This is a genomic window from Pseudomonas qingdaonensis (assembly GCF_018398475.1).
Taxonomy (GTDB): domain Bacteria; phylum Pseudomonadota; class Gammaproteobacteria; order Pseudomonadales; family Pseudomonadaceae; genus Aquipseudomonas; species Aquipseudomonas palmensis.
The window spans coordinates 4,102,758-4,160,428 of sequence record NZ_CP074676.1; the positions used below are offsets into that span (position 1 = coordinate 4,102,758).

Consider the following 57,671-nt stretch of genomic DNA (forward strand, 5'->3'; position numbering starts at 1 on the left):
AGCACCGCGCAGCCGAGCGAGGCAGCCAGGCCCAGCTCGACCGGCCCGAGGCGGGTCCCGGCGTCCAGCACGGTTTCACCTGCCCGGGTTTCCTGGCCCTGCGGGCGCACGTTGAGCCCGGCACTGAGCGGCTCGGTGAAACACACGCGTTGATCGGGCTGAACATCGACGTTTTCCTGCATCTCGACGCAGTCGGCCCCTGCCGGCAGCGGCGCACCGGTAAAGATGCGCGCACAGGTACCCGGCTCCAGAGGCGCAGGCGCCTGCCCGGCCTGAATGCGCTGGCTCACCACCAGCGGCGTGCCCTGCCAGTCGGCGTGGTGCAGTGCGTAGCCGTCCATGGCGCTGTTGGGCCAGGGCGGCAGATCAAGGCCGGCGACCAGCGCCGTGGCCAGCACACGGCCCTCGGCAGCAGCCAGTGGCACCGCTTCGCAGTCTTCGATGCGCGCCGCTTCGGCCAGCGCCAGCAAGCGCTCCAGGGCCTGCTCCACGGGCAGCAGCGGCTTTGCCGCAACAGGCTCAGCCACGGCTTTCACACGGCGCCGCCTGCTTGAGGTGCGCGACGAAATTGCACGGGCGATGGCGTACATCCAGTTGCTCGGCAAGAATCCCGTCCCAGCCGGTGCGTACCGCGTTGGTCGAGCCGGGCAGGCAGCACACCAGCGTACCGTTGGCCAGCCCGGCCAGGGCGCGGGACTGCACGGTGGAGGTGCCGATATCGGCCAGGGAGATATGCCGGAACAGTTCACCGAAGCCGTCGACCTGCTTGTCGAGCAGGCAACCGACCGCCTCGGGGGTGCTGTCGCGGCCGGTGAAGCCGGTGCCGCCCGTGATCAGTACCACCTGCACCTGCTCGTCGGCGATCCAGGTAGCGACCTGCGCGCGAATCTTGTAGAGGTCGTCCTTGAGCAGTACACGGGCGGCCAGCGCGTGGCCGGCAGCAGTCAGGCGGTCGACGAACACCTGGCCGGAGGTATCGGTTTCCAGGGTGCGGGTATCGCTGACGGTCAGCACGGCAATGTTCAGCGGCACGAACGGTACATCAGCCTTGGCTTTCATGAGGAAGGTGAATCCATGACAGGGAAAGAATGCCGCCAGTTATATCACAGCCCTCCCCGCGCCCGCCCGCCAGCGGCCGATTGCATTGTTCCCGATCAATGACGCGGTTCAGCCGCTATGCTCAAGTTGCGAGGAACTTGCTGGGACGCGATGCGTCTCAATGACATGACCCGCAACTTCCCCCTCAATGGAGAAAGAATATGATTCAACGGACCCTCCCCGCTTTCCTGCTCGCCCTGGGCCTGGGCACCCTCGCCGGGTGTGCTTCGCCTACCGTGATCACGCTGAATGACGGACGTGAGATCCAGGCGGTCGACACCCCCAAGTACGATGAAGATTCGGGCTTCTATGAAATCGAACAGCTCGACGGCAAGAGCACCCGGATCAACAAGGACCAGGTCCGCACCGTGAAAGAGCTGTAAAAGGCAGTACAGACGGCAAGCTTCAGGCCCCTCGCCGGGGCTTGCCGGTCGCGTTTTTTTTTGAGTAGAATTTTGTCATCGGAGTGTAGCGCAGCCAGGTAGCGCGTCTCGTTCGGGACGAGAAGGCCGCAGGTTCGAATCCTGTCTCTCCGACCAGATCGGCAAAAACCACAAAGCCCGCTTTTGCGGGCTTTGTGGTTTCTGGCTGTACTGCATCCGCTGTGGCTCAAACCCGCCCCCACAAGGATGTCAATCATCCGGTGGGGGCGGGCTCGATCCGCGAAGCGTCAACCCGACGTTACTGCGCGGCCACCGCCGTCTCGTCCGGCAGCACCGGCACGAACAGCAGGTTCAGGCGCGAGCTGCTCCACTCACGGGTCTTGTTGGTCAGCTCGAGGTTGTTGTTGAGCTTCTGACCATAGGTCGGCACGATCTGCTTCAGCTTGGCCTGCCATTCAGGGGTCTTGATACGGTCCTTGAAGGTCTTTTCCAGCACGGTCAGCATGATCGGTGCGGCGGTGGAGGCACCTGGCGAGGCGCCCAGCAGCGCGGCGATGGTGCCGTCCTGCGAAGCCACCACCTCGGTACCGAACTGCAGGATGCCACCGTGCTCGGGATCCTTCTTGATCACCTGGACGCGCTGGCCGGCCTGCAGCAGTTTCCAGTCTTCGTTCCTGGCGTTGGGGAAGTACTCGCGCAGGGCATGCATGCGGTCTTCGAAGCTCAGCATCAACTGGCCCATCAGGTAGGTGCTCAGGTCGATGTTGTCGATACCGGCATGGGTCATCGGCATGATGTTGTGGGTAGTCAGTGCCGAGAACATGTCCAGCAGCGAACCGTTTTTCAGGAACTTGGTGGAGAAGGTCGCGAACGGGCCGAACAGCAGCACTTCCTTGCCATCGATGACACGGGTGTCCAGGTGCGGTACAGACATCGGCGGCGCACCGACCGAGGCCTTGCCGTACAGCTTGGCCTTGTGACGTTTGACGATGTCCTGGTTGTCGGTCATCAGGAACTGGCCGCCCACCGGGAAGCCGGCATAGCCGTCAGCTTCCGGGATGCCGGACTTCTGCAGCAGCTTGAGCGCGCCACCACCGGCACCGATGAACACGAACTTGGCCTTGACGCTGGTTTCGACGCCCTTGTTGGCGAGGTCGGCAACCACCACGGTCCAGGTGTTGTCGGCGTTGCGCACGATGTCGCGCACTTCGTGCGAGGTGTGCAGCTTGACGTTGTCATGCTGGGTCAGCGAAGCGAACAGCTGGCGGGTGATCTCGCCGAAGTTCACGTCGGTACCGATCGGCATGCGCGTTGCGGCAATCTTCTGGTCGGCGGCACGGCCTTCCATCACGATCGGCACCCACTTCTGGATCTGCGCGTGGTCTTCGGAGTACTCCATGCCACGGAACAGCGAACTGTGCTGCAGGGCCGCATGACGTTTCTTGAGGAACTCGACGTTCTTGTCGCCCCACACAAAGCTCATGTGCGGCACGTTGTTGATGAACGAGGTCGGGTTGTTCAGCACCTTCTGCTCGACCTGGTAGGCCCAGAACTGCTTGGAGATCTCGAACTGCTCGTTGACGCCCACCGCCTTGCTGATGTCCATCGAACCGTCAGCCGCTTCGCTGGTGTAGTTCAGCTCGCAGAACGCAGAGTGGCCGGTACCGGCGTTGTTCCAGGCGTTGGAGCTTTCCTCGGCCACCTTGTCCATGCGCTCGTACACGTCGATGGACCAATCCGGCTCCAACTCGTTGAGGTAGGTCCCCAGGCTTGCACTCATGATGCCGCCGCCGATCAGCAGCACGTCGACGGTCTTTTCCGGTTCACTGGGCTTGGAGCAACCCATGACGCTCAGGCACAGGAGCGTCAGCAGGATTTTTTTCATAGTTCAATCCAATTGAAGTGAAGTGATTGGCAATGACCATCACGCCCGCAGTGCACGCCCGTCTCTTGTGGTTCTGCGCGCGCAGGCCATGGCTCAAGGCATGGCGTCCAGGCCTTCGAGGCTGGCTGGCGGCTGGGGTATCGAGGGTGCGGGGAACGGTCTGACGCCATGGCTGCCGTAGCAGCCCTGAATGTTTCGCAAGGCTTAAGCCTGGGTCGCCTTAAGCAGAAAGCGGGCCAACTTGCACAAGACCAACGACTAATAGCTAGGACCTGTGGTCGCACCCCATCGTTGATGGTTTTGCTGGCGACAATCCGCCACATTGCCCGACATAAAGGCCGGCAGGTGGCGGATTTCCCCCGGTCAGGCCCGCAGGCGCGCCGTCACCTCGCCCAACCGACCCGACAGGTCGTGCAAGTGCTGCCCGGCCTGCTCGGTCCGCTGCACCGCGCCCTGATTGGCGGTGGCGATGCGGGTGATCTCCACCAGGTTGCAGGACATGTCTTCGGCCACGCTGGTCTGTTCCTCGGCGGCGGTGGCGATCTGGCGGTTCATGTCGCGGATGGCCTCCACCGCCTGGGTGATGCGCTGCAACATGGCACCGGCACGCTGTACCTGTTCGGCCCCCTCCTCGCTGCGGGCCTGGCCGTTCTCGATGGCCTTGACCGCCTCCAGCGCGCCCGACTGCACGGCGCTGATGATCTGGTTGATCTCGGCGGTGGACGCCGCCGTGCGCTGGGCCAGGTTGCGCACCTCGTCGGCCACCACCGCGAACCCGCGCCCGGCCTGGCCGGCACGGGCCGCCTCGATGGCAGCATTGAGCGCCAGCAGGTTGGTCTGCTCGGCGATAGCGCGGATCACCTCCAGCACCTTGCCGATACGGGCGCTGTCCTGTTCCAGATGGCGAATCACCGCCGCCGTGCCGGCGATGTCCCGGTTGACCGCGTCGATGGTGGCAATGGTCGACTGCATCACCTGCTCGCCGGCCTGGGCACTGTGGTCGGCATCATCCGCGGCGCGCGCCGCGTCCGCTGCATGGCGGGCCACCTCCTGGGCAGTGGCGGACATTTCCTGCATGGCCGTGGCCACCTGGTCGGTCCGCTGGAACTGGTCTTCGGTGCCCCGCGCCATGCCGCCTGCCAGGCTGCGCAGCTCGCCGCTGGCGGACTCCAGCTCCCGGGCGTTGTCCTGCAGGCGCCCTACCGTGTCGGCCAGAAAATCGCGCAGGGTATTGGCAGCCACCGCCAGGCGCCCCAGCTCGTCATGGCGCCCGCAGGCCACACGGGCATCGAAGCGGCCCTGGCTCAGGTGTGCCACGTATTCGATCAGGCGTCGAATCGGCTCGATCAGGCTGCGATCAACCAGCCACAGGCTCAGCAGCGCAATCAGCAGCGCCGAGCCGAGCATCACCAGCAGCCCCAGCCACACCGTACGCTGCGCGCGGGCATCGATGGCCGCCGCCTGCACCTGGGCATCGGCACGCAACTGGCTGACCAGTTCGCTCATCTGTTCACTGGCCGCGCGGTCCACGCCCTTCACTGCCTGGTCCCCGACAGCGGGGTCGGCCCCTGCCGCGATGAACGCATCGCGACCGCGGGCATAGGCAGCACCCAGTTGCGCGTGGCTGTCCTTGAGTGCCTGCAGGCGCGTTCTGAGCCCCGCATCGTCGGCGTTGGCCCGCACCAGCTGGGCCAGCAGCGCCTGCACCTGCTGTTCACGCGCCGAAAACTGCTGCCAGTACTTGTCCCGCTCGACCGGCTGCTTGCCGCGCAGCAATACGTTCTTCCATTCCTGCACCTGCACCTTGAACTGCAGGTTGGCTTCGTCGATCAGTTGCGAAGCCAGTATCGGCCCCTCCACCAGCTGGCCATAGCCGCGCACGCTGGCCGACAGGAACTGAAAGCACACCAGGGCGATCAGCAACATCGCCAGCAGGCTGCCAGCCAGCAGGGCGAGAATTTGCAGCCGCAGGGATTTACGCACGAACATCGCAAGGGTCTCGGAACAAGAGGATAGGAAAGCTGGCGCGCCACCTGCCGCACCAGTCAAAGACGTCCTTGTCCTCGTTCACCGGGCAAAAAAAAGCTGCCATCGAGCGATGGCAGCAAACTGCATTGAGCATTACGCAACAGCTGATCCGATACTCTCAGGGGATTGCTACAGAAATGTTACAGACGTACAAAATCTGTAACATTTCCTTCATGCGCTGGTGAACTGCAAGGCGGCAAGCCGCGCATACAGCGGGTTCTCGGCAATCAGCTGGCGATGGGTGCCCACCGCGACCAGCCGGCCCTGGTCGATCACGGCGATACGGTCGGCGTGCTGCACCGTGGCCAGGCGATGGGCGATGACAAGCGTGGTGCGCCCGGCCATGAGGGCTGGCAAGGCCTGCTGGATCAGGTGCTCGCTTTGTGCGTCGAGGGCACTGGTGGCCTCGTCCAGCAGCAGGATCGGCGCGTCCACCAGCAGCGCCCGGGCAATGGCCAGGCGCTGGCGCTGACCACCGGAAAGCCCAAGCCCGGCATCGCCCAGGTGCGTCTGGTAGCCCTGCGGCAACTGCAGGATGAATTCATGGGCATGCGCGCTGCGCGCCGCTGCCTCGACCTCGGCACTGGTAGCCTCGGCACGCCCGTAGCGGATGTTGTCTTCGACCGTGCCGAAGAACAGCGCCGGGTTCTGCGCAACCAGTGCGAAATGCCGACGCAGGTCCTGCGGGTCGAGCCGGGTCAGTGGCTGGCCGTCGAGCAGTATCTGCCCCTGCTGCGGGTCGTAGAAGCGCAGCAGCAGGTCGAACAGCGTCGACTTGCCCGCCCCCGAGGGCCCGACCAGGGCCAGGGTCTCGCCAGGCACCACCGTCAGGCTCAGGCCGTCGATAGCCGCTGGGGTGGGCCGCGAGGGGTAGGCAAAATGCACCTCCTGCAGTTCGAGGCGGCCACTGACCCTGGGAGGCAGGCGCTCCAGCCCTTCGTCGGGGGCGTGGATCTCGCTGCGTGCCGCCAGCAGCTCGGCGATCCGCTCGGCTGCGCCCGCGGCCCGTTGCAGCTCGCCGATCACTTCGCTGAGGGTGCCGAAGGCGCTGCCGACGATCAGGCTGTAGAACACGAACGCCGCCAGCTCGCCGCCGGAAATACGCCCGGCGATCACGTCCATGCCACCGACCCACAGCATCACACCGACCGCCCCGAGCACCAGCACGATCACCAGGGTGATCAGCCAGGCGCGCTGCACGATTCGCTGGCGAGCGGTGGTAAAGGCAGCCTCCACGGTCAGGCCGAAACGCTGCTGGTCACGGGCCTGGTGGTTGTAGGCCTGCACGGTCTTGATCTGGCCGAGGGTTTCGGCCACGTAGCTGCCCACGTCGGCGATGCGATCCTGACTCTGGCGCGACAGGCCGCGCACCCGCCGGCCGAAGATCAGGATCGGCGCCAGCACCAGCGGCAAGGCCAGCACCACGATGCTGGTGAGCTTGGGGTTGGTGACAAACAGCAGCACGATGCCGCCCAGCACCATCAGGGCATTGCGCAGGAACAGCGAGAGCGACGAGCCGATCACCGATTGCAGCAGCGTGGTGTCGGTGGTCAGGCGCGACTGGATCTCCGAACTGCGGTTGCTTTCGAAAAAGCCCGGGTGCAGGTAAACCAGGTGATCGAACACCTGCTGGCGTATATCCGCCACGCACCGCTCGCCGATCCACGACACCAGGTAGAAACGACTGAAGGTACCCACCGCCAGTGCCAGCACCAGCAACATGAACAGGCCGATGGACTGGTTGAGCAGGTGTGGCGACTGGGTCATGAAACCCTGGTCCACCAGCAGGCGAATGCCCTGGCCCATGGACAGCGTGATGCCCGCAGTGACCACCAGCGCCAGCAGTGCAGCCATGGCCTGTTTGCGGTAAGGGCGAATGAAACGCCAGGCCAGGCGCAAGGCCTGGCGCTGGCGAGCAGAAAGAAGGCTGGGCATGAAGGTCTTCGTTTATCCGGAGTATGCAGGTCAGCCTACACCCGACCACCGGTCAGGCGCCAAGGAACTCTGCAGCGCGTGGGGCATCACTGACAAGACCAGGCAACAAGTTCACTAGAGCGTTTCGTTCTAAAGTGCCGCTGGAGATTTGTCTGACTTTCTGTTGGACTGGAGGTGTGACAGGGCTGTCATGGTGCGGTCATGTCGCGGATCTAGTCTGAGCTTGCAACCTGATGAGGAGACAGGAAATGAGCTTGCAAAACAGCAATACCCAAGCGCAACGCCCAAGCCATCCGAACCCGGCGTGCGGGTCGATCATCGATGCCCAGGGTCGGGAAATCGAGATCACCGAAGACATGATCAGAAAAGCCTGCGAGGACCTGGAGAAAAGCCGGGTAGAGCTCGCCAAGAAAGCCTGACCCCTATTCAAATCAACCCGGCCCTGGTGCCGGGTTTTTTATGCCTGGTGTAAAGCCCGCTTCGCCGGCAAGGCCGGCGCCTGCAGGGAGACCCGTTGCCGGCCGGCGAAAGCAGTACCTCACACCAACAGGCCACCCAACGCCTTGACCATCTGCTGCAACTGCGGCGCATCCCCCTCGATGCGCACCATCAGCCCCTCGATCTCACGCCGCGGCGGGTACTGTTTGCGCAACACATCGAAGGCCGCGCGCTGGGCTTGCGGGTCACGGTCAAGGCTGCGACGAAAATCCGCATCGTCGCGGCGCGGGTCGTACACCGCACGGCACAGTGTGGCCAGAGCCCAGGCCGGATCGGTTTCGGCCTGCAGGCTGAGCTGCGCCAGCCATGGGCGCGGCAGCAGGTCGGCCAGGCGCACCGTTTCGGCCTCGCCCCGCCAGGCGCAGAACGCCTGGTAGATCTGCGCCGTGCCGCGCTGCTTGCCATCCAGGCTGTAGCCGGCGATATGCGGGGTGGCAATCACGCACAGGTCGGCCAGCGCCTGATCGACCTGCGGCTCGCCCTCCCACACATCCAACACCGCCTGCACATCGTCACGCGCCTGCAGCAGGCTGCGCAATGCCGCATTGTCGACCACCGGGCCGCGGCTGGCGTTGATCAGCCAGGCGCCGGGGCGCAGTTGCGCCAAGCGCTCGGCATCCAGCAGGTGCCAGGTCGAATGCTCGCCGCCCTTGGTCAAGGGCGTGTGCAGGCTGATCACATCGCACTCGGCCAGCACCTGCTCCAGGCTCACGTAGTCACCCCCCTCCTGCGCCTGGCGCAACGGATCGCATACCCGCACCGCCCAGCCCAGCCCGCGTAGCACCTCCACCAGACGCCCGCCGACTTCACCGGCGCCAACCACCCCGTAGGTGCGCCGCGCCAGGTCTGCGCCATCCAGCTCGGCCAGGGTCAGCAGGCTGCCCAGCACATAATCCACCACGCCCCGCGCATTGCAGCCCGGCGCGCTGGACCACTGGATACCGGCCTGGGCAAAGTAGTCCAGGGCCAGGTGATCGGTGCCGATGGTGCAGGTGCCGACGAAGCGCACCTTGCTGCCTTCGAGCAGGGCCTGGTCGACGTTTGTCACCGAGCGCACCAGCAATACATCGGCGTCCTGCACGCAGGCGCGGTCGATGCTGCGGCCCGGGTAACGGCGGATCTCGCCGAAGCCTGCGAAGAAGGCATCGAGCAGCGGTATATTCTCGTCGGCAACAATCAGCATGGCGCTCTCCTGTAAGGGAGCGCAGTGTAGGCCCATACACCCGGCTCGATCCAGCCGAGATAAAGCCCGCCGGTGTATTTCCTGACCCGTGCGTCAAGGCGTAGACTAGGCGGTTTTCCGCGCCTTTATTGTGGACATCCGCCCCGTGACACAGTCGAACACCGCTACCACCCGCCTCTCCCGCCCAGCCAGGGTCGGCACTGAAGTACGCAGCCTGCTGCAGTTGGCCACGCCGATCATCATCGCCCAGCTGGCCACCACCGCCATGGGCTTCGTGGATGCCGTGATGGCTGGCCGGGTCGGCCCGCGCGACCTGGCAGCGGTTGCCCTGGGCAACTCGATCTGGGTACCGGTGTTTTTGCTGATGACCGGCATCCTGCTGGCCACCACGCCCAAGGTGGCGCAGCGCTTCGGTGCCGGTCAGCATGCCGAGATCGGCCCGCTGGTGCGCCAGGCCCTGTGGCTGGCCGGCGTGGTCGGCCTGGGCGGTTGCGGCCTGCTGCTCAGCGCCGAGCCGGTACTGCACCTGATGAAGGTCGACCCGGAACTGATCGCACCGTGCATGGGCTACCTGCAAGGCATCGCCTTCGGCCTGCCGGCGGTGGCGCTGTACTACGTGCTGCGCTGCAGCAGCGACGGCCTGGGCCGCACCCGGCCGAGCATGGTGATCGGGCTGAGCGGGCTGATGCTGAACATCCCGCTGAACTACGTGTTCATCTACGGCCACCTGGGCGTGCCAGCCATGGGCGGCGTGGGCTGCGGCTGGGCCAGCGGCATCGTGATGTGGTTCATGGCCCTGGCCATGGCGCTGTGGGTCGGCCGTGCAGCGGCCTATCGCCCGGCCCAGGTGTTCGCCCGTTTCGACTGGCCGCAATGGTCGGTGATCAAGCGCCTGCTCACGGTCGGCCTGCCGATCGGTATCGCGGTATTCGCCGAATCGAGCATCTTCGGCGTGATCGCCCTGTTGATCGGCAGCCTGGGCTCCACCGTGGTGGCCGGGCACCAGATCGCCCTGAACGTGAGTTCGCTGGTGTTCATGATCCCGTATTCGCTGGGCATGGCGGTAACCGTGCGGGTCGGCCAGGCCATCGGTGCCGGCGACCCGCGCCAGGCGCGCTTTGCCGCCGGGGTGGGCATGGGTACGGCGCTGGCCTACGCCTGCTTTTCGGCCAGCCTGATGCTGTTGCTGCGCGAGCCTATCGCCAGCATCTACACCACGGACCTGGCGGTGATCCAGATCGCCTCGATGCTGATCGTGTATTCGGCGCTGTTCCAGTTCTCGGACGCGATCCAGGTGACTGCGGCCGGCGCCTTGCGCGGCTATCAGGACACCCGCGTGACCATGATCCTGACCCTGTTCGCCTATTGGGGCATCGGCCTGCCGGTGGGCTACCTGCTGGGGCTTACCGACCACTTCGGGCCGGCCAGCGGCCCCAGCGGGCTATGGGAAGGCCTTATCGTGGGGCTGACCTGTGCGGCGCTGATGCTGTCGGTGCGCCTGGCGCGCAGCGCACGCAAGCGCATCCGCCAGCAGCGCCGGGGTTAGGCGAGCTTCTTGCGGATCCAGTACAGGTAGGTGCCGGCATCTTCCTGCTGCTGCACCAGTTCATGGTCCAGAAACACACAGAACTTGGGGATGTCGCGGCGGGTCGAGGGGTCGGTGGCAATCACCTTGAGCAGGCCGCCGGGCGCCAGGTCGCGGATGTGCTGGTGCAGCATCATGACCGGCTCGGGGCAGTTGAGGCCGGTGGCATCCAGGGTGGCGTCGGGGGTGAGGTCGGTCATCAGGTACTCCGGGGTCAGCGGTTGTTCGGTGTTGATTGAAGGCCTTGCCGGCGAGGGTCTCAACGCGGTTTCAGATCCAGACGACGCAGGTGACACGTCACCTCTTCACGGTCGTGATACAGCTGCTTGCAGCCGATCGACACCTTGACCTTGCGCGCCTTGAATCCGTCCTCGATACGCTCGAGCAGCCGCCGCACCTCGGCATAGCGCTGCTTCATCGGCAGCTTGAGGTTGACCACTGCCTCGCGGCACAGCCCTTCCCCCAGCCAGGTTTCCAGCAGCGCTGCGCTGCGCGCCGGCTTCTCGACAATGTCGCACACCATCCAGTCCACGGTCTGCCTGGGCTTGTAGGTAAACCCGTCGGCCATCAGGTGCTGCACCAGCCCGGTATCCATCAGGCTCTCGGCCATCGGCCCGTTGTCGATCGCGGTCACCAGCATGCCGCGCTTGACCAGCTGGTAGGTCCAGCCACCCGGTGCGGCGCCCAGGTCGACCCCGGTCATGTCGCCCGACAGGCGCTGCTCCCACTGCTCACGCGGGATGAAGTGGTGCCAGGCCTCCTCGAGCTTGAGGGTCGAACGGCTCGGCGCCTCGCGCGGAAACTTCAGGCGCGGGATGCCCATCGGCCACATCGCCGAGTTGTCCGCTGCGGCCAGCCCCACGAACACGCGCCGGCCACTGACGAAGGTCAGCAGCAGACGCGGCCTGGCCGGGTCGTCAACCAGCCGGCCAGCCTTGCTCAAGGCCTTGCACAACGGCGCCTCGAACTTGCGGCAGAAGGTCGACAGCTCTTTGCCGTCATTGGTGTCCATCACCTCCAGCCACACGCTGCCACACACCGGGTAGGCGGCCAGGTGCTCGAGCAGCACGCTGATACGGTCGGTTTCGGGCAACTCGACGAAGCTGCCGCGGGCCCACTGGCGCGGAAAGATCAGCTGCTTGAAACGCAGCTCGCGCATCAGGCGCTCGGCGCCCTCGGCGTCGTTGCACACGAACTCGGCACAGGCGCTCTGCGGCTTGCCCTTGGCATAACCGGCAACCCCCAAGCGTGCGGCATGCTCGGCGATCTCGGCGCACACTTCACCCTCGAAACCGGGCCGGCAATGCATAAACAGGGTATTCATCAACTACTCCAGAACGGCTGGCCTGCACGCCAACCCTGACCGGGCGCAACACCTGCACACGGCAAATCGGCGAATGATAAAGCAGTTTAGGAACTGGCGACACGCCCCGCCGGTCCAGTACATGGTCAGGTCCGCCAAACAGGGCTAACCTGACCGCTTAGCCAGGTCCGTGCCGTGCGGACCGTCACAGAGGCGGTGAACTGGCGACTGCAAGGATGATTGCCAGGCACCGACGCAGAAGGAGTTGGCAGATGCCCTCGCTCGACAGCCTGAAAACCCTCAAGACCCTGACGGTGGAGAACCGTGAATACCATTACTACAGCCTGACCGAGGCCGCCCGCAGCCTCGGCGACCTGCAGCGCCTGCCGATGTCGCTCAAGGTGCTGCTGGAAAACCTGCTGCGCTGGGAAGACGGCAAGACCGTCACCGGCCAGGACCTGCACGCCCTGGCCGAATGGCTGCAGCAGCGCCGCTCGGACCGCGAGATCCAGTACCGCCCGGCACGGGTGCTGATGCAAGACTTCACCGGCGTGCCCGCCGTGGTCGACCTGGCCGCCATGCGCGCCGCCATGGCCAAGGCCGGCGGCGATCCGCAGCGCATCAACCCGCTTTCCCCGGTCGACCTGGTGATCGACCACTCGGTGATGGTCGATCGCTACGCCACCGCGCAGGCCTTCGGCGAGAACGTCGACATCGAGATGCAACGCAACGGCGAACGCTATGCGTTCCTGCGCTGGGGCCAGAACGCCTTCGACAACTTCAGCGTAGTGCCGCCGGGCACTGGCATCTGTCACCAGGTCAACCTGGAGTACCTGGGCCGCACCGTGTGGACCCGCGAGGAAGACGGACGCACCTATGCCTTCCCCGACACCCTGGTCGGCACCGACTCGCACACCACCATGATCAACGGCCTGGGCGTGCTGGGCTGGGGCGTGGGCGGCATCGAGGCAGAGGCGGCCATGCTCGGCCAGCCGGTGTCGATGCTGATCCCCGAGGTGATCGGGTTCAAGCTGACCGGCAAGCTGCGCGAAGGCATCACCGCCACCGACCTGGTGCTGACGGTGACGCAGATGCTGCGCAAGAAGGGCGTGGTGGGCAAGTTCGTCGAGTTCTACGGCGACGGCCTAGCCCAGTTGCCCCTGGCCGACCGCGCGACCATTGCCAACATGGCGCCGGAGTACGGCGCCACGTGCGGTTTCTTCCCGGTGGACGACGTGACCCTGGACTACCTGCGCCTGTCCGGTCGCCCCGCCGCCACCGTGCAACTGGTGGAGGCCTACTGCAAGGCCCAGGGCCTGTGGCGCGAGGCGGGCCAGGAGCCGGTGTTCACCGACACCCTGGCACTGGACATGGACGAAGTCGAAGCCAGCCTGGCCGGGCCCAAGCGCCCGCAGGACCGTGTGGCGCTGTCCCAGGTGGCCCAGGCATTCAACAACTTCATCGGCTTGCAACTGAAGGTGTCGACCAAGGAGGTCGGGCGCCTGGAAAGTGAAGGGGGCGGCGGCGTCGCGGTGGGCAATGCCGACCAGGCCGGCGAAATCGAATACGAGCACGAAGGTGCCAATCACCTGCTCAAGGACGGTGCCGTGGTGATCGCCGCAATCACCTCCTGCACCAACACCTCCAACCCCAGCGTGATGATGGCTGCCGGGCTGGTGGCCAAGAAGGCCGTGGAAAAGGGCCTGCAGCGCAAGCCCTGGGTCAAGACCTCACTGGCCCCCGGCTCCAAGGTGGTGACCGACTACTACAAGGCGGCCGGGCTGACCCCTTATCTGGATGCCCTGGGCTTCGACCTGGTCGGCTACGGCTGCACCACCTGCATCGGCAACTCCGGCCCGCTGGCCGAGCCGATCGAAAAGGCCATCACCCAGGCCGACCTTACCGTCGCCTCGGTACTGTCGGGCAACCGCAACTTCGAAGGCCGGGTACACCCGCTGGTCAAGACCAACTGGCTGGCGTCGCCGCCGCTGGTGGTGGCCTACGCCCTGGCCGGCAGCGTGCGCGTCGACCTGTCCAGCGAGGCCCTGGGCCTGGGCAAGGACGGCAAGCCGGTGTATCTGCGCGACATCTGGCCCAGCCAGCAGGAAATCGCCGAAGCCGTGGCCAAGGTCGATACCGCGATGTTCCACAAGGAGTATGCCGAGGTATTTGCCGGCGACGCACAGTGGCAGGCCATCGAGGTGCCGCAGGCAGCGACCTATGTGTGGCAGGAGGACTCCACCTACATCCAGCATCCGCCCTTCTTCGACGACATCACCGGCCCGCTGCCGGTCATCGAAGACATCCACGGCGCCCGGATACTCGCGCTGCTGGGCGATTCGGTGACCACCGACCACATCTCGCCCGCCGGCAACATCAAGGCCGACAGCCCGGCCGGACGCTACCTGCGCGACAAGGGCGTGGAGCCGCGGGACTTCAACTCCTACGGCTCGCGTCGCGGCAACCATGAGGTCATGATGCGCGGCACCTTCGCCAACATCCGCATCCGCAACGAGATGCTCGGTGGCGAGGAAGGCGGCAACACGGTGCATGTGCCCAGCGCCGAGAAGCTGGCGATCTATGACGCGGCCATGCGCTACAAGGCCGAAGGGACACCACTGGTGGTGATCGCCGGGCAGGAGTACGGCACCGGTTCCAGCCGCGACTGGGCCGCCAAGGGCACCAACCTGCTGGGGGTCAAGGCGGTACTGGCCGAAAGCTTCGAGCGTATCCACCGCTCCAACCTGGTGGGCATGGGCGTGCTGCCCCTGCAGTTCGCCGAGGGCCAGACGCGCAAGACCCTGGGGCTGACCGGCCATGAGCGCATCGACATCCTCGGCCTCAGCCAGACCCAGGTGCAGCCACGCATGACGCTGACCCTGCACATCACCCGCGAAGACGCATCGACGCAGCAGATCCAGGTACTGTGCCGCATCGATACGCTCAACGAAGTGGAGTACTTCAAGGCTGGCGGCATTCTGCACTACGTGCTGCGCCAGTTGATCGCGAGCTAGCCTGAAGCAGGCCCGGCGCCGTTGCGCCGGGCCTGCACCGGCCCGCAGTGTGGCCACTGAGTTCGACCTGAACCGGAGGCACTGTGCGGCGTTGCCCGCCCGCTACCTGCCCCCGCGTGAACACCAGGTCACTAGCTGACTAACATGACAAATATATGAAAGAATGCAAACAAGTTGCTTGACTTTGCAGCCTTTCAACTACAACACGAACAGCTAAGGCACCTTGAGCCGGATCAATATTCTTTAAATATCCATTCAATAAAAACGCCTGTCTGCCGATACACCACGAAAGCCTTCCGGATAGAACAGCTTATGCGTAACAATCAGCCGATTACCCAGCGCGAACGGACTTTCCCTGCCCAACAACGTCTGATATCGACCACCGATGCCAAGGGTGTGATCACCTACTGCAACGATGCCTTCGTCGAGATCAGCGGCTTTTCGCGGGAGGAGCTCATTCGTGCGCCACACAACCTGGTCCGGCACCCGGATGTGCCGCCGGCTGTGTTTGCGCATATGTGGAGTACGCTCAAGCAGGGCCTGCCGTGGATGGGCATCGTCAAGAACCGCTGCAAGTCGGGTGATCATTACTGGGTCAACGCCTACGTCACCCCCATCTTCGAGAACAACCAGGTAGTCGGCTACGAGTCGGTGCGGGTCAAGCCCAGCGCCGAACAGATCCGTCGCGCCGAGGCGCTGTATCACCGCATCAATCAGGGCAAGCCACCCATTCCGCGCCGCGACCGCTGGCTGCCGGTACTGCAGGACTGGCTGCCGTTCATCCTGGTCAGCCAGGTCGGCTTCCTGATCGGCAGCTGGCTGGGCCACTCCTGGGGCTTCGCCGTGGCGGCCGCCCTGTCGGTACCGCTGGGGCTGCTGGGCCTGAGCTGGCAGCAGCGTGGCCTCAAGCGCCTGCTGCGCCTGGCCGAACAGACCACCTCCGACCCGCTGATCGCGCAGATGTACACCGACAGCCGCGGCGTGCAGGCTCGCCTGGAAATGGCCATGCTCAGCCAGGACGCGCGCCTCAAGACCTGCCTGACCCGCCTGCAGGACACCGCCGAGCACCTCAACGAGCAGGCGCGCCAGTCCGACACCCTGGCCCACAACAGCTCCTCGGGTCTGGAGCGCCAGCGCGTGGAGACCGAGCAGGTGGCCGCTGCCGTCAACCAGATGGCCGCCACCACCCAGGAAGTGGCCAACCACGTGCAGCGCACCGCCGATGCCACCCAGGAAGCCAACCGCCTGACCGGGCGCGGCCGCGACATCGCCGGCGAAACCCGCGATGCGATCCAGCGTCTGTCGGCTGCCGTGGGCGAAACCGGCCTGACCGTGACCCAGCTGGCCCGCGACAGCGACGAGATTGGTGGCGTGGTCGATGTGATCAAGGGCATTGCCGACCAGACCAACCTGCTGGCGCTCAACGCCGCCATCGAAGCGGCACGCGCCGGTGAAATGGGCCGCGGCTTCGCCGTGGTGGCCGACGAAGTGCGTCAGCTGGCGCAGCGCACCAGTGAATCGACCGGGCAGATCCACGGCCTGATCGCCAAGCTCCAGCAAACCGCCAGCAATGCCGTACAAACCATGGAAACCGGCCATCGCCAGGCCGAGGAAGGTGTGGCACGGGTGATGGAAGCCGACCAGGCGCTGGTGGGCATCAGCGAGGCGGTGGCCAACATCACCGACATGACCACGCAGATTGCCGCCGCTACCGAAGAGCAGACCGCAGTGGCCGATGAAATCAGCCGCAACATCAGCACCATCGCCCAGCTTGCCGACCAGACCTCCGAGCAGGCCCAGCATTCGGCGCTGCTCAGCGAGGAACTGACCCTCACCGCCACCACCCAGTATTCCCTGGTGGAGCGCTTCAACCGTTGACCCGGTGGCGCACAACCTCTGGTTGTGCGCCCACAGCGGTCTACCAGTCCAGTGTCAGCCGGCTTTCGAAATAGCGCTCCTGCCCATCGAGCGGGTCGTTGAAGCGCAGGTTGTGGGCCAGCAGCTTGAGTGGCCTTGCGTAGTCATCGGGGCCCTGCACGATCTGCGGGTAGAACGGATCATTGCAGATACTCGCCCCCAGCGCCGTCATGTGCACCCGCAACTGGTGGGTCTTGCCAGTGACCGGTGACAGGCCGTAGCGCCACCACTCGCCGTTTTTTTCCAGAACCCGGGCAATGGTTTCGCTGTTGCTGACGCCGGGCACCTCCTGCATGCGAAAGAACGGCTCGCCATTGACCAGCCGGCTCTTGTGCACCCGCGGGAACTCCAGCTGCGGCAAGGCGCGGGCAATGGCCTGGTAGTGCTTGTCGATCTGTCGGGTGGGAAACAGCTGCTGATAGGCCGAACGGCTTTGCGGGTTGGCCGAGAACAGCACCAGGCCCGCCGTGTGCCGGTCGATGCGGTGCAATGGCACCAAGTGCGGGTTGTCGAGCCGGCGAATCAAACGGCGCAGCAACGTGTGTTCGACATATTCGCCAGTGGGCGTCACCGGCAGAAAGTGCGGTTTGTCGGCCACCACCAGGTGCTCGTCGACGTGCAGGATATGCTCCTGCACCGGGATCGGCTTTTCGTTGGGTACTTCGCGAAAATAGTGGATACGCAGGCCTGGCTTGTAGGCAAGGCCCACGTCAATCGGCGCGCCCTGGGCATCCAGCACCCGCCCACGGGCGATGCGATCGAGCCATTGTTCACGGCTGATCGCCTTGAAGTGGTCGCACAGGCAGTCGAGCACGGTGGCCCAACTGCCCGGTGGCAGGCAGACAGTGCTGGCCTGGTGCTGGGCCGGATCGAAAGGGACACTCATGGACATGCTCGCCAGTTGGGGGCCGTCCATTATCCGGCATGCCTGCCGGCTCAGCCAGCCCGGGTTGCCGCAGCCTCGGTAAACTCCTTGAGCCAGCGCAGCACATCCACCGCCTCCCAGCGGCCCGGATCGTACAACGCATACATCAGGCCCTGATAACCGACCACATCCAGCGCCCGGTGGTAACCGGCGCGCTGGAACAATGCCTCTATCTCGGCAAAGCAGGTATTGAAGTGGATCTTGTTGAAAGGGGTCTTGCCCTCGGTGACCAGGCCATCGAGGCGCAATTCGAGCACGGCCTCGCGCACCTGTTCGACAGCCATGCGGTTGACGCTGTATTTCAATTGTTCGACGTTGACCATCGTCCGGCCCCTCTGGCGCAAGCGCTCACCCGATTACTGTATTTGCATACAGTGTATGAATGAACAGTACTCACTGCAACCCCGGCAGGTAGCCGGTACCCTCGCGCACCGTCAGCACCTGCTTGCGCCCTGCCCCTTCGGCGATGGCCAGGTGAACCCAGCGGTCGAACTCCAGAATGAGCTGGTCGAACGCCAGACCGCTGTCCAGGATACGTTGCGCCACCACCAGGGGTGAAAGCGCCGCCACGCTGATATCGGCTGCCAGCCCGAGGGTATGCGCACTGCCGCTCACCCCGCCGACACGGCGGTTGAGCTCGTTGCTGCGGTAGGCACTGTTGACGCGGATGGGATGCCCGAGCAGGCTGCGTACCTGCTCCAGGGTCTGGCTCAGACGGCGCAGGTTGGCCAGGGCATCGGGGCCGGGGTGGTTGGTCAGGCCTTCACGCCGGGCAGTTTCGGAAGCGGTCAGTTCTTCCAGTGTGAAATGCGGACTCAGGTGCATGGTTCGCCACTCCTTGGCGGATGAGACTTCGTCACGGGTGTATGCTGCGCTGGCGATTCTCCAACAGCACCTGCGCCGTTGCATCACAGATTGTGCATCGGCATGTGAACACCCCGCTGGCGACGCTCAGCTCAGAAACGCGACCACCTGCTCGGTATCGAACGGCCAGAGCAGCTCGGCACCGGAGTCACAGCGACGCAGCACCGGAATCAGCAGGCCGTAGCGCTCGACATCGGCCGGATCATCGGCAATATCGACCAGCTCGACCAGCAGCCCGTGCTCGACAAGCGGCATCAGAATGGCCTCGGCCACCTCGCACAGGTGACAGCCCAGGGTGCCGAGCAGTTGAGTTTCAGGAAGCATGGGAAGTACCGTGAAACGTGAAAAGCGGACCCGTATTCTAGGCCCGTACACCTGGCGGGTCGAGACACCAACGACTGACCTGGGTCAGCCTGCGTGGCCTCGAGCGCTGTAGACTGACAAATTTTTTCGCGCCCGTCGGCATTGCAATGGAGTGTATTGAGTGTTTGCCAACCTGCTGATCATCCTGGCCTCGTCACTGGTGGTCATCGCCATTTTCCGGCGCCTGCAACTGCCCCCCGTGCTGGGCTACCTGTGCGTCGGCCTGTTCGTCGGCCCCACCGCCCTGGACTGGGTCAATGAAAGCGAAGAACTGCCCGACCTCGCCGAAATGGGCGTGGTGTTCCTGCTGTTTTCCCTGGGCCTTGAATTCTCTCTGAGCAAGATGCTCGCCCTGCGCCGCGTGGTCTTCGGCCTGGGCAGCCTGCAGGTGATCTGCTCGGCGCTGCTGCTGGCCGGCCTGCTGGGGCTGCTTGGCATGCCGGCCGGGGCTGCCCTGCTGCTGGGCGGCGGCCTGGCGCTGTCGTCCACCGCCATCGTCAGCAAGGAGCTCACCAGCCTCGGCGAAATCTTCAGCAGCCACGGCCAGAACGCCATTGGCGTGCTGCTGTTCCAGGACGTGATTGCGGTACTGCTGCTGACCCTGGTGCCGGTGTTCGCCGGCCAGGGCGGCCAGGCCTGGTACTGGGCACTGCCGCTGACCCTGGGCAAGACCGTGATCCTGTTCATCGGCCTGCTGCTGGCCAACCGCTGGCTGCTGCCGCGCCTGTTCCACGAGGTGGCCCGCTCGCACTCGGCCGAGCTGTTCGTGCTGCTGGCACTGGTGATCGTGCTGCTGACCGCCTGGCTTACCCACCTGCTGGGCCTGTCTCCGGCACTGGGGGCGTTCCTCGCCGGGATGCTGCTGGGTGAAAGCAACTATCGCCACCAGATCGAAGCCGATATCCGCCCCTTCCGCGACATCCTGCTGGGGCTGTTCTTTGTCAGTATCGGCATGCTCATCGACCTGCAACTGTTTGCCAGCCACGGCCTGGAAATCCTCGGCCTGACCCTGGCCCTGCTGGCCATCAAGGGCGTGGTGGTGGCGGTGCTGGTCAAGCTGCGCGGCAGCGACAGCGAAACCGCCTGGCGCAGTGGCGTGGCCCTGGCCCAGGGCGGCGAGTTCTGCTTCGCACTGATGGCGCAGATGCAACAGACCCGCCTGCTGCCCGAAGACCTCGGGCACCTGCTGCTGGCCGCCACCTTCTGTTCGATGCTGGTCACCCCGCTGATGCTGCGCGGCGCTCCGGCGCTGGCCGCCCGCCTGCATCGCAAACCCAACCAGGAGGTGCAACTCGAAGAGATCCAGGCACAAAGCGCCTCGCTCAGCGGGCACGTGCTGATCTGTGGTTATGGCCGGGTAGGCCAGTCCATCGGGCGCTTCCTGCGGCGCGAACAGCTGGCCTTCATTGCCCTGGACGACGACCCGGTCAGGGTGCAGGAGGCCGCCGCCGGCGAGCAGCGCGTGCACTACGGCGACTCGCGGCGCGGCGAACTGCTGGCGGCCATCGGCCTGGAGCGTGCCCGGCTGCTGGTGATCGCGGTGGACAAGACCGATGTCGCCATGAGCGTGCTCAAGGCCGCCCGTCACTTCAACACCCAGGTGCCGATCCTGGTGCGCACCCGCGACGACAGCCTGCGCGACGAACTGCGCGCCGCAGGTGCCACGGCGGTGGTGCCGGAGTTGCTGGAGTCCAGCCTGATGCTCGCCTCCCATGCCCTGGTGATGCTCGGCGTACCCCAGGAGCGTGTACAGCAGCGTATCGACGAGGTGCGCCAGAGCCGCTATCGCCTGCTGCACGGCTTCTACCAGGGGGCGCAGACCAGCCCGGTCGACAGCGAAGGCCTGCCCAAGGTCATGCTGCATGCGGTCAACCTGGGCGCCGATGCCTATGCCTGCGGTCGCCCGCTGACCGAGCTGGGCCTGGACCTGCTCGGGGTGGAAATACAGGCCGTGCAGCGCGATGGCGAGGAAGTGGCCCTGGCCACCGATACCTGCCTGCATGCCGGTGACGCGGTGCTGCTGAGCGGCCCCTCCAACGCCATCGATGCCTGCCAGGCCCGACTGCTGACCGGGCGCTAGCGGCTGCCGTGCGCACTACCCTGGCCCGCCATGTGGGGGCCGGGGGCGCGAATGCAGCGCTGACGTGGAGTTTTTTCCGGGGTTTGTCGTGGATTGGGTTATGGTTTATCGACCGGCCGTCGTTTCGCGCCCTGATCTGGCGCGGCCGCCCGGCCTGCTGCACCAAGGCAAGGCAAATGCTGTACCACTGCCGATTGCACTGAACCTTACGCAGCGCTCGGCACTCGAAATGCCAGACGCCCACTTGACACGGAGAGACCCATGGCCCGCAAAACTGCAAAAGACATCCTTCAGGCAGACTTCGAAATCCTGGTACAGGATGCCGAAAAACTGCTGGAGCACTCCGCGACCCTGGCCGGCGATCAGGCCGACGAGTTGCGCAGGCAGATCGAGGAAAGCGTGTCGCGTGCCCGCGAGACCCTCAAGCAGACCCAGGACTCGGTACGTGAACGCAGCCAGGCTGCACTCAGCGCCACCGAGGACTACGTGCAGTCCAACCCCTGGCAATCCGTCGGCATCGCCGCTGGCGTGGGCTTTCTGATCGGCCTGCTGGCCAGTCGTCGCTGAGGTACGGGGTATGGAAACCGAAACCACCGGCTCGTCTTCACGGCGCCTTGGCGCCGCCATCCTTGGTCTGCTGCACGGCCATGTCGAACTGTTCGGCATCGAACTGCAGGAACAGAAGGCGCGCACCCTGAGCCTGCTGCTGTTCGCCGGGCTGGCCCTGGTGTTCGCCCTGCTGTTGCTGACGGCCTTGTCGGCGCTGCTGCTGATTCTGCTGTGGGACAGTTATCGCCTGGCCGGCATCATCGGCCTGTGCGTGTTCTACAGCCTGGCGGCGGTGTTCTGCGGGCTGCGCCTCAAGGCAGCGGTGTTCGACGAGTCCTCGCCGTTCCATGCCACCCTCGAAGAACTTGCCAAGGACCGGGAGCGCCTGTTGCCATGAGCCTGCCTGAATTGCCGCAAACCACCGACCGCCGCGAACTGCGCAAGGCCCTGGTACGCCTGCGCCTGGAAATGCGTCGCCAGGAAATCCGCCACGAATCCGGGCAACTGCTCAAGCCGCTGACACGCCTGCGCGGGGTGGGCGACTCCCTGCAAGGCGGGCTGCAGGGCGGCCTGGGCATCAAGCACGCACCCCTCTGGGGTATCGGCGCCGTGGTGCTGCTGGGCTTTCTGACCGGCAAGGGCGCACGCAACGGCAGCCTGACACGGCTGGCCGGCGTGGGCAGCAGCCTGACGCCGCTGATACGCCTGTTCATGCAGTCAAGGCGCTGAACGCAAACTGGCTGCATTCTTGCAATACGAGGCGGCGGGCCGCAGGCTTGCCGTGCTGAGCATCCGGCCAGCCGTCTCGTAAAAACAAGGAGCCGCCGTGTACGACGGGCACCCGCTCGCCTGCTATCAACCCTTCATCGATACGGCCACTGGCCGCATCGCCGGTATCGAAGCCCTTGGCCGACTGGTTCAGGCCGACGGCCAGCTGCGCTCGGTCGGCCCGCTGTTCATTGACCCGCAAATGCCCACCGCAGCCCTGCGCACCCTCGATCGCACGCTGCGTGGCCAGGCCCTGGCAACCTTCAGCCAGGCACCGGGCGACTGGTTTCTGAGCCTGAACATCTCGCCCCGCTGGATCAGCGAGCTGACTGCCGACGAACCCTTGCCCAGCCTGATGCAGGTACGACAGCACGGCATCGATCCACGCCGGGTGGTCTTCGAGATCACCGAACAGGGCGGCGACCTGCAGCGCCTGGCCGATGTGGTCACGCGCTATCGCCAGGCCGGCGCGCGCATCGCCATCGATGATTTCGGCGCCGGCTACTCGCAGCTGGACCGGGTGCTGGCGCTGCAGCCAGACATTCTCAAGCTCGACATGCGCCTGTTCCAGGCCGCCGCCCGCGGCGGGCCCAGCAGCGAAGTGGTCAAGGCCCTGGCCCAGATGGCCGAGAAGACCGGGTGCTGGATCATTGCCGAAGGCGTCGAGAACGAGGCCGAGCTTGACTTCGCCCTGGAATGTGGCGCGCGTTACCTGCAGGGCCACCTGTTCGCCCAGGCCCAGGCCGGTTTTTTCGCCAGCGATGCATTCGTCACCCGCTTCGGCCACCTGCGCGAGCGCTACGTGCAGGGCAAGCTGGACGAGCGCGCACGGCTGATGCAGCGCCGCCAGCAACTGGCCGAACTGATGCCCCGGCTGCAGGCCTGGGCGCAGGCCCAGGCCTCGGTCGAACAGTTGCCGAACCTGCACGCCTACCCTTGGGTGCTGCGGTTTTTTCTGTGTGACCGGCACGGCACCCAGCTCACCCCCAATCTGGAATGGCACGGCCAGCACTGGCACGTGAACAACGGCTACCAGGGCCACAACTGGTCATGGCGGCCCTACTTTTATCACCTGCTGGCCGAGGGCTGGGATGAGCGCCGGTTGATCCTGTCCAGCACCTACCGCGACGCCACCACCAACCAGTACTGCATGACCGCCGGCCAGTTCTTCGACGACGGGCGCCGCCTGCTGCTGATCGACCTGGATGCCGATGGCCTCTGAGGGTTGCGGCCACGTCCGGGACACGGGAAGCTAGGGGCCTGCCCCGCACTGGAGAACCGGCCTTGGACTGGCACACACTGCTTACCCGCGAACGCCTCGGCAAAACCCTGCACAGCCCCGAAGAACTCGGGCGCAGCCCCTTCCACAAGGACCACGACCGGATCATCTTCTCGGGTGCCTTTCGCCGCCTGGGGCGCAAGACCCAGGTACACCCGGTCACCAGCAACGATCACATCCACACGCGTCTGACCCACTCGCTGGAGGTCAGTTGCGTGGGCCGCTCGCTGGGCATGCGGGTGGGCGAGACACTGCGCGACAGCCTGCCGGACTGGTGCGCGCCCAGCGACCTGGGCATGGTGGTGCAGTCTGCCTGCCTGGCCCACGATATCGGCAACCCGCCGTTCGGCCACTCCGGCGAGGACGCAATCCGGCACTGGTTCCAGCAGGCCGCCGGACGCGGCTGGCTGGATGCGATGAGCGATGCCGAACGGGGCGACTTCCTCAATTTCGAAGGCAATGCCCAGGGCTTTCGCGTGTTGACCCAACTGGAGTATCACCAGTTCGATGGCGGCACGCGCCTCACCTACGCCACCCTGGGCACCTACCTCAAGTACCCCTGGAGCGCCCGCCACGCCGATGCCCTGGGCTACAAGAAGCACAAGTTCGGCTGCTACCAGAGCGAGCTGCCGCTGCTGGAGCAGATCGCACGCAAGCTGGGCATGCCGCAACTCGAGCCGCAACGCTGGGCCCGGCACCCGCTCGTGTACCTGATGGAGGCCGCCGACGATATCTGCTATGCGCTGATCGACCTGGAAGACGGCCTGGAAATGGAGCTGCTCGACTACGCCGAGGTAGAAGCGCTGCTGCTGGGGCTGGTGGGTGACGACCTGCCGCAAACCTACCGCCAGCTGGGCCCCGGGGATTCGCGCCGGCGCAAGCTGGCGATCCTGCGCGGCAAGGCGATCGAGCACCTGACCAACGCCGCCGCACGGGCATTCGTCGAGCAGCAGCAAGCCTTGCTGGCCGGCACCCTGCACGGCGACCTGGTCGAGCACATGCACGGCCCGGCCAAGCGCTGTGTGCTGCAGGCCAAGGACATGGCGCGCAAGAAGATCTTCCAGGACAAGCGCAAGACACTGCATGAAATCGGTGCCTACACCACACTGGAGATTCTGCTCAATGCATTTTGCGGCGCAGCGCTGGAACAGCACGGCGGACGCACGCCCTCGTTCAAGCACCGGCGCATCCTTGACCTGCTGGGCAACAATGCGCCCGACCCCAACAGCACATTGCACAGCGCCTTCCTGCGCATGATCGACTTCATTGCCGGCATGACCGACAGCTATGCCAGCGAAATGGCCCGCGAAATGACCGGGCGTTCAAGCCCGATCTGATGCAGTTGACCCGATCAATACGCTGCAACTTCCACGTATGTAACGTAGGCGATTGCAGCCGTATTGATTAGTGTGCAAAACGATATGGCGCGCTTGAAAATCAACTATTTGTAGCCTTGCGCCCAACTTATTGTAGGAATTTTCCCATATTAAGTTTGAGCGCAACTCTATTTACGTGCACGCCTTCCAACTGGGCTATGGTGCGGCTTCTTTATGGCCCCTACCTGGAAGGTGATTATGCACTCCGTATTTATTGTCGACGATCATCCCGTCATTCGCCTGGCTGTACGTATGTTGCTGGAGAACGAGGGTTATCGGGTCACCGGCGAATCCGACAATGGCGTGGACGCCATGCAGATGACCCGCGAAACCGTGCCCGACCTGATCATCCTCGACATCGGCATCCCCAAGCTGGATGGCCTGGAAGTGCTGTCACGCTTCAACAGCATGGCCGTGCCGATGAAGGTTCTGGTGCTGACTGCGCAATCACCCGTACTGTTTGCAACACGCTGCATGTTGTCGGGGGCCTGCGGTTATGTATGCAAGCAGGAGGACCTCAGCGAGTTGCTCAGTGCCATCAAGGCGGTACTTTCCGGTTACAACTATTTCCCCAGCCAGGCAATAAACCCACTTCGCCATCAGGACAGCGGCGACAGCGAGATGGAACTGTTCAAGACCGTCAATGATCGCGAACTGATGGTTCTGCAACTGTTTGCCCAGGGCAAGAGCAACAAGGAAATTGCGTCCGGCATGTTTCTCAGCAATAAAACCGTGAGCACCTATAAAAAACGCCTGATGCAGAAACTCAAGGCCAACTCGCTGGTGGAACTGATCGAGATGGCCAAACGCAACGCGCTGGTATGAGTGCGAGCATGGCCAAACGTCTTCTGTTGTTCTGCCTGCTGTTCGCCGGGGCCTGTCTCGCCCCTTCGCTCTGCGCCAACGAACCCGGCGAGCGCAGCTACGAGCTGCTCAGCCGCAGCGGCCTGGCGGCCATGGCTGTAACCCCCACACCGGCCCAGGCCGACTGGCTCGACAAGCATGACGTGCTGGTACTGGGCACTTCGGCACCGGACTACGCGCCGTTCGACATCACCGCCAGTGGCCGCGATTACGAGGGCCTGACCGCCGACTACGCCGGCCTGATCGGCAATACCTTGAACCGGCCCATTCGGGTCAAGCGCTTCGCCAACCGCGACAAGGCCCTGCAAGCCCTGATAGACGGGCACATCGACCTGCTGGGAAGTGCCAATGGCTACGATGCCGCCCTCCCCGAGGTGGCCCTGTCGCGCCCCTATGCCGAAGACCTGCCGGTGCTGGTCACCCGCGAAAATGAAACCCGGGCACTGGACAACGGCCTCAAGGGGCTGCGCCTGAGCGTGGTTGCCCATTACCTGCCATTGAGCGAGGTTCGCGCCACCTACCCCAACGCCACGGTGCAGACCTACAGCTCCTACCACAATGCCCTCAACGCGGTGGCCTTCGAACAGGCCGACGTGTTCCTGGGGGACGCCTTGTCGACCTATTACCAGATCAACCAGGGCTACCTGAAAAACCTCAAGATGGTGAACTTCGGCAAACACGAGCCTGTGGGCTTCAGCTTCGCCCTGCGCGCCGACAACCCGCTGCTGCTCGAGCTGGTCAATACCACCCTGGATGCGGTCACCAGCGCCATGCGCACCAGTATCTTCCAGCGCTGGAGCATCGGCGACGGCATGCTGCTGACTGATCGCAAGCTGCAACTATCCCCACGCGAACAACGCTGGCTGGCGGCACACCCGGTGGTGCGCGTGGTGGTGGACGAAAACGCCGCGCCGCTGTCGTTCTACGACAGTGCCAACAACCTGCGAGGTATCGTTGCCGACCTGCTCGAGCTGATCCGTCTGCGCACCGGCCTGCGTTTCGAGATCCATCGCAGCGCCGGCATCAGCGACATGATCGACCAGTTGCACCAGGGTCGCGCCGACGTCATCGCCACCATCACGCCCAGCACACAGCGCGAAGCCACCCTGAACATCAGCCGGCCCTACCTGGAGAACGCCTACGTGCTGGTCACGCGCAAGGGCGAGGACGAACCTGCCTCGCTGCGCCAGCTGTATGGCAAGCGCCTGGCCGTGACCCGCGGCAGTACGCTCAACGACGGGCTGCGCATTCGCCATGGCGGCATCGAGCTGGTTGAAACGGAAAGCCCCGCAGTCTCCGCCGAACTGCTGTCGCGTCACCAGGTCGACGGCATGGTCACCGCGCTGATCAATGCCAATTTCAGGCTCACCACCCAAAAGCATCTGATCATCCGCGCCAACATCGGCGACGAGCCGGCGACCTACTCCATGGCCACCGCCCAGGGCGCCGACGAACTGACCTCCATCCTCGACAAGGCCCTGCTTAGCATCCCGCCCCAGGAGCTGGGCGCAATCAATGGCCGCTGGCGCGATTTCAGCGGCGAACCCAGCTCCTACTGGCAAAGCCACCAGCGCTTCATCATTCAACTGGTGCTGGGCACTGGCCTGCTGCTGATCCTGTCGCTGGCCTGGAACGGCTGGATGCGTCGCCAGATCAAGAAGCGCGAGCAGATCGAGCGCGCACTGGGCGACCAGCTCGAGTTCATGCGGGCGCTGGTCAACGGCACGCCGCACCCGATCTACGTGCGTGACCGCCAAGGCCTGCTCAAGAGCTGCAACGACAGCTACCTGCAGGCCGTTGAGGCGCGCGCCGAAGAGGTACTGGGCAAGTCCATCCACGATGCGCCGCTCACCGATGCCGACAATGCCAGTCAGTTTCAGGCGGACTACCAGCAGGTGATGAACGAAGGCCTGCCATTGATCGTCGACCGCCCCATGATGCTGAAGAACCGCGAGCTGACCATCTACCACTGGGTACTGCCGTACCGCGACTCGCTGGGCGAGGTACAGGGCATCATCGGCGGCTGGCTGGACATCAGCGACCGCCGCCAGCTGATCCAGGAACTGCGCCAGGCCAAGGAGCAGGCCGACAATGCCAACCGTGCAAAAAGCAAGTTCCTGGCCACCATGAGCCACGAGATCCGTACCCCCATGAACGCGGTGATCGGCATGCTCGAGCTGGCACTCAAGCGCGCCGATGCCGGGCACCTCGACCGTCCCGCCATCGAGGTGGCCTACAGCTCGGCCAGGGACCTGCTGTCGCTGATCGGCGATATCCTCGACATCGCGCGTATCGAGTCCGGCCACATGAGCCTGAGCCCCCAGCGCGTCAACCTGGGTGAGCTGGTGGAGTCGGTGGGTCGGGTGTTCGAGGCCCTGGCCCGGCAGAAGGACCTCAGCCTGAGCCTGGTCATCGACGAGAGCGCCTGCCGCGACGTGCTGCTCGACCCGCTGCGCTTCAAGCAGATCCTCTCGAACCTGGTCAGCAACGCGATCAAGTTCACCGACCAGGGCCAGGTACGCGTGGACCTGGCCCTGCAACCGGGGGCCGGGCCCGATACCCTGCAACTGCTGCTCTCGGTCAGCGACAGCGGTATCGGCATCAGCGCGACCGACCAGCAGTACCTGTTCCAGCCCTTCGCCCAGGTCGCCCCCGACAGCCCGCTGGCACGCAGCGGCACCGGCCTGGGCCTGGTCATCAGCCGCAGCCTGTGCGCCATGATGGGCGGCCAGCTGACGCTGCACAGCGAACCGGGCACCGGGACCGAGGTGAAGATCAGCATGCCGCTGACGGGGCTGGCAGCCTGCGAGAAGCTCGCCGACCCCGTGCCCCAGCCGACCTTGCCGGCGCCGGCGGTGAAGGTGCTGGTGGTCGACGACCACCCGGCCAACCTGCTGCTGATGGGCCAGCAGCTGGACTTTCTCGGCGTGCAGCACACCAATGCCGACAGCGGCCTGAGTGCGCTGCAGGCATGGCGCCTGGAGCCTTTCGACGTGTTGATCGTGGACTGCAACATGCCGCAGATGGACGGCTACCAGTTGGCCCAGGCCGTACGCGAGGAAGAGCGCATACTCGGGCGCGCGCCCTGCACCATCCTGGCCTACACCGCCAACACCCAACCTGAAGTGCGTGATCGCTGCCACGCCGCGGGCATGAACGACTGCCTGCTCAAACCCATCACCCTGCATGAACTCAGCCAGCGCCTGAACGACGCTCCCCTGTCGGCAGGCCGCGCCCGTGGTGACATGCCCCTGATCGACCTGATGGGGCTGGGGCCGATCATCGGCAACGACCCAGGCGAACTGCGCCGCCTGCTCGAACAGTTGCTCAGTTGCGCCCCGATCGACCGTCAGCAGCTGCTCGACGCCGATACTCGCGGCTCGCCGGCAATACTCAGGGACGCTGCACACAAGGTGCTGGGGGTGGCGCGCATGGTGCAGTCCGAGGCACTGATGCTGGCCTGCGAACGGCTGGAAGCGGCGTGCGAGGACGCTGCGCCAGAACCTGTGCTCAGGCGACGCAAACGGCAGGTACTAAGGGCAATGAACGAGGTGGATCAGGCGTTGCGCGATACGCTGGAGGCGCTGTCGCAGCCCACGGGAACGGGGCCGATGCAGGGGTAGAACGCAAGCGGCAGCCACCAGGGCTGCCGCTTTGACGAGGTATCAGCTAGCCGGGTTGACCGGCTTTTCCGGATACCAGGCATCCAGCAACGGGCTGACTTCGATCTTGGTCAGCTCGCTGCGGCCTTTGAGCCATGCCTGCACTGCAGCACGCTGCTCTTCGGTGACCGAGCCACGATCTGCCTTGCAGACCAGACCGAAGTCGTCGCCGCCGACGTAGTCCAGGCCGTTGGCATCCATGGCTTCATCCAGGAAGGCGTCGAGGAAAGCGTCAATGGCTTCGTCGGACAGGTCTTCCTTGAACTCCAGGTTCAGTTCGAAACCCAGCTCCTGGAACTCGTCTACACACAGTTTTTTACGCAGACGGCGGGAACGGTTGGTCGCCATGAAACAATCCTCTTAAGTAATAACGCGCGGCACTTTACCAGTTCCACCGCGAAACTGCCTGAATAAAACCCGAAAAATCGCCGCACTGACAGGCATTGTTAGGCACATGGGCAGCATGCGTGGTGCATAATGCGCGCTATATTTTTCCATACCGGGGCCGTCACCCTATTGCGCTCTGGTTTTTTTCACCCCTCGCCTGCAGGGTTTCAGTGCAAATGACCACATCTCTACGTTCACTGCTGTTCGCCGGCCTGCTGCTGCCACTGGCCATGCCGGCCCACGCCGCCCCCGTCAACACCACCCTTTCGCCCAAGGTGCAACAGGCCCTCAAGACCAACAAGCTCGACGGCTCCGCGCTGTCGCTGGTGATGCTGCCGCTCAATGGTCCGGGCACACCCACGGTGTTCAACGCCGATGTGTCGGTCAACCCGGCCTCGACCATGAAACTGGTCACCACTTATGCCGCGCTGGAAATGCTCGGCCCGACCCACCAGTGGAAAACCGAGTTCTACACCGACGGCACCCTGAGCAACGGCACCCTCAACGGCAACCTGTACCTCAAGGGCGGCGGCGACCCCAAGCTGAACATGGAAAAACTCTGGCTGCTGATGCGCGACCTGCGCGCCAACGGCGTACAGACCATCAATGGCGACCTGGTGCTGGACCGCAGCCACTTCGTGCAGCCCCAGCTTCCCCAGTTCAACGACGACGGCGGCGATGAAAACAAACCGTTCCTGGTCAAGCCCGACTCCCTGCTGGTCAACCTCAAGGCCTTGCGCTTCGTGGCACGCAACGATGGCGGCAAGGTCCTGGTATCGGTAGAGCCGCCCATCGCCAGCATCCGCATCGACAACCAGGTCAAGGCGGTACCGGGCAACCAGTGCAAGGGCGAAGTGCGCTACAACCCGGTGACCCAGGCCGACGGCGTCAGCGTGGTGGTCAGCGGCCAGTTGGCTGACGGTTGCAACTCCCAGACCTACCTGGCACTGCTCGACCACCAGACCTACGCCGCCGGCGCGGTACGTGCCATCTGGAACGAACTGGGCGGGCGCATCATGGGGGCTGACCGGGTTGCCGAAGTTCCCAAGAGTGCACGCCTGCTGGCCCGCGCATTCTCCCCGGACCTGGTGGAGGTGATCCGCGACATCAACAAATACAGCAACAACACCATGGCCCAGCAACTGTTCCTGAGCCTGGGCGCGCAGTACCGCACCGATGCCGACGGCGACGATGCCCGTGCCGCACAGCGCGTGGTGCGCCAGTGGCTGGCGAAGAAAGGCATCACCGCGCCGCATCTGGTCATGGAGAACGGTTCAGGGCTGTCGCGTGCCGAGCGTGTCAGCGCCAGGGAAATGGCCACCCTGCTGCAGGCAGCCTGGAAGAGCCCCTACGCTGCCGAATTCATCAGTTCGATGCCGCTGACCGGCATGGACGGCACCATGCGCAAGCGCCTCAAGCGCACCGCCATGACCGGTGAAGCACACATCAAGACCGGCACCCTGAATACGGTGCGTGCCATCGCCGGCTTCAGCCGCGACAGCAACGGCAACACCTGGGCGGTGGTGGCAATTCTCAACGACCCAAAACCCTGGGGCGCCTCGGCAGTGCTCGACCAGGTGCTGCTGGACCTGTACCGCCAGCCAAAGCTCAACAGCAGTACCGCAGCGCTGCAACCCTGAGCCGGGCTCAGGGCTCCACCCGGGCATGTAGGCGGTGGCTGCAAGGTAGCCACCCCCCACACGCCTGATCACATCCTGCGCGCCATCAGCGCGCCTGGATGCGCCATGCGCGGTGGATCTTGCTGTTGCGCGCGAAGTCCGGGTCCAGGGTCTGGGCGGTGATCTCCTCGACCGCGTAACGCTCCTGCAGGTGTTCGTCGAGCTGGAACTTGCGGAAGTTGTTGGAGAAATACAGCACGCCACCCGGTGCCAGGCGCGCAACGGCCAGGTCAAGTAGCTCCACATGGTCACGCTGCACGTCGAACACCCCTTCCATGCGCTTGGAGTTGGAGAAGGTCGGCGGGTCGATGAAGATCAGCTCGTACTCCTCGCGGCAGGCCTGCAGCCACGCCATCACGTCGCCCTGCTCCAGGCGGTTCTTGTCCGAAAAGCCGTTGAGCGAGAAGTTGCGCCGCGCCCAATCCAGGTAGGTTTTCGACAGGTCGACACTGGTGGTGCTGCGCGCGCCACCCTTGGCCGCATGCACGCTGGCCGTGGCGGTATAGCAGAACAGGTTGAGGAAGCGTTTGCCGGCCGCCTCGCGCTGGATGCGCATGCGCATCGGGCGATGGTCGAGGAACAGCCCGGTATCGAGGTAGTCGGTCAGGTTGACCAGCAGCTTGACGCCGCCTTCGCTCACCTCGGTGAACTGACCCTGGCTGCTCTGGCGCTCGTACTGCTTGGTGCCGGATTGCCGCTCGCGCCGCTTGATCACCACGCGGCTCTGGTCGATGTTCAGCGCCTGGGGGATCGCCGCCAGGGCATCGAACAGACGCGCCTGGGCTTTTTCCGGGTCGATCGAACGCGGCGCGGCGTACTCCTGAACATGCACCCAGTCATGGTAGAGGTCGATGGCCAGCGCGTATTCCGGCATGTCGGCATCGTAGACGCGATAGCAGGTGACGCTCTCGCGCTTGGCCCACTTGCCCAGCTGCTTGAGGTTCTTCTGCAGGCGGTTGGCGAACATCTGCCCGCCTTCGCTCAGACGCGCCGGCTCGCTGGCGACTGAAACCACGGGCTCGCTCGGCTCGCTGCCCCGCTCGCGCTCTGGCTGACGACGCTCGCCGGTGACGAACTGATCGGGCTGCACCCTGATCAGCAGCAGCTTGCACGGCAGCGCGCCGTTCCAGAAGGCGTACTGCTTGTGGCTGCGAATACCCATGCGCTTGCCCAGATCGGGCGCGCCGGTGAATACCGCCGCCTCCCAGTTCAGGCAGGCCTGGCGCAGGCGTTCGCCCAGGTTCTGGTAGAGATACAGCAGGCTGGCTTCATCACCCAGACGCTCACCGTAGGGCGGGTTGCAGATTACCAGGCCCTTCTGGTTCTGGTCGGGACGCGGCTCGAAGCTGCCCACTTCGCCCTGGTAGATCTTGATCCAGTCGCTCAGGCCCGCACGCTCGACGTTGTTGCGCCCTGGCTGGATCAGCCGCGGATCGGCCTCGTAGCCGCGGATCCACAGCGGCGGACGTGCCAGCCCGGCTTCGGCGCGCGCCTTGGCCTCGTCGTGCAGCTTGCGCCACAGCGCCGGCACGTGACCCAGCCAGGCGCTGAAGCCCCAGCGCTCGCGGCGCAGGTTCGGCGCGATATCGGCGGCAATCATCGCCGCCTCCACCAGGAAGGTACCCACACCGCACATCGGGTCGGCCAGCGCGCCGCCCTGGGCAGCAATACGCGGCCAGCCGGCACGGATCAGCACGGCAGCGGCAAGGTTTTCCTTCAGTGGCGCAGCCCCCTGCTGCAGACGGTAGCCTCGCTGGTGCAGGCTGTGGCCGGACAGGTCCAGGGACAGAATCGCCTCGCCGCGTTCCAGGCGCAGGTGCACACGCAGATCGGGGTTGAGCTTGTCTACCGAAGGCCGCTCGCCCGCCGCGTTGCGCAGCTTGTCGACGATGGCATCCTTGACCTTGAGCGCGCCGAAGTGGGTGTTGTCGATGCCCGAGCCGTGCCCGCTGAACTCCACAGCCAGGCTGCCAGTGGCTTCCAGGTGATCCTGCCAGTCGACGGCGTTGACCCCGTCATACAGGTCATCGGCGTTCTTCATGTTGAAGCGCTTGAGCACCAGCAGTACGCGGTTGCCCAGACGCGACCAGAGGCACAGGCGATAGGCGGTTTCCATGTCGGCTTCGCCGCGAATGGCCGAGGTGTGCTCTCGCACATCCTCCAGGCCCAGCCCACGGGCTTCTTCGGCAAGCAGGCCTTCCAGGCCCTTGGGGCAGGTGAGATAGAGTTCGAAACGGTCCGACATGAGTAATCCAAGCCTTGAGCAATAGGTGAAAAGGCAAGCGCATCGCCCCTTCGCTGTTTGATCGAACGCCTTCCAGCAGGCGTTCGAATGGCGCTGACATGGCGCCGGGCCGCCGGACAACGGCCATTTACCCCAGGGTAAAAAGGCTTTGATCGTCCGGCAGAATGAAAAATTCTAGTAAAACTGCGACTTTTTATGACCCTTCGTCGTTTTGAGCCCCTGCGTTGGAAGTGATTCTCAACGATGGCGTTCTGACCTGAGCCATGAGCAAAGCCTGATCATAGCTGGCTTTGCCTTCATTTCGCCGCTGAAGCAATTTTTTACTTATCCCCTGACCCTTGGAAAGGTTACGTCCTTATGACAAAACGATCATTCACACTGTGACCTGCATTGGTTAGAACTCGTATCAGGTTGTCCTGCAACGGGGCAACACTTCCAGCTCGCCACGCCGGCAGCGAGCGCATAACCGGCAGAACGACTCTGCCCGGCCTCAGCCGAGGCCGACGGGACATTACAGTCAACAAGTGAGGGCAACACCCTATGAGAAGACTTAAGCGTGATCCGTTGGAAAGAGCATTTTTACGTGGCTACCAATATGGGGTCACCGGCAAATCCCGCGAGCTTTGCCCTTTTACTCTACCGTCAGTACGCCAAGCCTGGGTCAACGGCTGGCGCGAGGGACGTGGCGACAACTGGGACGGTATGACCGGCACTGCGGGTATCCATAGACTCAACGAACTTCACGCCGTTGGCTGAACGAGGATCTGAATTCTAGTCACCATGCACGCTCTATCCGAGCGGCGGGCTGCGGCCCAGGGGCCCCTTTTGAGGGGCCCTTTTTTCTGCCCGCTCAGCGTGGCCCCATGGCGGCGATGGCGTCCACCGACTCGCGAATCAGCGCAGGCCCCTTGTAGATGAACCCGGAGTAGATCTGCACAAGGCTTGCACCGGCAGCGATCTTCTCGGCGGCGTGCTTGCCTTCGGTGATACCGCCTGCTGCGATGATCGGCAGCTTGCCACCCAGTTCGGCGGCCAGCATGCGCACCGTGTGGGTACTCTTGTCGCGTACCGGGGCGCCCGACAGCCCACCGGCCTCGTCAGCATGCGCCAGGCCTTCCACGCCTTCGCGGCTGAGGGTGGTGTTGGTCGCGATCACTGCGTCCATGCCAGTGGCCAGCAAAGCCGACGCCACCTGTGCGGTTTCCTCATCGCTCATGTCCGGGGCAATCTTGATGGCCAGTGGTACGCGCTTGGCATGGGTCAGGGCCAACGCCTCACGGCGCTCGGCCAGGGCCTGGAGCAGTTGCTTGAGCGAATCGCCAAACTGCAGGCTGCGCAGGCCCGGGGTGTTGGGCGAACTGACGTTGACGGTGACGTAGCTGGCGTGACCGTAGACCTTCTCCAGGCAGATCAGGTAATCGTCCACTGCCCGCTCCACCGGGGTATCGAAGTTCTTGCCGATATTGATGCCCAGCACGCCATGGTAATTGGCCGCACGCACACGCTCGAGCAGATGGTCGACGCCCAGGTTGTTGAAGCCCATGCGGTTGATGATCGCCTCGGCTTCAGGCAGGCGGAACAGCCGCGGCTTGGGATTGCCTGGCTGCGGGCGCGGGGTCACGGTGCCGATCTCGACGAAACCGAAGCCCAGTTGAGCGAAGCCGTCGATGGCGGCACCGTTCTTGTCCAGCCCCGCTGCCAGCCCGACCGGGTTGGCGAACTGCAAGCCCATGACGGTTACCGGCAACTGCGCCGGCGCCTTGGTCAACAGCCCGTTGAGGCCCAGGCGCCCACCTGCACCGATCAGGTCCAGCGACAGGTCGTGGGAGGTTTCCGGGGACAGTTTGAACAGCAGCTGGCGGGCCAGGGTATACATGGGCAGGCTTAGCTCGAGGTGTGGGAAGGCAGCGATTATAGCGGTGCAGCCGCCACGAAGACAGGCCCGCGTACGCCTTGCACCCACCGCCCGATCAAATCGCAGGCAAAGAAAAGCCCGGCCGGAGCCGGGCTTTTCTCAAGCGTCAGACCAATTACTTGGCTTGGGCTTCTACTTGAGCTTCAACGCGACGGTTGACAGCGCGACCAGCTTCGGTGGCGTTGTCAGCTACCGGACGGGTCTCACCGTAGCCAACCGATTCAACGCGGTTCGACTCAACACCGTACTGGTTGGTCAGAACCTGCTTCACGGCGTTTGCACGACGCTCGGACAGCTTCTGGTTGTAAGCGTCAGGACCGACGGAGTCAGTGTGACCTTCAACAGTGGTGGTGGTGGATGGGTACTGCTTCATGAAGTCAGCCAGGTTCTTGATGTCGCCGTAGCTGTTTGGCTTGACGACCGACTTGTCGAAGTCGAACTTGACGTCCAGCTCTACACGAACGACTTCAGCAACAGCCGGGCAGCCATCAGCGTCAACGGTGACGTTGGCTGGGGTGTCAGGGCACTTGTCGACGTTGTCGCACACGCCATCGTTGTCGCTGTCGGAGCAGACTTCAGCTACTGGAGCTGGCGCAGGAGTCGGTGCAACCTTGCCACCGCTACCACCGAAGTTCAGACCCAGACCCAGGGATGGGCCCCACTCGGTGTTGCCGTTGTCGATGTTGTACATCGCTTCAACGCCAGCACGGGCGAACAGGTTGTCGGTGATGTACCACTTGGCGCCAGCGCCCAGGTTGGCGAAGGTGGAGTGATCGCGACCGTTACGGGTAGCTTGGCCCAGGCTCTCGTGAGCGAAACCAGCCGATACGTAAGGACGGATTGCGTCACCAACGGTACCCAGGTGGTAGGTGGCGTCCAGCTTGGCCTTGGAACCTTTGATGTCCTTGTTGAACACGTCGCCACGAGCGTTGTGAGTCTCGTTGTAGCCCAGGTCCAAGGACACGTCGTCGGTCAGGAAGTAACCGAGGCGAACACCAGGATTGGTGCCGTCGTTCTTGAAGTTACGCTCGCTGTCGTAGTACTGCTTGGTGACGTTGCCTTCAATTTCGACTGCGCCTTGGCCTTGTGCCAGAGCGCCGAAGGAAGTTGCGGCAACAAAAGAACCAATGGCCAAGCCCAAGGTGTTTTTCAATTTCATCCGTTAAATCCCCATCTGGTGATTGTTAAGTAGTCCCACCAAACCCGGGGGACAACTCGTCGACAAGTTTAGCAGACCTTGTCGATACGTTAGAGATATTTGCGACTCACTAAGTTTCGGTGAGGCCCGCAAATTTCTCGCGTAGCTTGTCGAGCGCACGCTTGTAGCGCATTTTCGTGGCGCTCAGGCCCATGTGCATGATGTCGGCGATCTCCTGGAACTCCAGCTCTGCGACAAATCGTAGCACCAGGATTTCGCGGTCGATCGGGTTCACATGAACCAGCCATTTATCCAGCCCGCCTTTCTCTTCCGGTTTGGGGGCCTTCTCTTCAGAGGCCTCCTCGAGCGGATCGAGACTTAGCGCATCCATCAAACGACGTTTGCGCCGCTCCTTGCGGTACTGGGTGATGCATTCGTTGTAGGTGATGCTGTAGAGCCAGGTCTTGAATTTCGACTTGCCTTCGAAATTCTTCAGGCCGTACAGCACCTTCAACATCACCTCCTGACAGACATCGTCAGCATCCCGATCGTTCCCCAGATAACGTGCACACACGTTAAAAAGGGTCCGCTGGTAGCGCCGCATGAGCTCTTCATAGGCGCGAGTAACATGAAAAAGCTCCTCATGCGAACGCGCCACCAACTCCTCATCAGTGAGCTCGCGGGGGTCGTAACGCATGGGCAGCGAGTGAACTTTATTCAAAACAAATCTGGCCGACAGTCAGGTCATTGTCGCCGCTCGCCCTGCCTGGGCGATTTTGCGGCGGCATACATTAGCAGGATTTGCCCGGTTAGCGGCTACTGACCCGCTGCTCCAGGAGGATCCGGTTCGACAGCGATACCAGTTCACCCTCGTCGGTGAGCACGGTCGTCTTGACCGTGCCGATCTCTTCGATCTGCCCCTCGACCTCGCCAATCTGGACCTGCTGGCCGACCTGATAGAGCTCACGTACGTAAATTCCAGCCAGGATCTGCCCGGCGATTTCACGGCTGCCCAGGCCCATGGCCAGCGCAACTGCCAGACCAACGGTAATCAACCCGATGACAATCACGTGGTTGAGCAGGTCGGTCTTGACCTCCAACTGGCTGATGGCCACCGAAATGCTGATGATGATGACCAGGCCCTGGGCGATACGCCCGACCCCTGCGGCGTATTCCAGGCCGATGCCCTCGGCGGCACCGCGCACCAGGCCGTTGACGATCTGGGCCAGCAGCACACCGGCCAGCAGCACCAGCGCACCGCCAAACACCTTGGGCAGGTACAGCGCCAGCATGTCCAGGGTCGCCGAAACACGTTCAAGCCCCAGGGATTCGGCGGCCGAAACCAGGAAGATCAGCAGCACGAACCAGTAGACGATCTTGCCGATCAGCGTCGAGATCGGCACCTGGATGCCCACCCGGCTGAGCATCTTGGTCAGGCCGGTGCCGCCCATCAGGCGATCCAGGCCAAGCTTGGCCAGCAGCTTGGACAACAGGGTATCGAGCAGCTTGGCAACCACAAAGCCCAGCAGCACCACCACCAGCGCCCCAAACAGGTTGGGGATGAAGTTGGCGACTTTGGTCCACAAGGCGGTCATCGCCGCCACCAGGCTCTGGGTCCAGAGATCAAGTTCCATAATCAATCAGCCTTATCAGCTTTACGGGCAGAAGCGTTACGACGCACCGGCGCGACATGCGCCGAGCCATTGTTCACGGCGATCATCAGCGCCTGGCTCCAACGGCCGAGCAGGCTGAACAGATCGCCCGCGCCTACCTGACGGTTGGCGGTCTTGAGGACCCGGCCCAGGCAGGCGTCGTCGTCGCGGTCTTTGCCGGACGGCGAGGCCTTGAGCAGGTCCCGCAGGGATTCTTCAAACGGATCGTGCATGGGCACCTCGCGCAATGTCTGTCAAAGACGAGACGCTCATAGGGCGGGTCACATGAACAATCTGCGCAAATGTTGTAGGAAATTTCAAAAAAGTGCCCCTATACCCAGCGAAGACGGCGAAACAGCCACCATTGGCCCAGGGCCAGCACGAGCACCAGCAAGCTGGCATAAAGGAAGCCATAGGGGTTTTCCGAACCCGGAATGCCCCCCACGTTGATGCCCAGCAAGCCGGTCAGAAAGCTCATGGGCAGGAAGATACAGGTGATGATTCCGAAGCGGTACATGGTCTTGTTCATGCGTTCGCTCAGGCGCCGGTCCTCGCTTTCAAGCACCAGCGCCACGCGCTCGCGGGTCAGTTCCAGCTCTTCGAGGTAGCGGATCAGGCTGTTGTTGAGCTCGTTCCAGTAGTCGGCATCGTCCGGCGCGAACCATGGCCATTTGTTGCGCGCCAGCTGCGCATAGATTTCCCGCTGCGGCGCCAGGAACCGACGCAGGCCGGCGGCGCGCCGCCGCATCTGCTGCAGGCTGCCGTGCTCAGGCGTATACCGTTCGTCGGATTCGAGTTTTTCTTCCTCTTCATCCACCACTTCGGACAGGTCCGACACCAGCGCCTGGACCTTTTCGGTCAGCAACTGGGCCAGGCTCAGCAACAGCTCGGAGGCCGTGGTCGGGCCACGCCCCTCGTCCAGTTGCTGAAGCAGCTCGTCGGTGGCGCGCAGCGGCCGCAGGCGCAGCGAAATCACCCGCTGCGCCTGGGCGAAGATGCGCACCGACACCATGTCTTCGGGTTCGGCGCCCGGGTTGAGGTTGACCCCGCGCAGAAACAGCAACATCTGCGCATCCGGTAAAGGCACCAGGCGCGGCCGGGTGTTTTCCTCCAGCAGCAGGTCACAGGCGAAGGGGCTCAGGCCGCTGTCATGGCGCAGCCAGGTCTGGGTTTGCGGGTGGCTGCGATCCCAGTGCAGCCACAGGCTCTGCTCCGGCTGCAACTGCAGATCGTCCAGTTCGGTTCGAGCGATCGAACGCGCACCGCCCTTGCCATCGAGTACCAGGGCATGCACCAGCCCCCACTGCGCGTTTTCTTCCTCGAACATCCCTACCCCACGCACCGTCAGCGAAAATTACTCGGGCATCTTCAACGGGCTGGGCGACACGATGACACCGTTGTTGTCAGCGTACACGTACTCCCCCGGCCGGAAGGTCACACCAGCGAAAGTGACCACCACATTCAGGTCACCAATGCCGCGCTTGTCGGTCTTCATCGGGTGGCTGGCCAGCGCCTGCACACCCAGATTGGTTTGCGCCAGCGCATCCACGTCACGCACGCAACCGTAGATCACCAGCCCTTCCCAGCCATTCTTGGCGGCCTTCTCGGCAATCATGTCACCCAGCAGCGCCCGGCGCAGCGAACCGCCGCCGTCGACCACCAGCACCTTGCCCTTGCCATCCAGGTCGGCTTGCGCCTTTACCAGCGAGTTGTCCTCGAAGCACTTGACGGTGACGATCTGACCGCCGAACGAATCGCGGCCGCCGAAGTTGCTGAACATCGGCTCCAGCACCTGCACCAGGTCCGGGTAGGCGTCACACAAGTCGGGGGTAAGGTAATGCATGGGAAACTCCTGTCGATGGCCAATTGAATGGAAAGCGGATTTCACACGTTCACTGAAAAGACGAAGCCGGCGCACCGGCGTTTAACCAAGGCTACACGCCGACGGGCTGCGGGTCACCTGTCTCGGCCGGGGCCAGCATGGCCTGCGGGTCGCTCAGCCAGCGCTCCACCAGCGGCCACACCTGGGCCTGGGCCGGTTTGCTGACCAGCATATCGACATGACCGAAATTGTCGAAGCCTTCCTCGCGCCCCAGCCGCACGAAACGCTTGTGCTCGCTGCCTATTTGCTCGAACAACTTGCGACAGGCCCACACCGGGTCCTGGTGATCTCCGGCCCCAGCCACCGCCAACACTGGCACGCGCACCTCGGCAAGCCCGGCCCACCAGTCGCTCTGCTTGTCGCCAAAGCGTCCGAACAGGCCGAACCAGCGCATGCTTTCCAGCGCCAGGCCGATGGGCTCATCTTCGGGCCCGCGCTTGAGCCGCGAACCTGACAGGTGTGCAAAGCGCTTGAGCAGCAGGCGCCCGCCCCACTCCACCAGTGGGATTTTCAATGGCCAGTAGGTACGGCTGACCTGAGTGCCGAAAAAGGCCGCACTGGCGACCTGCTCCTGGGCCAGGTAAGCCCCGCCCAGTGCTGCCGCCAGCGTGGTACCGCCCAGCGAGTGGCCAAGCCAGTGCGGGGTGCGCCCGCTCACCTCGCACACGAACGCGGCAATTGCCGGCAGATCGTAACGGGCATAGTCCGCCACACGGTTGTGGCGGTAGTCGCGGTTGCGGGGTGACAGCCCATGGCCGCGCATTTCCGGTATCCACACGTCGAAACCGGCGCGTGCCAGGGTCGCGCCCAGGCCGATACCGCGCGGCGAGAACCAGAAGCGCCGGTTGGAAAAGCTGCCATGCAACAGGATGACCGGGGCACCGCGCACCTCGCTCTGGTCGGCCATACCAAGGCGTGTCAGCGCCAGCTCGACCGTACGGTCGGGGCTGTTGCCGGCCTTGAGCCGATACACATCTTCGCTGAGGTCGCCGCGCCGCTCGGCACTGAGCAGGGCAACGGGAAAAAGAGTACTGCTGCTTTGCATAGGTTACTTGCACAAAAAAGGGCGAGCCCATCACTGGATCACGCCCTGAAAATCCGTTGAAGCGGCCGCCCGACGCCTCCTGGCTGGCGGCCGCTCCTCTTCAGCGCATCAGGCCTGGGCCTGGCCCTCGGCCAGGAAGAACCAGGTTTCGAGCACCGAGTCAGGGTTCAGCGAGACGCTTTCGATGCCCTGCTCCATCAGCCACTTGGCCAGGTCAGGGTGATCGGACGGGCCCTGGCCGCAGATACCGATGTACTTGCCGGCCTTGTTGCAGGCCTGGATGGCGTTGGCCAGCAGCTTCTTGACCGCAGGGTTACGCTCGTCGAACAGGTGCGCAATGATGCCGGAGTCGCGGTCCAGGCCCAGGGTCAGCTGGGTCAGGTCGTTGGACCCGATGGAGAACCCGTCGAAGTACTCGAGGAACTCATCGGCCAGGATCGCGTTGGAGGGCAGCTCGCACATCATGATCACACGCAGGCCGTTGACGCCACGGCCCAGGCCGTTCTCGGCCAGCAGGTCGACCACCTGGCTGGCTTCGCCCAGGGTCCGTACGAACGGCACCATGATCTCGACGTTGGTCAGGCCCATTTCGTCGCGCACGCGCTTGAGTGCACGGCACTCGAGCTCGAAGCAGTCACGGAACGATTCGCTGATGTAGCGCGAGGCGCCACGGAAGCCCAGCATCGGGTTTTCTTCTTCCGGCTCGTACAGCTTGCCGCCGATCAGGTTGGCGTACTCGTTGGACTTGAAGTCCGACAGGCGCACGATGACCTTCTTCGGCCAGAACGCTGCGGCCAGGGTGCTGATGCCCTCGACCAGCTTCTCGACGTAGAAACCGACCGGATCGCCGTAGCCGGCAATGCGCTTGTCGACGCTTTCCTTGAGCTCGGCCGGCAGGCCGGCATAGTTGAGCAGTGCCTTGGGGTGCACGCCGATCATGCGGTTGATGATGAATTCCAGGCGCGCCAGGCCGACACCGGCGTTGGGCAGCTGGGCAAAATCGAATGCGCGATCCGGGTTGCCGACGTTCATCATGATCTTGAACGGCAGGTCGGGCATGGCATCTACCGAGTTCTGGCGAATGTCGAAGCCCAGCTCGCCTTCGAAGATGAAGCCGGTATCGCCTTCGGCGCACGACACGGTCACGCCCTGGCCATCCTTGAGCAGCTGGGTGGCGTTGCCGCACCCGACCACCGCCGGAATGCCCAGTTCACGGGCAATGATCGCGGCGTGGCAGGTACGCCCGCCACGGTTGGTGACGATGGCGCTGGCGCGCTTCATCACCGGTTCCCAGTCCGGGTCGGTCATGTCGGACACCAGCACGTCGCCGGGCTGGACCTTGTCCATCTCCGACACGTCCTTGATGATCCGCACCTTGCCGGCGCCGATGCGCTGGCCGATGGCACGGCCTTCCACCAGCACGGTGCCGGTTTCCTTGAGCAGGTAGCGCTCCATGACGTTGGCCTGGGCGCGGCTCTTCACGGTTTCAGGGCGCGCCTGCACGATGTACAGCTTGCCGTCGTCACCGTCCTTGGCCCACTCGATGTCCATCGGGCACTTGTAGTGCTGCTCGATGATCATGGCCTGCTTGGCCAGCTCGCTGACCTCTTCGTCGCTCAGGCAGAAACGGGTGCGGTCGGCCTTGTCGACATCGACGGTCTTGACCGAACGACCGGCCTTGGCCTCGTCGCCGTAGATCATCTTGATGGCCTTGCTGCCCAGGTTGCGGCGCAGGATGGCCGGGCGCCCGGCTTGCAGGGTGCCCTTGTGCACGTAGAATTCGTCGGGGTTGACTGCGCCCTGCACGACGGTTTCGCCCAGGCCGTAGGCGCCGGTGATGAACACCACGTCACGGAAACCCGACTCGGTGTCCAGGGTGAACATCACGCCGGCGGTGCCGGTTTCGGAACGCACCATGCGCTGCACGCCGGCCGACAGGGCCACCAGCTTGTGGTCGAAGCCCTGGTGCACGCGGTAGGAAATGGCGCGGTCGTTGAACAGCGAGGCGAACACTTCCTTGGCCGCGCGGATCACGTTGTCCACGCCGCGGATGTTCAGGAAGGTTTCCTGCTGCCCGGCAAACGAGGCGTCCGGCAGGTCTTCGGCAGTGGCCGAGGAACGCACGGCGACAGCCATGTTCGGGTTGCCCTGGGACATTTCGGCGAAGGCGGTACGGATTTCGGTGTTCAACCGCTCGGGGAATTCGGCTTCCATGATCCACTGGCGGATCTGTGCGCCGGTGCGGGCCAGGGCATTGACGTCATCCACATCCAGCGCGTCGAGGGCGGCATGGATCTGGGCGTTCAGGCCGCTCTGCTCGAGAAAGTCACGATACGCCTGAGCCGTAGTGGCAAAGCCGCCGGGGACCGATACACCGGCGCCCGCGAGATTACTGATCATCTCTCCGAGGGATGCGTTCTTGCCCCCCACATGCTCTACATCATGGACGCCGAGCTTATCGAGGGAAACTACGTACTCTACCAAGGTGATCTCTCCACTAACTGTGTTGGAAAAGCTCATGACGCCGGTCAGTTCGCTGTGACCGTACCGGGCGTTTGTGGCCTGGACCTGGAAAATAAGTGAGAATGCCGACCAGGGATGTTCGGCAAACCGAACGTATCATATCCAAGAATCGTCACCAGCTTAAGGCCCAAGGCGCAAATGAAACGATCTGCTTTCTTTATTTCCGACGGCACCGGCATCACTGCCGAAACGCTGGGACAAAGCTTGTTGGCACAATTCGAGAGCATCGGGTTCAACAAGTTCACGCGACCGTACATCGACACCGTGGACAAAGCGCGCACCATGGTACAGCAAATCAATACCGCCGCAGAACGCGACGGCGTGCGCCCGATCATCTTCGATACCATCGTCAACCAGGATATCCGCGAGATCCTGGCCACCTCCAACGGCTTCATGATCGACATCTTCTCGACCTTCCTGGCGCCGCTGGAACAGGAACTGACCGCCCATTCGTCGTATTCGGTGGGCAAATCGCACTCGATCGGCGGCAACTCCAACTACATGGAGCGCATCGAGGCGGTGAACTTCGCCCTGGACAACGACGACGGTGCGCGCACCCACTACTACGACAAGGCCGACCTGATCCTGGTGGGCGTATCGCGCTGCGGCAAGACCCCCACCTGCCTGTACATGGCCATGCAGTTCGGCATTCGCGCAGCCAACTACCCGCTGACCGAAGACGACATGGAGCGCCTGCAGCTGCCACCGGCCTTGAAGAACCACCAGCACAAGCTGTTCGGCCTGACCATCGACCCCGACCGCCTCACTGCCATTCGCCACGAGCGCAAGCCCAACAGCCGCTACGCCAGCTTTGCCCAGTGCGAGTTCGAGGTGCGCGAAGTGGAGAACCTGTTCCGGCGCGAGAACATTCCCAACATCAACTCCACGCATTTTTCGGTGGAAGAGATATCCGCCAAGATCCTGGTGGAGAAAGGCGTGGAGCGGCGCTTCAAGTAAGCCGCCCGGCCGGCCTTGCCGGCGCAACGGCCCACCCCGCCAAAAGAAAGCCCCGGCACAGGCCGGGGCTTCTTTTTACCTGCTACACACTCACGACGGCACCGCCGCCGACTGCCCGCTCAGCGCCAGGTCAACCAGCTCGCGGTTGGCCACCGCGTACATGGCGTAATCGGTGCCGGTGGCCGCACGCAGCTCATCGAGCATCGCGCGCCAGCGCTCCACCATCACCGCATGCTGCGCCAGCCACAAGGCTACCCGCGCATCCATGTCGGCAGGCGCATCGACCATCTGCAACACGGAGATGGTGATGGCGCGCTGCTGCAGGTCGATGTCATCGCGAAACGCTTCACGTGCCAGTGCCTGCCAGTTGTTCTCCACCGGCAGATTGCTGATTTCCTGCAGGTACCAGGTCAGGTCCAGCGCGCTGCCCACGGCGAAGAACGCCTTGGCCACCTCGGCCGGGTCCTGGCCGGTCACATCGGAAGCCTCGATGATCGGCAACAGGGTGTACAGGTGCGTGGTTCCGGCCACCATGCGCGCCAGCAGCTCCGGCACGCCGGCTTCGACGAAGCCCTGGTAGCGGGTCATCCAGCGCTCGCGGGTCGGCCCCTCCAGCAGTTCGTCCAGCTTGAGCCCCAGCGCCGCGATCTTGGGCCCGAAGTGGGCCACGTCACGCCCGGCATCCTGCTCGTTGCGACGGCTGCGCAGGAACCAGCGCGTGGCCCGGCGGCCCAGGCGCATCAGCTCGTCCATCAGCGTCAGCTGCACTTCGGCGGGCACCAGGTAGTCCAGTGCCTCGATCTGGCGGAACCAGTGCGGCAGGTGGAAGATGTCGCGCACGATCACGTAGGCACCGGCCACATTCGCCGGGCTCATGCCCGTGGACTCCTTGAGCCGCTGCACGAAGGTGATGCCCATGTTGTTGACCAGGTCGTTGGCGATCTGGGTGCTGACGATCTCGCGCTTGAGGCGATGGCGACGCATGGCCTCGGCGAACTTGTTCACCAGCGACGGCGGGAAGGCCGTCTCCATGTCGCGGGTCAGGTAGTCGTCATCCGGCACCAGCGACTGCAGCAGGGCTTCCTTGAGGTCGATCTTGCTGTACGAGATCAGCACCGACAGCTCGGCCCGGGTCAGGCCCTGGTTGGCCGCAATGCGCTCGGCCAGTTGCTCTTCGGTAGGCAGGAACTCGATGGCCCGGTCCAGCTTGCCGCGACTTTCCAGGTCGGCCATCAGGCGCTTGTACTCGGAAATCCGCTCACGCGCCCGGCGCGCCGCCAGCGACAGTGCCTGGGTCTGCTTGTAGTTGTTGCCCAGCACCAGCGCAGACACTTCGTCGGTCATGCTGCCCAGCAACTGGTTGCGCTGCTTCTCGGTCATGTCACCGGCCTGCACCACCTCGTTGAGCAGGATCTTGATGTTGACCTCGTGGTCGGAGCAGTCCACGCCACCGGCGTTGTCGATGAAGTCGGTGTTGGTCGCGCCGCCGTTGAGGCCGAACTCGACCCGACCCAGCTGGGTCATGCCCAGGTTGCCGCCCTCGCCCACCACCTTGCAGCGCAGCTCGTTGCCGTCCACGCGCAACGCGTCGTTGGCCTTGTCGCCCACATCGGCGTGGCTCTCTTCGCTGGACTTGACGTAGGTGCCGATGCCGCCGTTCCACAGCAGGTCGACCGGCGCCTTGAGCAGCGCATTGAGCAGCTCGGTCGGGGTCAGCTTGTCGGCCTCGATGGCAAAGCGTTCCTTCATCTGCGGGCTGATGGCGATGCTCTTGGCACTGCGCGAGAAGATCCCGCCACCTTCGGACATGATGCTGGTGTCGTAGTCGCTCCAGGCCGACCGCGGCAGGTCGAACAGGCGCTTGCGCTCGGCAAAGCTGCTGGCAGGCTCCGGGTTCGGGTCGATGAAGATATGCAGGTGGTTGAAGGCAGCCACCAGTTGCAGCTTGTCGGACATCAGCAGGCCGTTGCCGAACACGTCGCCGGCCATGTCGCCCACACCGACCACGGTGATCGGGTCCTGCTGCACGTTGATGCCACGCTCGCGGAAATGGCGCTGCACGCCAACCCACGCGCCACGGGCGGTAATCCCCATCTTCTTGTGGTCGTAGCCGGCCGAACCGCCCGAGGCAAAGGCGTCGCCCAGCCAGAAGCCGTAGTCGATGGCGATGCCGTTGGCGATGTCCGAGAAGGTCGCGGTGCCCTTGTCGGCCGCCACCACCAGGTACGGGTCGTCATCGTCGTGACGCACCACGTTGACCGGCGGCACCAGCACGCCGTCCTTGAGGTTGTCGGTAATGTCCAGCAGGCCGGAAATGAAGATGCGGTAGCAGGCGATGCCTTCGGCCTGGATATCGTCGCGGCTGCCGCCCAGCGGCAGGCGGCGCGGCAGGAAGCCACCCTTGGCACCCACCGGCACGATCACCGAGTTCTTCACCTGCTGCGCCTTCACCAGGCCCAGCACTTCGGTACGGAAGTCCTCTTCGCGGTCCGACCAGCGCAGCCCGCCACGTGCCACGTTGCCAAAGCGCAGGTGCACGCCCTCGACCCGCGGCGAATACACGAATATCTCGAACTTGGGCACCGGTTTGGGCAGCTCGGGAATCAGCCTTGGGTTGAACTTGAAGCTGAAGTACGACTTGGCCTGGCCATTGGCGTCGGTCTGGTAGAAGTTGGTGCGCAGGGTGGCCTTGATCAGGTCCAGGTAGCGACGCAGGATGCGGTCTTCGTTGAGCACCTGCACATCGTCCAGCGCGGTCAGGATCGCCTGTTCCAGGCGTTGCTGCTTGTCGTCCAGGTCATCCCCGGCCAGCTTGCGCGCCAGGTAGAAGCGGGTCTTGAACAGCCGGGTCAGCTCGCGGGCGATGTCGGTATGGTTGTTCAGGGTGCTGGCGATGTAGCCCAGGTCGAAGCCCAGGCGAATCTGCTTGAGGTAGCGGGCATAGGCGCGCAGCAGCGCCACGTCGCGCCACGGCAGGCCGGCGGTCAGCACCAGACGGTTGAACGCATCGTTTTCGGCGTCGCCGTTGACGATGTGCACGAAGGCATCCTGCAGGGTGTCGTTGAGCTGCTGGATATCCAGGTTCAGGCCTTCGCTGTAGGTGAAGGCAAAGTCATGAATCCAGAACTCGCGGCCATTGCTGTGGCGAAGGCGGTACGGGAACTCGCCCAGTACGCGCAGGCCCAGGTTTTCCAGGATCGGCAGCACGTCCGACAGCGCCAGCGGGGTGTCGGCGTGGTACAGCTTGCAGTGCAGCTGCTGTTTACCGGCCTGGGTCAGCGGCTGGTAGAAGCTCATCACCAGCGGCTTGCTGTCGGACAGGGTCAGCAGGTGCTGCATGTCCACCACCGCCGAATGCGCGGCAAAGCGCTCGCGGTAGCCGGCCGGGAAGCCTTTGGGGAAGTCGGCCAGCACATTGGTGCCCTGGGCCTCGCCGAAGCTCTCGACGGTCAGGCTGGCATAGTCGTCCTGCCACGAACGGCAGGCCTGCACCACTTCGTTTTCCAGCTGCTGGGGGTCGATGTCGATGCGGTTTTTCGGATCGACCCGCAGAATCAGTTGCACGCGGGCCAGCACCGACTCGGAGAAGAAGGTCCAGAACTCGCAGTCGCTGGCCTTCAGGCGCTCCATCAGCACCTGCTGGATCTTCTGGCGCACCTCGGTGGAATAGATGTCGCGCGGCACATAGGCCAGGCAGTAGCAGAAGCGCCCGTAGGGGTCCTTGCGCAGGAACACGCGAATCTTGTTGCGCTCCTGGATCTGCACGATCGACATCACGGTGCTGAACAGCTCATCCACCGGGGTCTGGAACAGGTCGTCGCGCGGCAGCACCTCGAGTACCTGGGCCAGCTCCTTGCCCAGGTGGGCTTTGGCGTCGAAGCCCGAACGGCGCTCCACTTCGGCGACCTTGCCGCGAATGTACGGGATCACCCGCACACTTTCGCCATACACCGACGAGGTGTACAGGCCCATGAAGCGGCATTCCTTGATCACCTTGCCGTCGGCGTCCAGCTGGCGGATCGACACGTAGTCCGGGTAGGCCGGGCGGTGCACGCGGCTGGGGTGCGCGGCCTTGGCGAACGACAGCAGCAGCGGCTCGTTGAGGTAATTGACGGCGTAGTCTTCGATGCGCAGGTCGTCGGCGCTGAGGCCGCTGCGCAGGCGGCGGGTCAGGCCGAGGAAGGACTGCTCGTCATACTCCAGCTGGCCGCCCTGGGCGTCGGCCTTGACCACGAACTCTTCGTAGCCCAGGAAGGTGAAATGGTTGCTCACCAGCCATTGCAGGAAGCTCTTGACCTCGTCCTTCTCGGCAGCGGCCGGGGCGTAGGCCGTGTGGTCGATCAGCTCGAGCAGCTCGCGCACCTTGGCCTTCATCGGCTCGAAATCGGCCACCACCACGCGCACTTCGGCCAGCACCTGCTCCAACTCGCGGGCCAGCAGGTTGAGCTCGGCGGCATTGGCGCAGCGGTCGATCTCCAGGTACATCAGCGATTCCTGCAGGATGCCCTCACCCTGGGTGCCCTTGGGCAGAATCTCCAGCAGCTCGCCCTTGGCCCCGCGACGCACGCTGAGCACGGTGGTCTGCAGGGTATGGATGCTGTAGCCGCGGCGGTTGAGCTCGGTACGCACCGAGTCGACCAGAAACGGCAGGTCATGGTGCAGCACTTCCACGGCCGTGTGGGTGGACTGCCAGCCGTGGCGTTCGTAATCGGGGTTGTAGACCCGAACCTGGGGTTCGGTGTGGTCGAAGCGTTCGATGATGCGCCAGGCCGAGAGGGTGCAGCCGGCCAGGTCGGAGAGGCGACGCTGGGTCAATTCGTCAAGAGAGATGATGCCAAAGAACTGCTCGGCAAACAGCGCCACTTGTGGCAGTGCCTGTTCCCCGATGTGCTGCGCCAGGGCCGCCTGCAGTTGATGCTGGAAGTCGGCTTTGCTGGCTGCGGTGAAAAACGCCATCTGTGGTACTCCGCTTGGGCTTGTTATTGAGTGAAGCGTCGCGCACATGCCGTCATGCTCGGATCAACCATAGCCAACCACACGCTGGGTGTCGTCGGGTTGTCCATCGACAGGGCAGCTTAACGACTGGCCGGTCACCCCTGCTTGCGATGCTGCGACATATTCGGTCAATCAGCGGCAGGCGGCGATTTATCCATTGACCGAAGACTGGCACACTCGCGTTTCACTTCTTGACCACCGAGCCGTCCATGCAACTGACCACCCCCCTGCTCTTCGCCACCCCCTGCGATGATGAAGAAGACAACATGGCCACCCTGTGCTGCCACAGCGACAAGGGCCAGATGTTCCTCATGACCCGCTACCCGGACGAAGACACGGTGGACATCACCCTGGATGACGAACCGAGCACACTGGACGGCATCAAGGTCACCCTCAGTGCCAGGCGCCTGCTGATCGAAGTGGCACCGGGAGACGCCGACGTGTTCAACGGCGCCGATCATCTGGAAATCACCCTCAGCAGCGACGGCACCGACCTCGCCGAAGTCGAGCAGACCCTGCAGAACATCCTCAAGGGCACCGGCACCTACGTCAGCGAGCTGTAACCCCGTCAAGGAGCCCCCATGCCCCAGCCGATCTTCGACGCCCACTGCCACATCATCGACCCGCGCTTCGCGCTGGTGCCCAACAACGGCTACCTGCCCGAGGCCTTCACCACCGAAGACTACCTGGCGGCCGTCACGCCGCTGGGCATCTGCGGCGGCGCGGTGGTGTCGGGCTCGTTCCAGGCCTTCGACCAGGGCTACCTGCTGGCCGCCTTGAAACAGCTGGGCCCAGGCTACGTGGGGGTGACACAGGTGCCGGCCGGCATCAGCGATGCCGAGCTGCTCGCGCTGGATGCCGCCGGCGTGCGTGCGCTGCGCTTCAACCTCAAGCGCGGCGGCTCGGCGCCGGCCGATCAGCTCGAAGCCATGGCCCTGCGCGTGTTCGAGCTGGCCGGCTGGCACGTCGAGCTGTACGTCGATTCGCGCGAGCTGGGCGAGCTGGCCCCGCTGCTGCGCCGCTTGCCGGCGGTGAGCATCGACCACCTGGGCCTGCGCCGCGAAGGCCTGCCGGCGCTGCTGCAACTGGCCGAGGCAGGTGTGCGCATCAAGGCCTGCGGCTTTGGCCGGGTCGATTTCGACGTGGCCGCGGCCCTGCGCGACATCGATGCCGCCAACCCCCACGCCCTGATGTTCGGCAGCGACCTGCCCTCCACCCGCGCACCGCGCCCGTTCGACCCGGCCGATATCCAGCTGATCCGCCACACGCTGGGCAGCGCCAGTGTCGAGCGCGTGCTGTGGGGTAACGCACGGGAGTTCTATCGCCTGCAACCCCAGGCACATTCTTGACAACATGCGGCTGCACGGGCATTGTCTGACAACCTGACCTACTGGCTTTATCCTTCATGCTCGAGCTTCAACGCCCCGACACCCTGGTGGAACGCGTCGTCAGCGCCATCCGCACCGAGATCGACTCGGGGCGCCTGGCCGCCGAAGCACGCCTGCCCACCGAGCAGCAACTGGCCGAACAGCTGAATGTCAGCCGCTCGGTGGTGCGCGAGGCGATCTCCCAGCTCAAGGCCGATGGCGTACTGATCGCCCGGCGCGGGCTGGGCTCGTACATTTCGCAGAATCCGACCGGCACGGTGTTCCGCTTCCCCAGCAACAACGGGCGCAGTGCCGACCTGGTGCAGATGTTCGAAGTGCGCCTGTGGATCGAAACCCAGGCCGCTTCGATTGCCGCCCAGCGCCGCGACCAGGCAGACCTGGCGCGCATGGCCAAGGCCCTGCAGGAAATGATCGACAAGCGCAGCCAGTTCGACGTGGCGGCGGCTGCCGACGTGGAGTTTCACCGCGCAATTGCCGAAGCCAGCAAGAACGACTACTTCGTCGCCTTCCATGACTTTCTGCGCGGCCAGCTGGCTGCCGCGCGCAAGACCGCGTGGGAGAACTCGGCGGCGCATTCGGTGGGCGGCTCGGCCGACGCCAATCGCGAACACCAGGCGCTGTACCAGGCGATTGCCGACGGTGACCGCCAGCGCGCCGCGGCCTGCGCCGAAGCGCACCTGCGGGCCTCGGCCAAGCGCCTGAAGCTGGACCTGCCAGCCATGGAATGAACATCACGTGACGGGCGCTGCGGGTCAGCGCCCTTTTCTTCGCACTACTTAGTCTGACAACCTGATAACCAGATAAGAATACCAAGGTGACCCCTGCATGATTTACGACTACTGCATCATCGGCGGCGGCATCGTCGGCCTCGCCACCGCCATGGCGCTGCTCAAGCGCCAGCCTGGCGCCTCGCTGGTCATCCTGGAGAAGGAAACCACACTGGCCCGGCACCAGACCGGCCATAACAGCGGGGTCATCCACGCCGGCATCTACTACGCACCCGGCAGCCTCAAGGCCGACCTGTGCAAGCGCGGCGCCCAGGCCACCAAAGACTTCTGCGACACCCACGCCATCAAGTACGAGGTGTGCGGCAAGCTGCTGGTGGCGTCCAACCCGCTCGAGGTGCAACGCATGCAGGCGCTGTACGAGCGCTCGCAGCAGAACGGGCTGAAGGTCGAGCGCCTGGATGCCGCCGAACTGCGCCGTCGTGAGCCGAACATCGTCGGCCTGGGCGGGCTGTTCCTCGATGCCACCGGCATCGTCGACTACAAGCAGGTGTGCCAGGCCATGGCCAAGGTCATCCAGGCCGCCGGCGGCGAGATCTGCCTGGACACCCGCGTGGCGGCGATCGCCGAAAGCGGCGACAGCGTCACCATCAGCAGCGAAGACCGCGTATGGCGCGCCAGGCAGCTGGTCGCCTGCGCCGGCCTGCAGTCGGACCGCCTGGCGGCGCTGGCCGGGGTCAGGATCGACCACCAGATCATCCCGTTTCGCGGCGAATACTTCCGCCTGCCAGCCACCAAGAACCAGATCGTCAATCACCTGATCTACCCGATCCCCGACCCGGAGCTGCCGTTTCTGGGCGTGCACCTCACCCGCATGATCGACGGCAGCGTCACTGTCGGGCCGAATGCGGTGCTGGGCCTGGGCCGCGAGAACTACGGCAAGTTCTCGATCAACTGGCGCGACGTGGCGCAGTACGCCCGCTTCCCCGGGTTCTGGAAAACCCTGTGGAACAACCTCGGCTCGGGCACCACCGAGATGAAGAACTCGCTGTTCAAGCGCGGCTACCTGGAACAGTGCCGCAAATACTGCCCTTCGCTCGAAGTCGACGACCTGCTGCCCTACGAGGCGGGCATCCGCGCCCAGGCGGTGATGCGTGACGGCACCCTGGTGCACGACTTCCTGTTCGCCGAGACCCCGCGCATGGTCCACGTGTGCAACGCACCGTCGCCGGCAGCCACCTCGGCCATCCCGATCGGCGAAATGATCGCCGACCGCCTGCTCACACCACGCTGATCCGCATTGCTGCACGGGCGCCCGCCGCCCGCTTGAAAATAACTACAAAGACCAACAAGGAATCTCTCGATGTCGGTACATGAAGCGGTCACCACCGCAACCGAAACCCCGGAACAGAACAGGAAGCGCCTGCGCAAGGTCGCGGCGGCCACCATCTTCGGCTCGATGCTGGAGTGGTACGACTTCTACCTGTACGCCACCATGGCGGCCATCGTGTTCTCGAAGATCTTCTTCGACGCCAGCAACCCTCAGGTTGCCTCGCTGCTGGCCTTCTCCACCTTTGCCATCGGCTTTATCGCCCGCCCGTTCGGCGGCGTGCTGTTCGGCTACCTGGGCGACCGCTTCGGGCGCAAGCAGGTACTGGTGGTGACCTTCTGCATGATGGGCCTGTGCACCACCCTGATCGGCCTGATCCCCAGCTACGCCAGCATTGGCATCTGGGCGCCGATCATCCTGGTGCTGGTGCGCATCATCCAGGGCCTGGGCGCGGGCGCCGAGCTGTCCGCCGCGGCCGTGACCAGCTACGAACATGCCAGCGAAGGCAAGCGCGGCAGTCAGGGTGCCTGGCCTGCGCTGGGGCTCAACCTGGGCCTGCTGCTGTCGTCGCTGACCGTGTACCTGCTGACCATGAACGGCAACGACTTCCTGCTCTCGGGCGGCTGGCGCATCCCGTTCATCTGCAGCATCGTGCTGGTGGGCGTGGGCTTCTGGGTACGCCGCAGCATTCCGGAAACCCCGCAGTTCGCCGAACTCGAGCAGGCGCCGAAAAAAGCCAAGGTGTCGCCGCTCAAGGCGCTGTTCAAGAACGACCTCAAGGGCCTGGCCGTGGTGTTCTTCGTGGCCATCGGCTACAACGCCCTGAGCTACATCTTCAAGACCTTCTCGCTGGCCTACCTGACCCAGTTCAAGGGTGTGGAGGCCCACGTGACCTCGCTGTCGGTGACCATTGCCAGCCTGGTGGCGATCGTGGCGGTGCCATGCTTCGGCTGGTTGTGCGACAAATGGAGCAGCAAGGCCGTGCTGATCATGGGCGGTCTGTTCTCGGTACTGTTCGCGTACCCGTTCATGGCCCTGCTCAACACCGCCGAGCCGCTGATGATCTACATCGCCATCGCCATTGGTACCGGCCTGCTGGCGCCGATGATGTTCGCCCCGCAGGGTTCGTTCCTCAGCCGCCAGTTCCCCACGGCCACGCGCTCATCGGGCTTTGGCACCGGGCGCGAGATCGGCACCGCGGTGGCCGGTGGCCTGGCGCCACTGGGCGGCCTGGCACTGGTGGCCAGCTCGCCGACCCATTCGACCGACGGCGTGGTGGCGATCCTGGCGATTGCCGCAGTGTTCGTGGTGGTGTTCGCCCTGTGTGACCAGGGGCGCAAGCACTCCAGCTTCAAGAACTGACTCGCCTGGCTAATCATCGCGGGTCAAGCCCGCTCCCACAAGAACAGCGCCGACCTTGTGGGAGCGGGCTTGACCCGCGATGGCGGCACCGATGATTTGTGATCTGCGCTCAAATTTACCCACCCACCATTAGTCGCCGCACCCCCGGATGGATTAAAGTATCAGCCCCTGCCCGGGCGTTGTTGCCCTCCCCCCGGGCGCACGCCCAGGAACCGTCCCGATGGAACATCGTGAAGCGCTCATCGCGCTGCGCACCTTTCTCTCCACCCAGATTCTTGGCCAGGAAAAACTGGTCGAGCGCCTGCTCATCGTGCTGCTCGCCGATGGTCATATGCTGGTGGAGGGTGCGCCGGGCCTGGCCAAGACCAAGGCCATCAAGGAACTCGCCGAAGGCGTCGAGGCGCAGTTCCACCGCATCCAGTTCACCCCCGACCTGCTGCCCGCCGACATCACCGGCACCGAAATCTATCGCCCTGAAACCGGCAGCTTCGTGTTCCAGCAGGGTCCGATCTTCCACAACCTGGTGCTGGCCGACGAAATCAACCGCGCCCCGGCCAAGGTCCAGTCGGCCCTGCTCGAGGCCATGGCCGAGCGCCAGGTCAGCGTGGGGCGCAGCACCTACGAGCTGTCGCCCCTGTTCCTGGTGATGGCCACGCAGAACCCCATCGAGCAGGAAGGCACCTACCCGCTGCCCGAAGCCCAGCTCGACCGTTTCCTGATGCACGTGAAAATCGGCTTTCCCGATGCCGCCGTGGAGCGGCGCATTCTGCAGCAGGCGCGCGGCGAGGCGCTCAACGGCGAAACCAAGCCCGAACGCCGGGTCAGCCAGCAGGCGATCTTCGCCGCACGCAAGGAGATCCTCGGCCTGTACATGGCCGACGCAGTGGAGGAGTACCTGGTGCAACTGGTGATGGCCACCCGCACCGGTGCCAAGTACGACGCCGAACTCGGGGACTGGATCGCCTACGGCGCCAGCCCGCGCGGCTCCATTGCCCTGGACCGCTGCGCACGCGCCCACGCCTGGCTGGCCGGACGCGACTTCGTGAGCCCCGAAGACATCCAGGCGGTGCTGTTCGACGTGCTGCGCCACCGCATCATTCTTTCGTTCGAGGCCGAAGCGGCCGGTATCGACCAGGACCGGGTGATCCAGCGCATCCTCGACGTCGTCGCCGTGGCCTGAAGCCATGCCTCTTTCAGCGCAGGCCGAGCCCGGCATCCGCATCGGCCTTTCCGAGCTGATCGAGATGCGTCATCGCGTGCGCGAGGTGCAGCTGTTCTCCGCCCCCGGGCAACGCAGCCCGCTGGTGGGCCTGCATCACTCGCGCCTGCGCGGGCGCGGCGTGGACTTCGACCAGGTGCGCGTTTACCAGGCCGGCGACGATGTGCGCAACATCGACTGGCGAGTCACCGCCCGCACCCAGGAACCCCACACCAAGCTGTTCCACGAAGAGCGCGAGCGGCCTATCTTCATTTTGGTCGAACAGAGCCGACGCCTGTTCTTCGGCTCCGGGCTGATGTTCAAGTCGGTACTTGCCGCCCAGGCCGCCGCCCTGATCGGCTGGGCCGCGCTGGGCCACAACGACCGCATCGGCGGCCTGGTGTTCGGCGACAACGAGCACTATGAAATCAAGCCACGGCGCAGCAAGCAGAGCCTGCTGCAACTGCTCAACCGCCTGGCGCGGGTCAACCAGTCGCTGCACACCGAGGCCCAGCCCCAGGGCGACAACCTCAACATCGCCCTGCGCCGCGCCCGCGAAGTGCTGCGCCCGGGCAGCCTGGCCATCGTGATCTGCGACGAACGCGCGCTCACCCCCGGGGTGGAGCAACAGATGAGCCTGCTGGCGCGACACTGCGACCTGCTGCTGCTGCCGGTGTCCGACCCACTCGACCACGCCCTGCCCGCCGCCGGCTTGTTGCGCTTTGCCCAGCGCGGCGCACAGCTGGAGCTCGATACCCTGGATGCCAACCTGCGCAAGAGCTATCGCCAGCAGAGCGAGGCACGCATCGAACGCTGGGAACTGCTGGCCCAGAAACTGCGCGTGGTGCTGATGCCCTTGAGCACCCAGAGCGAAATGATCGAGCAACTGCGCGAATACCTCGACCCGCAACGCTCGGGTAAAAGCCGATGAACCCACTGGACGCACTGCAACCGCTGATCGCCCCCGCCCCCATCGGCGCGTGGCCGCCCGCGCCGGGCTGGTGGGTGCTGCTGGCATTGCTGCCCGTGCTCGCCTGGGGCCTGTGGCGGCTGCGTCACTGGCGCCCGCGCAAGGCTCCGCTGCCACGCGCCGAACAACCGCTGGAACCGATCCGCATCGCCGCCCTGGCAGAGCTGGCGGCGCTGCCCAAGCCCTACGACGGCGCACCGGCCGGTGCCTGGCTGCAGCAGATCAACGCCCTGCTCAAACGCCTGTGCCGCAACCACTACCCCGACAGCCACAGTCACACCCTCAACGGGCGCAAGTGGTTGGCGTTTCTCGACAACCGCTGCCCGGCCGCCGGCCTGACCCGCTGGATGGTACTGGTGGAAGGCGCCTACAAGCCCGAGTGCCGGCTTGACGACAAGGCCATCGCCGGGCTCAACCAGGCGGTCGACACCTGGATTCGCAAACATGTTTGAACTGGCCTGGCCGTGGGTCTTCGCGCTGTTGCCGCTGCCGTGGCTGGCCCGTCTGCTGCTGCCGGCCGCCGACAGCGGCGAACCGGTGCTCAAGGTGAGCTTTCTGGACGAACTCGAAGGCCTGGCCGGGCGTCGCGCGCGGCTCAACCTGCCGACCTGGCGCCAGCAGGCGCCGTTCGTGCTGGTGTGGCTGCTGTTGCTGTGCGCCGCCGCGCGCCCACAATGGCTGGGCGAGCCGCTGCCGGTGGCCGCCAGTGGGCGCGACCTGC

49 protein-coding genes, 1 tRNA gene and 1 pseudogene (2 of these 51 cut by a window edge) are annotated in these 57,671 nt (G+C 64.3%); 26 read left to right on the forward strand and 25 right to left on the reverse strand.

Features of this window, described 5'->3' with window-relative positions:
- Together KH389_RS18630 and moaB are read right to left on the reverse strand one after the other, a co-directional pair.
- A protein-coding gene (locus tag KH389_RS18630) for a molybdopterin molybdotransferase MoeA (protein WP_213606014.1) crosses the window boundary here: on the reverse strand, positions 1–536 show its beginning. 691 nt of this gene lie to the left of the window's left edge; only the first 536 of its 1,227 coding nucleotides appear in the window; its start codon is at positions 534–536; its stop codon lies beyond the left edge, outside the window.
- Complete coding sequence (moaB, locus tag KH389_RS18635; RefSeq protein WP_043864584.1) at positions 520–1,059, reverse strand: molybdenum cofactor biosynthesis protein B; 540 nt, start codon at positions 1,057–1,059, stop codon at positions 520–522. The genes KH389_RS18630 and moaB overlap by 17 nt, the downstream gene beginning before the upstream one ends.
- A 200-nt stretch (positions 1,060–1,259) precedes the next feature.
- Here moaB and KH389_RS18640 point away from each other — a divergent pair, with 200 nt between their 5' ends.
- Positions 1,260–1,481 (forward strand): YgdI/YgdR family lipoprotein, encoded by a 222-nt coding sequence (locus tag KH389_RS18640; protein WP_043864585.1) that lies wholly within the window; start codon positions 1,260–1,262, stop codon positions 1,479–1,481.
- Between the two features lie 79 nt (positions 1,482–1,560).
- A tRNA-Pro gene (locus KH389_RS18645) sits at positions 1,561–1,637 on the forward strand.
- Between the two features lie 142 nt (positions 1,638–1,779).
- Here the strand turns inward: KH389_RS18645 and mqo are convergent.
- The 4 genes and pseudogenes from mqo to KH389_RS18660 all read right to left on the reverse strand — a co-directional run bounded on the left by mqo (position 1,780) and on the right by KH389_RS18660 (position 7,329).
- Positions 1,780–3,366: a malate dehydrogenase (quinone) gene (gene mqo / locus KH389_RS18650; protein ID WP_054916197.1), complete on the reverse strand. Its 1,587-nt coding sequence runs from the start codon at positions 3,364–3,366 to the stop codon at positions 1,780–1,782.
- Positions 3,367–3,729: 363 nt separating this feature from the next.
- The gene (locus KH389_RS27855) at positions 3,730–4,497 is read right to left on the reverse strand and encodes a methyl-accepting chemotaxis protein (protein ID WP_371920455.1); all 768 of its coding nucleotides are present in this window, start codon (positions 4,495–4,497) and stop codon (positions 3,730–3,732) included.
- Between the two features lie 162 nt (positions 4,498–4,659).
- A pseudogene (locus KH389_RS27860) lies at positions 4,660–5,355 on the reverse strand (methyl-accepting chemotaxis protein); the annotation flags it as partial.
- Positions 5,356–5,565: 210 nt separating this feature from the next.
- On the reverse strand, positions 5,566–7,329 hold the full coding sequence (locus KH389_RS18660) for an ABC transporter transmembrane domain-containing protein (RefSeq protein ID WP_210014563.1): 1,764 nt from the start codon (positions 7,327–7,329) through the stop codon (positions 5,566–5,568).
- A 248-nt stretch (positions 7,330–7,577) separates the two neighbouring features.
- Between KH389_RS18660 and KH389_RS18665 the strand changes: the two genes are divergently transcribed.
- Complete coding sequence (locus tag KH389_RS18665; protein ID WP_167400204.1) at positions 7,578–7,748, forward strand: PA1571 family protein; 171 nt, start codon at positions 7,578–7,580, stop codon at positions 7,746–7,748.
- Between the two features lie 119 nt (positions 7,749–7,867).
- Here the strand turns inward: KH389_RS18665 and pdxB are convergent, their stop codons facing one another.
- Positions 7,868–9,010, reverse strand: a complete 1,143-nt coding sequence (gene pdxB, locus KH389_RS18670; RefSeq protein WP_213606016.1) for a 4-phosphoerythronate dehydrogenase PdxB — start codon at positions 9,008–9,010, stop codon at positions 7,868–7,870.
- Positions 9,011–9,155: 145 nt separating this feature from the next.
- On the opposite strand from pdxB, the gene KH389_RS18675 reads away from it, so the two are divergent.
- The gene (locus tag KH389_RS18675; RefSeq protein ID WP_414602818.1) at positions 9,156–10,556 is read left to right on the forward strand and encodes an MATE family efflux transporter; all 1,401 of its coding nucleotides are present in this window, start codon (positions 9,156–9,158) and stop codon (positions 10,554–10,556) included.
- Here the strand turns inward: KH389_RS18675 and tusA are convergent.
- On the reverse strand, positions 10,553–10,795 hold the full coding sequence (tusA, locus tag KH389_RS18680; RefSeq protein ID WP_043864590.1) for a sulfurtransferase TusA: 243 nt from the start codon (positions 10,793–10,795) through the stop codon (positions 10,553–10,555). The genes KH389_RS18675 and tusA overlap by 4 nt on opposite strands.
- Positions 10,796–10,854: 59 nt before the next feature.
- The gene (gene rlmM / locus KH389_RS18685) at positions 10,855–11,919 is read right to left on the reverse strand and encodes a 23S rRNA (cytidine(2498)-2'-O)-methyltransferase RlmM (RefSeq protein WP_043864591.1); all 1,065 of its coding nucleotides are present in this window, start codon (positions 11,917–11,919) and stop codon (positions 10,855–10,857) included.
- Positions 11,920–12,170: 251 nt separating this feature from the next.
- On the opposite strand from rlmM, the gene acnA reads away from it, so the two are divergent.
- Entirely contained in the window at positions 12,171–14,912 is a 2,742-nt protein-coding gene (gene acnA / locus KH389_RS18690) for an aconitate hydratase AcnA (RefSeq protein WP_043864592.1), read from the forward strand.
- Between the two features lie 312 nt (positions 14,913–15,224).
- Entirely contained in the window at positions 15,225–16,790 is a 1,566-nt protein-coding gene (locus tag KH389_RS18695; protein WP_043864593.1) for a methyl-accepting chemotaxis protein, read from the forward strand.
- A 40-nt stretch (positions 16,791–16,830) separates the two neighbouring features.
- Here the strand turns inward: KH389_RS18695 and KH389_RS18700 are convergent, their stop codons facing one another.
- The 4 genes from KH389_RS18700 to KH389_RS18715 all read right to left on the reverse strand — a co-directional run bounded on the left by KH389_RS18700 (position 16,831) and on the right by KH389_RS18715 (position 18,942).
- Complete coding sequence (locus KH389_RS18700) at positions 16,831–17,715, reverse strand: pseudouridine synthase (protein ID WP_043864664.1); 885 nt, start codon at positions 17,713–17,715, stop codon at positions 16,831–16,833.
- 50 nt (positions 17,716–17,765) lie between these two features.
- Positions 17,766–18,077, reverse strand: coding sequence for a transcriptional regulator (locus KH389_RS18705; protein ID WP_213606017.1), 312 nt, complete (start codon positions 18,075–18,077; stop codon positions 17,766–17,768).
- 70 nt (positions 18,078–18,147) lie between these two features.
- On the reverse strand, positions 18,148–18,579 hold the full coding sequence (locus tag KH389_RS18710; protein WP_054916203.1) for a D-Ala-D-Ala carboxypeptidase family metallohydrolase: 432 nt from the start codon (positions 18,577–18,579) through the stop codon (positions 18,148–18,150).
- 126 nt (positions 18,580–18,705) lie between these two features.
- On the reverse strand, positions 18,706–18,942 hold the full coding sequence (locus KH389_RS18715) for a glutaredoxin family protein (RefSeq protein WP_043864595.1): 237 nt from the start codon (positions 18,940–18,942) through the stop codon (positions 18,706–18,708).
- A 160-nt stretch (positions 18,943–19,102) separates the two neighbouring features.
- Between KH389_RS18715 and KH389_RS18720 the strand changes: the two genes are divergently transcribed.
- The 8 genes from KH389_RS18720 to KH389_RS18755 all read left to right on the forward strand — a co-directional run bounded on the left by KH389_RS18720 (position 19,103) and on the right by KH389_RS18755 (position 29,520).
- The gene (locus KH389_RS18720; RefSeq protein ID WP_123752333.1) at positions 19,103–21,061 is read left to right on the forward strand and encodes a monovalent cation:proton antiporter family protein; all 1,959 of its coding nucleotides are present in this window, start codon (positions 19,103–19,105) and stop codon (positions 21,059–21,061) included.
- Between the two features lie 261 nt (positions 21,062–21,322).
- Entirely contained in the window at positions 21,323–21,628 is a 306-nt protein-coding gene (locus KH389_RS18725; RefSeq protein ID WP_043864597.1) for an ElaB/YgaM/YqjD family protein, read from the forward strand.
- A gap of 10 nt (positions 21,629–21,638) precedes the next feature.
- Complete coding sequence (locus KH389_RS18730) at positions 21,639–22,007, forward strand: phage holin family protein (RefSeq protein WP_043864598.1); 369 nt, start codon at positions 21,639–21,641, stop codon at positions 22,005–22,007.
- The gene (locus KH389_RS18735; RefSeq protein WP_043864599.1) at positions 22,004–22,339 is read left to right on the forward strand and encodes a hypothetical protein; all 336 of its coding nucleotides are present in this window, start codon (positions 22,004–22,006) and stop codon (positions 22,337–22,339) included. The genes KH389_RS18730 and KH389_RS18735 overlap by 4 nt, the downstream gene beginning before the upstream one ends.
- A gap of 97 nt (positions 22,340–22,436) precedes the next feature.
- Complete coding sequence (locus tag KH389_RS18740) at positions 22,437–23,600, forward strand: EAL domain-containing protein (protein WP_100633158.1); 1,164 nt, start codon at positions 22,437–22,439, stop codon at positions 23,598–23,600.
- Positions 23,601–23,662: 62 nt separating this feature from the next.
- Positions 23,663–24,994: a deoxyguanosinetriphosphate triphosphohydrolase gene (locus KH389_RS18745; protein ID WP_054916205.1), complete on the forward strand. Its 1,332-nt coding sequence runs from the start codon at positions 23,663–23,665 to the stop codon at positions 24,992–24,994.
- Positions 24,995–25,231: 237 nt separating this feature from the next.
- A complete protein-coding gene (locus KH389_RS18750) occupies positions 25,232–25,858 on the forward strand; it encodes a response regulator transcription factor (protein WP_043864602.1) in 627 nt (208 codons plus the stop codon).
- 8 nt (positions 25,859–25,866) lie between these two features.
- Positions 25,867–29,520, forward strand: a complete 3,654-nt coding sequence (locus tag KH389_RS18755) for a transporter substrate-binding domain-containing protein (RefSeq protein ID WP_213606018.1) — start codon at positions 25,867–25,869, stop codon at positions 29,518–29,520.
- Between the two features lie 42 nt (positions 29,521–29,562).
- On the opposite strand, the gene KH389_RS18760 is transcribed toward KH389_RS18755, so the two are convergent.
- Positions 29,563–29,907, reverse strand: a complete 345-nt coding sequence (locus tag KH389_RS18760; protein ID WP_043864604.1) for a YggL family protein — start codon at positions 29,905–29,907, stop codon at positions 29,563–29,565.
- Between the two features lie 215 nt (positions 29,908–30,122).
- On the opposite strand from KH389_RS18760, the gene dacB reads away from it, so the two are divergent.
- Positions 30,123–31,586, forward strand: a complete 1,464-nt coding sequence (gene dacB, locus KH389_RS18765) for a D-alanyl-D-alanine carboxypeptidase/D-alanyl-D-alanine endopeptidase (protein ID WP_043864605.1) — start codon at positions 30,123–30,125, stop codon at positions 31,584–31,586.
- An 85-nt stretch (positions 31,587–31,671) separates the two neighbouring features.
- On the opposite strand, the gene rlmKL is transcribed toward dacB, so the two are convergent.
- Positions 31,672–33,870 (reverse strand): bifunctional 23S rRNA (guanine(2069)-N(7))-methyltransferase RlmK/23S rRNA (guanine(2445)-N(2))-methyltransferase RlmL, encoded by a 2,199-nt coding sequence (rlmKL, locus tag KH389_RS18770; protein WP_213606019.1) that lies wholly within the window; start codon positions 33,868–33,870, stop codon positions 31,672–31,674.
- Between the two features lie 540 nt (positions 33,871–34,410).
- Between rlmKL and rmf the strand changes: the two genes are divergently transcribed.
- Complete coding sequence (gene rmf, locus KH389_RS18775) at positions 34,411–34,626, forward strand: ribosome modulation factor (protein ID WP_078479587.1); 216 nt, start codon at positions 34,411–34,413, stop codon at positions 34,624–34,626.
- Positions 34,627–34,720: 94 nt separating this feature from the next.
- Here rmf and KH389_RS18780 read toward each other — a convergent pair whose 3' ends face one another.
- From KH389_RS18780 to ppsA, 9 genes are all read right to left on the reverse strand, one after another.
- Entirely contained in the window at positions 34,721–35,746 is a 1,026-nt protein-coding gene (locus tag KH389_RS18780; RefSeq protein WP_043864607.1) for a quinone-dependent dihydroorotate dehydrogenase, read from the reverse strand.
- A 154-nt stretch (positions 35,747–35,900) separates the two neighbouring features.
- A complete protein-coding gene (locus KH389_RS18785; protein WP_043864608.1) occupies positions 35,901–36,944 on the reverse strand; it encodes an OmpA family protein in 1,044 nt (347 codons plus the stop codon).
- Positions 36,945–37,053: 109 nt separating this feature from the next.
- Positions 37,054–37,620, reverse strand: coding sequence for an RNA polymerase sigma factor SigX (gene sigX, locus KH389_RS18790; RefSeq protein ID WP_010223317.1), 567 nt, complete (start codon positions 37,618–37,620; stop codon positions 37,054–37,056).
- A 112-nt stretch (positions 37,621–37,732) separates the two neighbouring features.
- A complete protein-coding gene (locus KH389_RS18795) occupies positions 37,733–38,557 on the reverse strand; it encodes a mechanosensitive ion channel family protein (RefSeq protein ID WP_043864609.1) in 825 nt (274 codons plus the stop codon).
- 2 nt (positions 38,558–38,559) lie between these two features.
- Entirely contained in the window at positions 38,560–38,808 is a 249-nt protein-coding gene (locus KH389_RS18800) for a hypothetical protein (RefSeq protein ID WP_043864610.1), read from the reverse strand.
- A 98-nt stretch (positions 38,809–38,906) separates the two neighbouring features.
- Positions 38,907–39,902, reverse strand: a complete 996-nt coding sequence (locus KH389_RS18805; protein WP_043864611.1) for a zinc transporter ZntB — start codon at positions 39,900–39,902, stop codon at positions 38,907–38,909.
- 27 nt (positions 39,903–39,929) lie between these two features.
- The gene (gene rraA, locus KH389_RS18810) at positions 39,930–40,418 is read right to left on the reverse strand and encodes a ribonuclease E activity regulator RraA (protein WP_043864612.1); all 489 of its coding nucleotides are present in this window, start codon (positions 40,416–40,418) and stop codon (positions 39,930–39,932) included.
- A 91-nt stretch (positions 40,419–40,509) separates the two neighbouring features.
- The gene (locus tag KH389_RS18815; protein WP_213606020.1) at positions 40,510–41,502 is read right to left on the reverse strand and encodes an alpha/beta fold hydrolase; all 993 of its coding nucleotides are present in this window, start codon (positions 41,500–41,502) and stop codon (positions 40,510–40,512) included.
- A gap of 108 nt (positions 41,503–41,610) precedes the next feature.
- On the reverse strand, positions 41,611–43,986 hold the full coding sequence (ppsA, locus tag KH389_RS18820) for a phosphoenolpyruvate synthase (RefSeq protein WP_043864614.1): 2,376 nt from the start codon (positions 43,984–43,986) through the stop codon (positions 41,611–41,613).
- Positions 43,987–44,163: 177 nt separating this feature from the next.
- Here ppsA and ppsR point away from each other — a divergent pair, with 177 nt between their 5' ends.
- Complete coding sequence (gene ppsR, locus KH389_RS18825; protein ID WP_043864615.1) at positions 44,164–44,982, forward strand: posphoenolpyruvate synthetase regulatory kinase/phosphorylase PpsR; 819 nt, start codon at positions 44,164–44,166, stop codon at positions 44,980–44,982.
- Between the two features lie 90 nt (positions 44,983–45,072).
- On the opposite strand, the gene KH389_RS18830 is transcribed toward ppsR, so the two are convergent.
- Complete coding sequence (locus tag KH389_RS18830) at positions 45,073–49,938, reverse strand: NAD-glutamate dehydrogenase (RefSeq protein WP_116055061.1); 4,866 nt, start codon at positions 49,936–49,938, stop codon at positions 45,073–45,075.
- Positions 49,939–50,186: 248 nt separating this feature from the next.
- Between KH389_RS18830 and KH389_RS18835 the strand changes: the two genes are divergently transcribed.
- The 9 genes from KH389_RS18835 to KH389_RS18875 form a co-directional block, all read left to right on the forward strand.
- Complete coding sequence (locus KH389_RS18835) at positions 50,187–50,540, forward strand: hypothetical protein (RefSeq protein ID WP_043864617.1); 354 nt, start codon at positions 50,187–50,189, stop codon at positions 50,538–50,540.
- 18 nt (positions 50,541–50,558) lie between these two features.
- Entirely contained in the window at positions 50,559–51,326 is a 768-nt protein-coding gene (locus tag KH389_RS18840) for an amidohydrolase family protein (RefSeq protein ID WP_213606021.1), read from the forward strand.
- Positions 51,327–51,382: 56 nt separating this feature from the next.
- Positions 51,383–52,093 carry a FadR/GntR family transcriptional regulator gene (locus KH389_RS18845; RefSeq protein ID WP_043864619.1) on the forward strand — a complete coding sequence of 237 codons (711 nt, stop codon included), beginning with the start codon at positions 51,383–51,385 and terminating at the stop codon, positions 52,091–52,093.
- Positions 52,094–52,190: 97 nt separating this feature from the next.
- Positions 52,191–53,384, forward strand: a complete 1,194-nt coding sequence (gene lhgO, locus KH389_RS18850; protein ID WP_054916212.1) for an L-2-hydroxyglutarate oxidase — start codon at positions 52,191–52,193, stop codon at positions 53,382–53,384.
- A 69-nt stretch (positions 53,385–53,453) separates the two neighbouring features.
- Positions 53,454–54,782, forward strand: coding sequence for an MFS transporter (locus KH389_RS18855; RefSeq protein ID WP_043864621.1), 1,329 nt, complete (start codon positions 53,454–53,456; stop codon positions 54,780–54,782).
- 220 nt (positions 54,783–55,002) lie between these two features.
- Positions 55,003–55,962, forward strand: coding sequence for an AAA family ATPase (locus tag KH389_RS18860; RefSeq protein WP_043864622.1), 960 nt, complete (start codon positions 55,003–55,005; stop codon positions 55,960–55,962).
- 4 nt (positions 55,963–55,966) lie between these two features.
- Positions 55,967–56,911: a DUF58 domain-containing protein gene (locus KH389_RS18865; RefSeq protein ID WP_054916213.1), complete on the forward strand. Its 945-nt coding sequence runs from the start codon at positions 55,967–55,969 to the stop codon at positions 56,909–56,911.
- Positions 56,908–57,402 (forward strand): DUF4381 domain-containing protein, encoded by a 495-nt coding sequence (locus KH389_RS18870; RefSeq protein WP_043864624.1) that lies wholly within the window; start codon positions 56,908–56,910, stop codon positions 57,400–57,402. Before KH389_RS18865 ends, KH389_RS18870 begins: the two co-directional genes overlap by 4 nt.
- On the forward strand, positions 57,395–57,671 hold the beginning of the coding sequence (locus KH389_RS18875; RefSeq protein WP_054916214.1) for a vWA domain-containing protein. Its footprint extends 800 nt past the window's final position; 277 of the gene's 1,077 nt are visible here — the first part of the coding sequence; the start codon lies at positions 57,395–57,397; its stop codon lies off the right edge, out of view. The genes KH389_RS18870 and KH389_RS18875 overlap by 8 nt, the downstream gene beginning before the upstream one ends.

Excerpts from the sequence above, each read along its gene's own strand:
- KH389_RS18860 (WP_043864622.1), top strand. The coding sequence starts at position 55,003 with ATGGAACATCGTGAAGCGCTCATCGCGCTGCGCACCTTTCTCTCCACC.
- KH389_RS18870 (WP_043864624.1), top strand. The coding sequence starts at position 56,908 with ATGAACCCACTGGACGCACTGCAACCGCTGATCGCCCCCGCCCCCATC.
- dacB (WP_043864605.1), top strand. The coding sequence starts at position 30,123 with ATGACCACATCTCTACGTTCACTGCTGTTCGCCGGCCTGCTGCTGCCA.
- KH389_RS27855 (WP_371920455.1), bottom strand. The coding sequence starts at position 4,497 with ATGGCGCGGGGCACCGAAGACCAGTTCCAGCGGACCGACCAGGTGGCC.
- KH389_RS18660 (WP_210014563.1), bottom strand. The coding sequence starts at position 7,329 with ATGCCCAGCCTTCTTTCTGCTCGCCAGCGCCAGGCCTTGCGCCTGGCC.
- KH389_RS18750 (WP_043864602.1), top strand. The coding sequence starts at position 25,232 with ATGCACTCCGTATTTATTGTCGACGATCATCCCGTCATTCGCCTGGCT.
- KH389_RS18665 (WP_167400204.1), top strand. The coding sequence starts at position 7,578 with ATGAGCTTGCAAAACAGCAATACCCAAGCGCAACGCCCAAGCCATCCG.
- rmf (WP_078479587.1), top strand. The coding sequence starts at position 34,411 with ATGAGAAGACTTAAGCGTGATCCGTTGGAAAGAGCATTTTTACGTGGC.
- sigX (WP_010223317.1), bottom strand. The coding sequence starts at position 37,620 with ATGCGTTACGACCCCCGCGAGCTCACTGATGAGGAGTTGGTGGCGCGT.
- KH389_RS18755 (WP_213606018.1), top strand. The coding sequence starts at position 25,867 with ATGGCCAAACGTCTTCTGTTGTTCTGCCTGCTGTTCGCCGGGGCCTGT.
- lhgO (WP_054916212.1), top strand. The coding sequence starts at position 52,191 with ATGATTTACGACTACTGCATCATCGGCGGCGGCATCGTCGGCCTCGCC.
- acnA (WP_043864592.1), top strand. The coding sequence starts at position 12,171 with ATGCCCTCGCTCGACAGCCTGAAAACCCTCAAGACCCTGACGGTGGAG.
- KH389_RS18705 (WP_213606017.1), bottom strand. The coding sequence starts at position 18,077 with ATGGTCAACGTCGAACAATTGAAATACAGCGTCAACCGCATGGCTGTC.
- KH389_RS18695 (WP_043864593.1), top strand. The coding sequence starts at position 15,225 with ATGCGTAACAATCAGCCGATTACCCAGCGCGAACGGACTTTCCCTGCC.
- moaB (WP_043864584.1), bottom strand. The coding sequence starts at position 1,059 with ATGAAAGCCAAGGCTGATGTACCGTTCGTGCCGCTGAACATTGCCGTG.
- ppsR (WP_043864615.1), top strand. The coding sequence starts at position 44,164 with ATGAAACGATCTGCTTTCTTTATTTCCGACGGCACCGGCATCACTGCC.
- rraA (WP_043864612.1), bottom strand. The coding sequence starts at position 40,418 with ATGCATTACCTTACCCCCGACTTGTGTGACGCCTACCCGGACCTGGTG.
- KH389_RS18710 (WP_054916203.1), bottom strand. The coding sequence starts at position 18,579 with ATGCACCTGAGTCCGCATTTCACACTGGAAGAACTGACCGCTTCCGAA.
- KH389_RS18815 (WP_213606020.1), bottom strand. The coding sequence starts at position 41,502 with ATGCAAAGCAGCAGTACTCTTTTTCCCGTTGCCCTGCTCAGTGCCGAG.
- KH389_RS18700 (WP_043864664.1), bottom strand. The coding sequence starts at position 17,715 with ATGAGTGTCCCTTTCGATCCGGCCCAGCACCAGGCCAGCACTGTCTGC.
- KH389_RS18805 (WP_043864611.1), bottom strand. The coding sequence starts at position 39,902 with ATGTTCGAGGAAGAAAACGCGCAGTGGGGGCTGGTGCATGCCCTGGTA.
- KH389_RS18760 (WP_043864604.1), bottom strand. The coding sequence starts at position 29,907 with ATGGCGACCAACCGTTCCCGCCGTCTGCGTAAAAAACTGTGTGTAGAC.
- mqo (WP_054916197.1), bottom strand. The coding sequence starts at position 3,366 with ATGAAAAAAATCCTGCTGACGCTCCTGTGCCTGAGCGTCATGGGTTGC.
- pdxB (WP_213606016.1), bottom strand. The coding sequence starts at position 9,010 with ATGCTGATTGTTGCCGACGAGAATATACCGCTGCTCGATGCCTTCTTC.
- KH389_RS18845 (WP_043864619.1), top strand. The coding sequence starts at position 51,383 with ATGCTCGAGCTTCAACGCCCCGACACCCTGGTGGAACGCGTCGTCAGC.
- KH389_RS18780 (WP_043864607.1), bottom strand. The coding sequence starts at position 35,746 with ATGTATACCCTGGCCCGCCAGCTGCTGTTCAAACTGTCCCCGGAAACC.
- KH389_RS18730 (WP_043864598.1), top strand. The coding sequence starts at position 21,639 with ATGGAAACCGAAACCACCGGCTCGTCTTCACGGCGCCTTGGCGCCGCC.
- KH389_RS18795 (WP_043864609.1), bottom strand. The coding sequence starts at position 38,557 with ATGGAACTTGATCTCTGGACCCAGAGCCTGGTGGCGGCGATGACCGCC.
- KH389_RS18855 (WP_043864621.1), top strand. The coding sequence starts at position 53,454 with ATGTCGGTACATGAAGCGGTCACCACCGCAACCGAAACCCCGGAACAG.
- KH389_RS18725 (WP_043864597.1), top strand. The coding sequence starts at position 21,323 with ATGGCCCGCAAAACTGCAAAAGACATCCTTCAGGCAGACTTCGAAATC.
- rlmM (WP_043864591.1), bottom strand. The coding sequence starts at position 11,919 with ATGAATACCCTGTTTATGCATTGCCGGCCCGGTTTCGAGGGTGAAGTG.
- KH389_RS18735 (WP_043864599.1), top strand. The coding sequence starts at position 22,004 with ATGAGCCTGCCTGAATTGCCGCAAACCACCGACCGCCGCGAACTGCGC.
- rlmKL (WP_213606019.1), bottom strand. The coding sequence starts at position 33,870 with ATGTCGGACCGTTTCGAACTCTATCTCACCTGCCCCAAGGGCCTGGAA.
- KH389_RS18715 (WP_043864595.1), bottom strand. The coding sequence starts at position 18,942 with ATGCTTCCTGAAACTCAACTGCTCGGCACCCTGGGCTGTCACCTGTGC.
- KH389_RS18840 (WP_213606021.1), top strand. The coding sequence starts at position 50,559 with ATGCCCCAGCCGATCTTCGACGCCCACTGCCACATCATCGACCCGCGC.
- tusA (WP_043864590.1), bottom strand. The coding sequence starts at position 10,795 with ATGACCGACCTCACCCCCGACGCCACCCTGGATGCCACCGGCCTCAAC.
- KH389_RS18830 (WP_116055061.1), bottom strand. The coding sequence starts at position 49,938 with ATGGCGTTTTTCACCGCAGCCAGCAAAGCCGACTTCCAGCATCAACTG.
- KH389_RS18640 (WP_043864585.1), top strand. The coding sequence starts at position 1,260 with ATGATTCAACGGACCCTCCCCGCTTTCCTGCTCGCCCTGGGCCTGGGC.
- KH389_RS18800 (WP_043864610.1), bottom strand. The coding sequence starts at position 38,808 with ATGCACGATCCGTTTGAAGAATCCCTGCGGGACCTGCTCAAGGCCTCG.
- KH389_RS18835 (WP_043864617.1), top strand. The coding sequence starts at position 50,187 with ATGCAACTGACCACCCCCCTGCTCTTCGCCACCCCCTGCGATGATGAA.
- KH389_RS18865 (WP_054916213.1), top strand. The coding sequence starts at position 55,967 with ATGCCTCTTTCAGCGCAGGCCGAGCCCGGCATCCGCATCGGCCTTTCC.
- KH389_RS18785 (WP_043864608.1), bottom strand. The coding sequence starts at position 36,944 with ATGAAATTGAAAAACACCTTGGGCTTGGCCATTGGTTCTTTTGTTGCC.